The sequence below is a fragment of the Methanosarcina baltica genome (assembly GCF_055394095.1).
Window position 1 is genome coordinate 1,730,141 of the sequence record NZ_AP042463.1, and the last position, 57,671, is coordinate 1,787,811.

The 57,671-nt window shown below is 45.6% G+C and carries 48 protein-coding genes and 4 pseudogenes (2 of these 52 running past the window's edge); 19 read left to right on the plus strand and 33 right to left on the minus strand.

Annotated features, from left to right (window positions below):
• Positions 1–5 carry the final stretch of a nucleotidyltransferase family protein gene (locus ACZ5QV_RS07480; RefSeq protein WP_464601915.1) on the plus strand. Its footprint begins 316 nt before the window's first position, so 5 of the gene's 321 nt are visible here — the last part of the coding sequence; its start codon lies beyond the left edge, outside the window; its stop codon occupies positions 3–5.
• 66 nt (positions 6–71) lie between these two features.
• Here the strand turns inward: ACZ5QV_RS07480 and ACZ5QV_RS07485 are convergent, their stop codons facing one another.
• A complete protein-coding gene (locus tag ACZ5QV_RS07485; RefSeq protein WP_464601916.1) occupies positions 72–209 on the minus strand; it encodes a hypothetical protein in 138 nt (45 codons plus the stop codon).
• Positions 210–1,043, minus strand: coding sequence for an MmRce1 family CPBP family CAAX prenyl protease (mmrce1, locus tag ACZ5QV_RS07490; RefSeq protein WP_464601917.1), 834 nt, complete (start codon positions 1,041–1,043; stop codon positions 210–212).
• Positions 1,044–1,973: 930 nt separating this feature from the next.
• Between mmrce1 and ACZ5QV_RS07495 the strand changes: the two genes are divergently transcribed.
• Positions 1,974–4,793, plus strand: coding sequence for a HEAT repeat domain-containing protein (locus tag ACZ5QV_RS07495; protein WP_464601918.1), 2,820 nt, complete (start codon positions 1,974–1,976; stop codon positions 4,791–4,793).
• Positions 4,794–4,906: 113 nt separating this feature from the next.
• Here ACZ5QV_RS07495 and ACZ5QV_RS07500 read toward each other — a convergent pair whose 3' ends face one another.
• Positions 4,907–6,412, minus strand: coding sequence for a VWA domain-containing protein (locus ACZ5QV_RS07500; RefSeq protein ID WP_464601919.1), 1,506 nt, complete (start codon positions 6,410–6,412; stop codon positions 4,907–4,909).
• Complete coding sequence (locus tag ACZ5QV_RS07505) at positions 6,396–7,805, minus strand: AAA family ATPase (RefSeq protein WP_464601920.1); 1,410 nt, start codon at positions 7,803–7,805, stop codon at positions 6,396–6,398. Before ACZ5QV_RS07505 ends, ACZ5QV_RS07500 begins: the two co-directional genes overlap by 17 nt.
• An 871-nt stretch (positions 7,806–8,676) precedes the next feature.
• Between ACZ5QV_RS07505 and surE the strand changes: the two genes are divergently transcribed.
• Positions 8,677–9,468 (plus strand): 5'/3'-nucleotidase SurE, encoded by a 792-nt coding sequence (gene surE, locus ACZ5QV_RS07510; RefSeq protein WP_464601921.1) that lies wholly within the window; start codon positions 8,677–8,679, stop codon positions 9,466–9,468.
• A gap of 117 nt (positions 9,469–9,585) precedes the next feature.
• Here the strand turns inward: surE and iscB (ACZ5QV_RS07515) are convergent, their stop codons facing one another.
• The 3 genes from iscB (ACZ5QV_RS07515) to moaA form a co-directional block, all read right to left on the minus strand.
• Positions 9,586–10,896, minus strand: coding sequence for an RNA-guided endonuclease IscB (iscB, locus tag ACZ5QV_RS07515; protein WP_464601922.1), 1,311 nt, complete (start codon positions 10,894–10,896; stop codon positions 9,586–9,588).
• Positions 10,897–11,143: 247 nt separating this feature from the next.
• The gene (locus ACZ5QV_RS07520; protein WP_464601923.1) at positions 11,144–11,314 is read right to left on the minus strand and encodes a hypothetical protein; all 171 of its coding nucleotides are present in this window, start codon (positions 11,312–11,314) and stop codon (positions 11,144–11,146) included.
• Between the two features lie 24 nt (positions 11,315–11,338).
• Positions 11,339–12,376 (minus strand): GTP 3',8-cyclase MoaA, encoded by a 1,038-nt coding sequence (moaA, locus tag ACZ5QV_RS07525; protein WP_464601924.1) that lies wholly within the window; start codon positions 12,374–12,376, stop codon positions 11,339–11,341.
• Positions 12,377–12,632: 256 nt separating this feature from the next.
• Between moaA and ACZ5QV_RS07530 the strand changes: the two genes are divergently transcribed.
• Positions 12,633–13,952: a cobyrinate a,c-diamide synthase gene (locus tag ACZ5QV_RS07530; protein ID WP_464601925.1), complete on the plus strand. Its 1,320-nt coding sequence runs from the start codon at positions 12,633–12,635 to the stop codon at positions 13,950–13,952.
• Positions 13,953–14,019: 67 nt separating this feature from the next.
• Here the strand turns inward: ACZ5QV_RS07530 and priL are convergent, their stop codons facing one another.
• From priL to ACZ5QV_RS07550, 4 genes are all read right to left on the minus strand, one after another.
• Positions 14,020–15,222 (minus strand): DNA primase regulatory subunit PriL, encoded by a 1,203-nt coding sequence (gene priL / locus ACZ5QV_RS07535; protein WP_464601926.1) that lies wholly within the window; start codon positions 15,220–15,222, stop codon positions 14,020–14,022.
• Between the two features lie 3 nt (positions 15,223–15,225).
• Positions 15,226–15,963: a DNA polymerase sliding clamp gene (locus tag ACZ5QV_RS07540; protein WP_464601927.1), complete on the minus strand. Its 738-nt coding sequence runs from the start codon at positions 15,961–15,963 to the stop codon at positions 15,226–15,228.
• Between the two features lie 402 nt (positions 15,964–16,365).
• Positions 16,366–16,683, minus strand: coding sequence for a transcription factor S (locus tag ACZ5QV_RS07545; protein ID WP_464601928.1), 318 nt, complete (start codon positions 16,681–16,683; stop codon positions 16,366–16,368).
• 285 nt (positions 16,684–16,968) lie between these two features.
• Positions 16,969–17,421, minus strand: coding sequence for an NUDIX domain-containing protein (locus tag ACZ5QV_RS07550; protein WP_464601929.1), 453 nt, complete (start codon positions 17,419–17,421; stop codon positions 16,969–16,971).
• 685 nt (positions 17,422–18,106) lie between these two features.
• On the opposite strand from ACZ5QV_RS07550, the gene artA reads away from it, so the two are divergent.
• The 4 genes from artA (at position 18,107) to ACZ5QV_RS07570 (ending at position 20,756) form a co-directional block, all read left to right on the plus strand.
• A complete protein-coding gene (gene artA, locus ACZ5QV_RS07555; protein ID WP_464601930.1) occupies positions 18,107–18,967 on the plus strand; it encodes an archaeosortase A in 861 nt (286 codons plus the stop codon).
• A 3-nt stretch (positions 18,968–18,970) separates the two neighbouring features.
• A complete protein-coding gene (locus ACZ5QV_RS07560; RefSeq protein ID WP_464601931.1) occupies positions 18,971–19,597 on the plus strand; it encodes a phosphatidylserine decarboxylase in 627 nt (208 codons plus the stop codon).
• The gene (locus tag ACZ5QV_RS07565) at positions 19,594–20,268 is read left to right on the plus strand and encodes an archaetidylserine synthase (protein ID WP_464601932.1); all 675 of its coding nucleotides are present in this window, start codon (positions 19,594–19,596) and stop codon (positions 20,266–20,268) included. The genes ACZ5QV_RS07560 and ACZ5QV_RS07565 overlap by 4 nt, the downstream gene beginning before the upstream one ends.
• Positions 20,269–20,393: 125 nt before the next feature.
• Positions 20,394–20,756 carry a dihydroneopterin aldolase family protein gene (locus tag ACZ5QV_RS07570; protein ID WP_464601933.1) on the plus strand — a complete coding sequence of 121 codons (363 nt, stop codon included), beginning with the start codon at positions 20,394–20,396 and terminating at the stop codon, positions 20,754–20,756.
• 109 nt (positions 20,757–20,865) lie between these two features.
• Here ACZ5QV_RS07570 and ACZ5QV_RS07575 read toward each other — a convergent pair whose 3' ends face one another.
• Positions 20,866–21,450 carry a hypothetical protein gene (locus ACZ5QV_RS07575; RefSeq protein WP_464601934.1) on the minus strand — a complete coding sequence of 195 codons (585 nt, stop codon included), beginning with the start codon at positions 21,448–21,450 and terminating at the stop codon, positions 20,866–20,868.
• Between the two features lie 53 nt (positions 21,451–21,503).
• Positions 21,504–22,841 carry a COG1470 family protein gene (locus ACZ5QV_RS07580; protein WP_464601935.1) on the minus strand — a complete coding sequence of 446 codons (1,338 nt, stop codon included), beginning with the start codon at positions 22,839–22,841 and terminating at the stop codon, positions 21,504–21,506.
• Between the two features lie 483 nt (positions 22,842–23,324).
• On the opposite strand from ACZ5QV_RS07580, the gene ACZ5QV_RS07585 reads away from it, so the two are divergent.
• A complete protein-coding gene (locus ACZ5QV_RS07585) occupies positions 23,325–24,500 on the plus strand; it encodes an RNA-guided endonuclease TnpB family protein (RefSeq protein WP_464601936.1) in 1,176 nt (391 codons plus the stop codon).
• Positions 24,501–24,862: 362 nt separating this feature from the next.
• Here the strand turns inward: ACZ5QV_RS07585 and hisC are convergent, their stop codons facing one another.
• The 4 genes from hisC to ACZ5QV_RS07605 all read right to left on the minus strand — a co-directional run bounded on the left by hisC (position 24,863) and on the right by ACZ5QV_RS07605 (position 30,036).
• Entirely contained in the window at positions 24,863–25,951 is a 1,089-nt protein-coding gene (hisC, locus tag ACZ5QV_RS07590) for a histidinol-phosphate transaminase (RefSeq protein WP_464601937.1), read from the minus strand.
• Positions 25,938–27,047 carry an acetylornithine transaminase gene (locus ACZ5QV_RS07595; RefSeq protein WP_464602063.1) on the minus strand — a complete coding sequence of 370 codons (1,110 nt, stop codon included), beginning with the start codon at positions 27,045–27,047 and terminating at the stop codon, positions 25,938–25,940. The genes hisC and ACZ5QV_RS07595 overlap by 14 nt, the downstream gene beginning before the upstream one ends.
• A 995-nt stretch (positions 27,048–28,042) precedes the next feature.
• Complete coding sequence (locus ACZ5QV_RS07600) at positions 28,043–29,359, minus strand: hypothetical protein (RefSeq protein WP_464601938.1); 1,317 nt, start codon at positions 29,357–29,359, stop codon at positions 28,043–28,045.
• Positions 29,360–29,553: 194 nt separating this feature from the next.
• Positions 29,554–30,036, minus strand: coding sequence for a PUA domain-containing protein (locus ACZ5QV_RS07605; RefSeq protein ID WP_464601939.1), 483 nt, complete (start codon positions 30,034–30,036; stop codon positions 29,554–29,556).
• Between the two features lie 290 nt (positions 30,037–30,326).
• Here ACZ5QV_RS07605 and ACZ5QV_RS07610 point away from each other — a divergent pair, with 290 nt between their 5' ends.
• Both ACZ5QV_RS07610 and ACZ5QV_RS07615 read left to right on the plus strand, forming a co-directional pair.
• The gene (locus ACZ5QV_RS07610; protein ID WP_464601940.1) at positions 30,327–31,472 is read left to right on the plus strand and encodes a hypothetical protein; all 1,146 of its coding nucleotides are present in this window, start codon (positions 30,327–30,329) and stop codon (positions 31,470–31,472) included.
• A gap of 386 nt (positions 31,473–31,858) precedes the next feature.
• Positions 31,859–32,425, plus strand: coding sequence for a hypothetical protein (locus ACZ5QV_RS07615; RefSeq protein WP_464601941.1), 567 nt, complete (start codon positions 31,859–31,861; stop codon positions 32,423–32,425).
• 174 nt (positions 32,426–32,599) lie between these two features.
• Here the strand turns inward: ACZ5QV_RS07615 and ACZ5QV_RS07620 are convergent, their stop codons facing one another.
• The 3 genes from ACZ5QV_RS07620 to ACZ5QV_RS07630 form a co-directional block, all read right to left on the minus strand.
• Entirely contained in the window at positions 32,600–32,902 is a 303-nt protein-coding gene (locus tag ACZ5QV_RS07620) for a DUF1894 domain-containing protein (RefSeq protein ID WP_464601942.1), read from the minus strand.
• 178 nt (positions 32,903–33,080) lie between these two features.
• Positions 33,081–34,082 (minus strand): phosphoribosylformylglycinamidine cyclo-ligase, encoded by a 1,002-nt coding sequence (purM, locus tag ACZ5QV_RS07625; protein WP_464601943.1) that lies wholly within the window; start codon positions 34,080–34,082, stop codon positions 33,081–33,083.
• A 14-nt stretch (positions 34,083–34,096) separates the two neighbouring features.
• Positions 34,097–35,530 carry an aspartate kinase gene (locus ACZ5QV_RS07630; RefSeq protein WP_464601944.1) on the minus strand — a complete coding sequence of 478 codons (1,434 nt, stop codon included), beginning with the start codon at positions 35,528–35,530 and terminating at the stop codon, positions 34,097–34,099.
• A gap of 318 nt (positions 35,531–35,848) precedes the next feature.
• On the opposite strand from ACZ5QV_RS07630, the gene ACZ5QV_RS07635 reads away from it, so the two are divergent.
• Together ACZ5QV_RS07635 and ACZ5QV_RS07640 are read left to right on the plus strand one after the other, a co-directional pair.
• Positions 35,849–37,057 (plus strand): cofactor-independent phosphoglycerate mutase, encoded by a 1,209-nt coding sequence (locus ACZ5QV_RS07635; protein ID WP_464601945.1) that lies wholly within the window; start codon positions 35,849–35,851, stop codon positions 37,055–37,057.
• 140 nt (positions 37,058–37,197) lie between these two features.
• Entirely contained in the window at positions 37,198–37,659 is a 462-nt protein-coding gene (locus ACZ5QV_RS07640; RefSeq protein ID WP_464601946.1) for an Hsp20/alpha crystallin family protein, read from the plus strand.
• 40 nt (positions 37,660–37,699) lie between these two features.
• Here ACZ5QV_RS07640 and ACZ5QV_RS07645 read toward each other — a convergent pair whose 3' ends face one another.
• A complete protein-coding gene (locus ACZ5QV_RS07645) occupies positions 37,700–38,080 on the minus strand; it encodes a hypothetical protein (protein ID WP_464601947.1) in 381 nt (126 codons plus the stop codon).
• 645 nt (positions 38,081–38,725) lie between these two features.
• Between ACZ5QV_RS07645 and iscB (ACZ5QV_RS07650) the strand changes: the two genes are divergently transcribed.
• Positions 38,726–39,946 carry an RNA-guided endonuclease IscB gene (gene iscB / locus ACZ5QV_RS07650; RefSeq protein ID WP_464601948.1) on the plus strand — a complete coding sequence of 407 codons (1,221 nt, stop codon included), beginning with the start codon at positions 38,726–38,728 and terminating at the stop codon, positions 39,944–39,946.
• 154 nt (positions 39,947–40,100) lie between these two features.
• A complete protein-coding gene (locus ACZ5QV_RS07655; RefSeq protein ID WP_464601949.1) occupies positions 40,101–40,868 on the plus strand; it encodes a coenzyme F420-0:L-glutamate ligase in 768 nt (255 codons plus the stop codon).
• 455 nt (positions 40,869–41,323) lie between these two features.
• On the opposite strand, the pseudogene ACZ5QV_RS07660 reads toward ACZ5QV_RS07655, so the two are convergent.
• The 3 pseudogenes from ACZ5QV_RS07660 to ACZ5QV_RS07670 all read right to left on the minus strand — a co-directional run.
• A pseudogene (locus tag ACZ5QV_RS07660) lies at positions 41,324–41,560 on the minus strand (deoxycytidylate deaminase); the annotation flags it as partial.
• A gap of 12 nt (positions 41,561–41,572) precedes the next feature.
• A pseudogene (locus ACZ5QV_RS07665) lies at positions 41,573–42,673 on the minus strand (HNH endonuclease); the annotation flags it as partial.
• Positions 42,674–42,898 (minus strand): annotated as a pseudogene (locus ACZ5QV_RS07670) (deoxycytidylate deaminase); the annotation flags it as partial.
• Between the two features lie 592 nt (positions 42,899–43,490).
• On the opposite strand from ACZ5QV_RS07670, the gene ACZ5QV_RS07675 reads away from it, so the two are divergent.
• Complete coding sequence (locus ACZ5QV_RS07675) at positions 43,491–44,396, plus strand: protein translocase subunit SecF (protein ID WP_464601950.1); 906 nt, start codon at positions 43,491–43,493, stop codon at positions 44,394–44,396.
• Positions 44,393–46,141 (plus strand): preprotein translocase subunit SecD, encoded by a 1,749-nt coding sequence (locus ACZ5QV_RS07680; protein ID WP_464601951.1) that lies wholly within the window; start codon positions 44,393–44,395, stop codon positions 46,139–46,141. Before ACZ5QV_RS07675 ends, ACZ5QV_RS07680 begins: the two co-directional genes overlap by 4 nt.
• Here the strand turns inward: ACZ5QV_RS07680 and ACZ5QV_RS07685 are convergent.
• Entirely contained in the window at positions 46,138–46,317 is a 180-nt protein-coding gene (locus tag ACZ5QV_RS07685; protein ID WP_464601952.1) for a hypothetical protein, read from the minus strand. The genes ACZ5QV_RS07680 and ACZ5QV_RS07685 overlap by 4 nt on opposite strands.
• Positions 46,318–46,418: 101 nt before the next feature.
• Between ACZ5QV_RS07685 and ACZ5QV_RS07690 the strand changes: the two genes are divergently transcribed.
• Positions 46,419–47,447 carry an AAA family ATPase gene (locus ACZ5QV_RS07690; protein WP_464601953.1) on the plus strand — a complete coding sequence of 343 codons (1,029 nt, stop codon included), beginning with the start codon at positions 46,419–46,421 and terminating at the stop codon, positions 47,445–47,447.
• 464 nt (positions 47,448–47,911) lie between these two features.
• On the opposite strand, the gene ACZ5QV_RS07695 is transcribed toward ACZ5QV_RS07690, so the two are convergent.
• From ACZ5QV_RS07695 to mtbA, 6 genes and pseudogenes are all read right to left on the minus strand, one after another.
• The gene (locus ACZ5QV_RS07695) at positions 47,912–48,163 is read right to left on the minus strand and encodes an AcrB/AcrD/AcrF family protein (RefSeq protein ID WP_464601954.1); all 252 of its coding nucleotides are present in this window, start codon (positions 48,161–48,163) and stop codon (positions 47,912–47,914) included.
• A gap of 16 nt (positions 48,164–48,179) precedes the next feature.
• Positions 48,180–48,428: a monomethylamine permease gene (locus ACZ5QV_RS07700; RefSeq protein WP_464601955.1), complete on the minus strand. Its 249-nt coding sequence runs from the start codon at positions 48,426–48,428 to the stop codon at positions 48,180–48,182.
• Between the two features lies 1 nt (position 48,429).
• On the minus strand, positions 48,430–49,839 hold the full coding sequence (locus ACZ5QV_RS07705) for an APC family permease (protein WP_464601956.1): 1,410 nt from the start codon (positions 49,837–49,839) through the stop codon (positions 48,430–48,432).
• 307 nt (positions 49,840–50,146) lie between these two features.
• Positions 50,147–51,523: pseudogene (locus tag ACZ5QV_RS07710) on the minus strand (monomethylamine:corrinoid methyltransferase).
• A gap of 23 nt (positions 51,524–51,546) precedes the next feature.
• Entirely contained in the window at positions 51,547–52,200 is a 654-nt protein-coding gene (locus ACZ5QV_RS07715) for a methyltransferase cognate corrinoid protein (RefSeq protein ID WP_464601957.1), read from the minus strand.
• Between the two features lie 989 nt (positions 52,201–53,189).
• Positions 53,190–54,209, minus strand: a complete 1,020-nt coding sequence (gene mtbA / locus ACZ5QV_RS07720) for a methylcobamide:CoM methyltransferase MtbA (RefSeq protein WP_464601958.1) — start codon at positions 54,207–54,209, stop codon at positions 53,190–53,192.
• 556 nt (positions 54,210–54,765) lie between these two features.
• Between mtbA and ACZ5QV_RS07725 the strand changes: the two genes are divergently transcribed.
• Positions 54,766–56,397, plus strand: coding sequence for a methylamine methyltransferase corrinoid protein reductive activase (locus ACZ5QV_RS07725; RefSeq protein ID WP_464601959.1), 1,632 nt, complete (start codon positions 54,766–54,768; stop codon positions 56,395–56,397).
• A gap of 237 nt (positions 56,398–56,634) precedes the next feature.
• Here the strand turns inward: ACZ5QV_RS07725 and pylD are convergent, their stop codons facing one another.
• Together pylD and pylC are read right to left on the minus strand one after the other, a co-directional pair.
• Positions 56,635–57,426, minus strand: coding sequence for a 3-methylornithyl-N6-L-lysine dehydrogenase PylD (pylD, locus tag ACZ5QV_RS07730; protein ID WP_464601960.1), 792 nt, complete (start codon positions 57,424–57,426; stop codon positions 56,635–56,637).
• A gap of 77 nt (positions 57,427–57,503) precedes the next feature.
• Positions 57,504–57,671, minus strand: the end of a protein-coding gene (pylC, locus tag ACZ5QV_RS07735; RefSeq protein WP_464601961.1) for a 3-methylornithine--L-lysine ligase PylC. It continues 1,068 nt past the right edge of the window; 168 of the gene's 1,236 nt are visible here — the last part of the coding sequence; its start codon lies beyond the right edge, outside the window — the gene reads right to left on this strand; it ends in the stop codon at positions 57,504–57,506.

Below are 57,671 nucleotides of genomic sequence, written 5' to 3' on the forward strand. Positions count from 1 at the left end.
TATGAAAGAAATAAGAGAGTGTCGAGATTATTTATCGGATATTTTCGATTCGATCGAGAAAATCGATTATTTCACCCATGGAATTTCTTTTGATTTTCCCCGGTCAACAAAGCAATCATGGAAATCATCAATCCGGAAATTACAAACATTAAGGCAATTCCCTTGCCCTCTCCTACACCAACAATAGAACCGGCTGTTTCAACTGACATTTAGTTAGCTCCGGCGTTAAGGTGATCTTTCGAAAAAAACATCTCTTTGTCCAGTGCAATAATAACAGCTGCAACAATAAATAGAACCCCTGTTTCAATACACTTTGTCGTCTGAGATATATTCAGCGTCTCCTGAGAGATATTAACAAGAAAGTGAAAGAGGATCGCTGCAGGAATACTTTTTCTATTTTTTATGCAGGTCCAGCTGATGATCATTCCCACAGGGATGATGCTGACAAAAAAATTCACGCCAAACAGGATGTTTTCATGAAAAATCTCATACTGGTAGGAGTTGTTGACAAATATCAGCGGAAAGTGCCAGAGCGACCAGAGTATGCTGAAAATAAGCGATGCCGTAAAGTAAGTGTAGCGGCTCTGCAAACTGTCAAAGGCATATCCTCTCCAGCCGAGTTCTTCAAAGCTTGCGGCAAGCACAAGAAGAAATAACACAGGGACAAATCCCGATGAAAAAGAGAAACCTTCAGCAAGTTGAAATTGCGAAACGGACCCCCCGACCGGAAGCGAAAGCAAGATAGACGCCAGAACAGAGAGCGGCATTAATAAAAAAAATACCGGCAGCATTTTTGGTTGTATTAGCCTGAGATTGATAAGCCGGTTAACAAAATCCTTTTTTAAATCCAAATTTTTTGACGCAAAGATCATACCAAGTGAGATCAGAAAAGACGCCATCAGTCCGGGCAGCATAAATAACATATACATCCCGCTTATATCATCCTGAAAACTTACATACGCCCCTGCAAACCAGAGAGCATAGGTCGCTATAAAGGTCGCAGCAAAATAAACCCTGGGTTTGTATTTGTAGTTAGGAATCATTTATCCTCCAGATCTTAACTGTCATGGCCCTGTTTTTATTTGTTTTCCAAACATTTCTACCCACCCTTTTAGAAGATTTCTTTATGTGGCTTACCTGTGGATATGGTGTAAAGTCATTTCGCACTTTTTTTGCAGGTGGAGGAATAATTCTGCTATTTTCTCTTTTTTTACTGGAGGAGAAATGGAATTTCTCGACTGAATGATAATTATGAAAATGCAAATAGATGCCTGATTTTCTGGGATGCGTTTTATAATAAAAACCACGGAACTCTTCATTTGTGAAAGATAAGCCTACAAGTTCATTTACTTTATAAAATAAATGGTTTTTTGGGACCGGGTTTTCGTAAACATCAGGACTGTAAACAAATGTATTCTGCGGTTCATTCTTTGGGGTGTATATCTCATCACATAAATATTATATATCATTGGTAATAAATTTGTTAAAAGGAATACTATATAAACAAATCGATTAATTTCAAAACTGGCGAAAAAAATTAATCAGGGTTTGAATAATGATTTAACAGTCTGGTGACTTTTCCGACGATCTCTTCTAAATACCAAACAAAAATCAGAATATTTATTAAGATATACATTAACTTTTAATTAAAGTTGTGCTGGCGTACCCCGCAGCAAGCTAGCAGGGTATTCGACTTACATGAAATGCTGGCGGAAACAGGGGATAAGAGAAAAGCTGTTGGAAATATTTGTTTTGAATCATTATCAGGAACATTAATTGGAATAAGTAGTCGGAAATTATATTCATTCAATGAATCGGCGACAAAAAACAGTAGTAGGACCGATAATCGAGACCGATATTCAGATCGATTGTCGATGTCTGTAAATCATGAAAACCGATGGTTGGTACTAAAAACGGTTGGTGAAAACGTGATCGATCAAGAAACCCTACACGACAGAACTTTAAACCCATTTATGGAAGAAAAAATCGACGTCCTGAACCAGTTGAGTGCTAATTTTGAATTCCTCTCTAATAGGGAGCAGGCTTTCGATGATATGCTCAGGCTTTCCTCAGATAAGGACAACCTTGTAGCGGAAAATGCAGTCAAAACTCTTGAATTGGTTTATCCTCATGTGTTGGACAGGAAAAAGCTCTGGACGAAACTTGCAGGTCTCACGACCAGCCAGGCTCCGAAGGTGCGGAAGGCAGCGATGCATGCCCTTGCTTCTTCTTATACCCTTATGCCCGGAGAACAGATGGTCTGGACCGACTTTTTGAAACTTGCAGGTTCCGAAACCGATTCTGTAAGGGAATATGCTTTTTCCTGCCTCAAATCGGTTTTCCCTCTCATCCCTGATAAAATACAGGCATGGAAAGACCTGTTAGAGCTGAGGGAGTCTGTGGACATGAACACCAGGGTTGGGGCTACCCACGCTCTCGGAGTGGTATTTTCGCACGTTGAAGACCAGGATAAAGCCTGGAACGAACTCTTCAAGCTTGCTCTGGAAGAGAGAGGCGATCTTCAGAAAGAAGCTTTTAAAACCCTTGCTTCCGCTTTTATCCGTTCCCGAAATAAAGAAACGGAATGGCAGGACCTTTTAGGGCTGATTGCCTCTGAAAAGGGGACTCTTCGACGGCATGCGGCAGATACTATGTTTCTGGTTTTTCCTCACCTTCCAGACAGGAATAGAGCCTGGTCTACCCTTCTAAGGCTCAGCGGATCTGTAGACAGTCATGTGAGGGACAGGGCAGCGGACTCCATTGCTTCGTTATTTCTGCACCTTGAGGATAAAGACAGTGCCTGGAAAGACCTTACCGAACTTGCGGGAAGTCAGGTCAGCTATGTACGGGGAAGAGCTGCCGATACCCTTGTCCAGGCTTTTCCGCACGTCTCCGACAAGAAACAAGCCTGGGATGACCTTCTCCGCCTGACAAACGAAAGCCACAGTTATGTGATCAGGCGGGCAGCACATGCCCTCGCTTCTGCCTACCCCCACATTGCATCCTATGAGGAAGCTTCTGAAGACCTATTGACGATTACAAGAAAGCCTGCCTTTGCCCGCAGGAGTGTAGCGTATTCCCTCGCTTCTGTCTTCAAGGAAGGAAATGTAGAAGGCCCGGGAAATCCGGGAAAACAGCTTTCAATCGAACTTTTGAAATTGACCGTTGATGAGGACAGTTATGTCCGGATGGATGCTGCCGACTCCCTTGCATCGGCTTTCCCGCACCTGCCGGAAAAGAGAAAGATCTGTAACAAACTGCTAAACCTTTCAGCAAACCCCAACCCCATACTTCGGAAGGGTGCATCCGTGTCCCTACGATATCTCTTTTCCCGGCAAGGAGCCCAGAATACAGGCATGAATGAAGGTTCAGAACAGGACATAAAAGCAGGTTCAGAACAGGACATAAAAGCAAGCCTGGGACAGGAAATAATGACAAATGTCTGGGGGGAGGTTTTGCGGATGGGTCTCGACCAGGAATCCCCTGTCCGCAAGGATGCTGCCGACCTTCTCTCCCTGGTCCTCCCCCTGGTGGAAGATAAAAAGAGTATTTTTTACAACCTTTCCGAGCTCTGTTCAGGCCCAGACAATTACCTCCGGCAAAGTGCATCGGACCTGCTCGCCCCGGCCTTCCCCTTCGCCGAGGATAAACAGGACGCCTGGGGCCGACTTGTGCAGCTTTCATCCCACTGGGACAAAGATGTCCGGAAAGGGGCCGCAAAGGCTTTTGCTCCTTCTTTCTCGCTGGTCCCGGACAAAAAGAAAGCCTGGGCTGATCTCCTGTCCCTTACGAACCACAGGGACAGTTCTGTCCAGAGAACAGCTGCCCGGGCCTTTGAGTCTGCCTATAAGGTGTATCCCTACCCTCATCAGGCCCTGGAGAGCCTTGGGAAACTAACAGGTTCAGGGTGCGCTTACGTGCGGAAGTATGCTTTCCGCTCCCTCGGCATAGCTTCCCTCCATGCCGCGACAAAGGCAAAATCCGAAGCCGAATACATACGCAGGCTTAAAGAAGCCGTTCTGGATTTCAGGAATTCGGCCGAAACAGCTTCCAATCATCCCCTTCCAGGTTTCTACCTGAACTTCTACGAAGTCTTCCTAAACCTTCTGTCTGCTGGATCTTCCAGAAATATCTCAGTTTTTTCCGATCCTTCCGAGATTGGCAGGGAAGAGTCCGAGAAGTACTTTTCAGCCATGGTCTGTGAAATGGGGGATACAGAAGAAATCGATGCCCTCTCCAGGACGTTCAGGAAGTTTGAAAAAATCCTTCGGGATGCTGCCGAATCCGGTTCAACCGACTTTGCTTTTAGGAAGAAGCTTCTTGAATCTTCTCTCCGGATCTTTGAGGATTCCTGTGCCCTATTCGAGCGGGCTGAAGAAGAAGTCGTCCTTTCAAAGAAATTTGAGCAAAAAGGACATCCTGCCCTGAAGCAGAAGGTTTCGGAACAGAGAATGAAAGACACCCTTGAGGAAATCAGGACAAAAGCCCGTTTTGCCTGCTTCCTGGTAAAAGGAACTTCCTCCGAAGAAATCGCCTCTGCCGTCAGTCGCGAAGTCCGGGACTGGGCTTTCGAAAGCTCAGCCGACAAAAAAGTCCTCATGCAAAGAATGGAATCCCTCGAAACAATCATCCGGGTAAATATCCCAGAAAGCCCTGAAAACAGCCATATCTTCGACCGCCTTGAAGACATCAAAAAAGAAAAATATCTCCTTTCCCGTTGCAGGATAGTAGCCCGCCTCGTAGGCCAGGTGCCAATGGCTGTGATCCCGGCCGAAAGGGCGATTGGATTTTGAAAAGTTCATGAAATACTTTTGAAAGTTTGATGAAAGGGCTCCGAAAAGGCCCTGGTATTTTCTTTTTTTATTCAGTTAAGTGAATTTTAAAAAGTGGCTCTTTTCTGGTTCCATTATTTCTGGGTAACCCATTCAACTACATTGTTAATTTCTGAAATACCCCCACTTAGAGGGTCATATGTCCAATTCTTATCAAAAACATCTTCATCAACACACTGACTGCCAGAACTACCGATGAACAATGCAAAAAAGTGATTACCCTCCTGTTTTTGCTTTTTGCACTGGGAAACAATATCAGAAGATAAACCATGGAGAACAAAATCTGAAATAACCAGTAAATCCGCTTTTTTATAATCAGCTTCCGACATCATCCGTACCCCCTCGTGTAAAGCCGGTGCAACATTGGTGCCCCCATGAAAACTCATTTTAAGAAAGTTTATCAAATCATGAATGCCTTTCGGAGGGGTAAGATCAAGGGTCTCTATTGAAGTACTGAAATTTATCAAATAACATTTTCTCTTTTGAGAAACCGCTCGAGATGACAGACTAAGAGTTAAGACTTTAGCTATATTCTCCGGAGCACCTGACATAGATCCACTTGTATCAACACAGATAATTATCGGCCCCATCTTTTCATCATCAACAACGCTTACGGTTTTCTGAATGTTCTCTTCAATGATTTCTGTTTTGTAGCCCTGTTGAGAAAAACACATCAGTCTATTTTCAATATATTTCAGGTCAAAAAGTAATGCAATATCAGGGTCACTTAATAGAGCCAATTCCTGGGGGATAACATTTTCTAAATCTCTACCAAGCTCAATACCAACAATCTCTTCATTGGAATATATATCCGGTTTTATAACAGAGTATTGAACGGTTGAATTAATAAGCTCTTTGTGATGAGATTGTTGTTCTTTATGCAATCTTCCCATTAGTTCACATAAATTACGAACGCTTTCATTATTTTTCAAATATTCTGCCCATTGTTTAAGAAAAGATATGTCTTGCGTCCTTAATTTGCCAACACTTGAATCCCACAAAAGTCCAGGCTCAATACCCAGCTCATCAAATACCTCTTTCATTTGCTGTAAAGGGTCAAGCCATTCTTTTAACTCTTTTAACAATTGTTCCCGGCGATTTTGGATTTCCTTGAGTTGCCATTCAAGTAATTGTTTTTCATATTCTTTTCTCCATACTTCTTGTTCATTCTTGCGAATAGCATTGAGGCTTTCTATGAGTGGCTCTATCTTTTTTTCCTCTTTCTCCTTTTCCTCTATCTTCTTTTCCTCTATCTTTTTTTTCATAGCAAGTGTTTTTTCTTCCCAAAACATAACATCTGCTGATGGTTGGAGTGACTTATATTCCTCTAAATCGCTTATAATTGACTTTTCAGAGCCACCATGTGCCCGAAAATCCCATTTAGCAGAGACTAATTTAGACCGATGTTTTTCAAAAGGGTTTGTGTTTTCTAAATAACTGAGAGTTGACTCCTCCCAATTACTAATTTTTCTGCTCAATTTTTTTTCAAGTTCTCCACTATTTAGATCAGGGAAATCTTCTAAAAGAAAAGTATTGACTAATTCTTTTGTTTTAGCAATTTCACTATTTGGAGATTGCATAAGCTTGCACCTTTTCCAACAAACGCTCGGCATTCAATTTGTGGTTTTCCAAATCTTTGAGAAAAGAATTGAATACATCAAACACTAATTCTCTTTTTTCTGAAGGTACAAATGGAGTATCATTCAATTTTTTTTGAAAATCGACATTAGATTTTGTGTTATTAATAATTTCTGCAAGTGAACTCAAAGAATCTTCACAAGCTTTAACAAAAGTACCTTTAGTCCTTGAGTCCACAGCCTTTTGACTTCCCTTTTTAATTTTTATGGGTGGAGTCGAATCAAACCATTTGACAAATGAATCGTTGTCATAACCGGAACTCCCACCATAATTTAACACATCTTCTTTTTTCTGGGTGTCATAAATATTTTCCGTATAAAAGAATGTATCAGATATACCTTTTTCAAGGTCTTTATGGTTCAATTCCCAGCTATTTAACTTCTCATTGTTAGCGCAGCCAAACTGTTTCACACATTTTTCAATTACTTCATTAATTGGCTCTCTATTTTGTTCAAGTGTCCACAAACAATGTCGTAATATAAGGGCATCAACGGTTATTACCTCAGTGCGGTCACACAAAAATGCAGATGTTTTCAAAATGAGGGCAATTTTCTGCCACCTGCGATCAGAAACATAAACTGCAATTTTGGGATTCTCTTTATTAAATTCATCAAGTGAAACTCTGATTGAATTTATGATGGCAAATACCTCTTTGGAAATCGTTACTTTAACGATTTCAATGGAAAGTTGCTCAAACTCATCGTGGGAAAACTGTAGACCATCTGGAATTTCAATATCAGTAGGGACAGCATCTCCAGCAAGTAGTTTTTCAAAATTCTCTCGTTCTTCCATAGGATTTACTATTATTCGCATTACAAAACGGTCATAGAGAGCTTCTAATCCTTGATTGGGCGGTGGAGTCTCATTACTTGCAGCAATCAATGCTTTTAATGGAACTTTTTCGTCTTTTCCGCCATTGCGATAAATTCGCTCATTTATAATAGTCAAAAGTGTGTTTAAAATGGCTGGACTACTTTTCCATATTTCATCAAGAAAAGCAAAGTCAGCAGTGGGTAAGTAGCCTTCTGTTTTGCGAATGTAATTGTCCTTTTTTAGTTCTCGAATACTAACTGGTCCAAAAACATCTTCAGGAGTGCTAAATCTTTGCATCAAATACTCAAAATGAGTTGTATCTTTAAACACATTTGATATACGACGGGCGATTAGACTTTTCGCTGTGCCTGGCAAGCCATATAAAAAAATTGACTGCCCGGAAAGGGCTGAAAGAAGAGAAACTGCAATGATCTCTTCTCGTTCGTACAGTCCATCAGAAAAGATATCAATTAAATCTGTAACTCTTTTTTTCATGGAATTATTTGCTTGTTGATGATCCATTTTTTATTTCCGCCCCCGGTGTTTGGTTTCTGATTGGGATTTAGTTGTTTACCACAAGTGACTTGATTCTGATCGTATTGCTTATTCGTTTCTGATGAGCTTTAATCTCGTATTTCGGTCCCCTTTCATAAAACAGAACTCAATTCCAGTTGTTTTTGCGGAGATAGCACATTGCAACACTGAAGTCCGGCTTTCTCAGGCCCGAAACCATTTCAACGCTCTGGGAAGGGATTTCTCCTCCTTTTGCAAGGCAGGCAGGGGTAAAAGCAACGGGCCTGCTTACGTTGATCTTCCTAAATAATTCTATTATTTTATATATTATCGAGTCAATTAATATAAATATACACTCATGTTTTATGTTTAATATTTTTCGATTTCTACATTGACTTTAGACAGTCAAAGGTATTTACATATTTGTAAAGAGGTCTGGAGCGTGGTTTTCAGGGGAAGGGCCTTGAAATGATTGAGAAGAGAGAAGAAATCGAGAAGATTACCGAGCATGTTAACTTTGAGGAAATCGCAGAAGAAATCTAGCACCGGATCGAGAATTACTGGAAATTGATGGACTCGGTTTGCAGGCGGGTTATTGAAAATTTGGGTTCTGAGACCTGATCCGGTTTTTTGATTTTCGATTTTTAAAATTAGGCGGTGGCCGTTCAGTTATTTTTTGCTTTTTCGGGTTTTTCCTGCCCTGACCTCGCTCCGCTCGGGACAAAACAGACCGAAGACGGCTATTTTCCCCTACCCATTTTTTCTAAATTATCCCATTCATCTTCCGTATCCTCGTCCCTTTTTGAGCCAGACTTCTCCTGTGAAGGACTCACGTAAAATTCCATTAATTATAAATCATCAAGAAACTTAAGAGTGGATCATGGCCCCTAAAATCCTTGTTACCAATGATGATGGTATTTATTCCACAGGCCTGAAAGCCGCATACGACAGTGTGGCCGACCTTGGAGAAGTTACGATTTCAGCCCCGGCAATGCAGCAGAGCGGAGTCGGACGTTCGATTTCCATTTTTGAACCCCTCAGAATCAAAAAAACAAGTATAGGAGAAATCCCTGCCTACGCGGTCGGGGGAACTCCCACGGACTCCGTAATCCTCGGAATTTTCACGATCCTCAAAGAGCTGCCCGACCTTGTACTCTCCGGCTTCAACATCGGGGAAAACATAAGCACGGACACGATAACGACCTCGGGGACCATTGGGGGAGCCCTTGAGGCCGCAAGTTACGGGGTGCCGGCAATTGCGGCTTCCATGCAGGTTCTTGATGAAGGGCTGAAATTCGACGACCCGCGGGACTACCATAAGGAACGCTTCGAGACCGGAATCAAGGTCGTAAACAGAATCGCGAAAAAAGTCCTCAAATACGGAATGCCGGAAAAGGTGGATCTCCTGAACGTCAACATCCCCTACCACGCCGAAGAAGACACCCCCATAGAAATCACCCGCCTGGCCCGGAAAATCTTCAAGACCGCCGTAGAAGAACGGCACGATCCGAGGGGTCGGCCCTACTACTGGATTGCAGGGGATCTGATTCGGGAAGAAGCCGAAGGGACCGACGTGCATGCCATTATGCAGAAAGAGCACATTTCGATAACCCCAATTTCCCTGGACTCGACTTCTCCGATTGACTTTTCCGAGATCGATAAATATATCTGAAGAAAAAAGTATCTGGTCTATCTTGAAAAAAAATGAGAATTATAGGAATGGAAAGTTAAAGTTTTAAAAAATTGGATGTAAACCCCCTTAACTTCTGATTTTGGGGCAATTCACGGATCAACAGGCAGGAAGCCCGGTTGCTTTAGCGCCGGGAGGAATGCCGTACTCATCTGCCGAATATTCATAGCCATCTCCTCTCTGTACCACTTTGAAGTATTTTTTATTAATTCCTTGTGCAATTCTTTTTCCTTCCTTGTTCTTAATGTCAAAACTGCCCGATTTCCTACAAGCAATGGAGCCAAACCAGATTCCTTTATACTTCCCTCTGGGTACAACAGCTTTGACTGTATCGCCAGTTTGAAATCCGAAAAAGGTTTTTTGCCGGGGCAAGTATGACCGTGGAAAACCGTACTTATCGAGATTTGTTCTTTTATATTGCCCTCTTCCCTTTGTTTTGATGTGCAGTACGCTGTTTGTTGCAAACCTGATTGTTTCTGGTGTGGATTCGCCTACAAAAACAGCATCAAAATGGTGATCCTTTTGAATTCCTGCTTTGATCCTGTTCATTTTTGTTCTTGCACCCGTACCGCATTCTACAGGAAGGCCCGTTCTCGTCAATACTTCAAAAACCTTCCATCTGGTGGCAGTTACAATCGCGGCATCTTTAAGTGGTTTTTTGACCAGTTCGTGTACTTCCGGATGTCCGAATTCTTCCGCCGTTCTGTTTCCTTTCTTCTGGTTACATTCTCTGCAAGCTAAAGTTAGGTTAGAAATCCTGCTTGAGCCGTCTCTACTTTTAGGAATAATATGCTCAATTTGCAAAGGAACGTTTTCAGCTCCGCAGTACACACATTTTCTACCAAATTTTTCAAGCAGGTATTCCCGGACCTCATAACCTTGCAGCTCTCCCTGCTGATACTCAATTCCACTTATCTCAGGGTTTTGCATGAGTTGAGTATCAAACTTGCAGTTTTCATAGGAAATATGTGTCAGTGGGCATAGTTTCCTGAGCCTATCGGCCCAATTTCCTATGTTATCTACACGACTTTGCAGGGATGGAGGCAGCCAGCCTTCCCTTCTTTTCCGGTTCATGAACCTCGGTTTTCTGTATCTGGTTTTGCGCTTTCTTCGGGTTCTCCTCATTGCTCTTCTGTCATCAAGTTTCGTTTTAATTCCTGTCTTGTGATGCAGTTGGGCCGTCCAGACTACCGTTGAACAGTTCAGGATAGCAAGGCCAGTATGACGGCTTCCGTAATCTATTTTGAGCCGAAATTCTGAATTGTCCTTAGACTCTTTCAGCTCTTTGAGTCGGATTGTAAAGGGATATTTTTTGTGAATAACCGCTTTTCCCGCTTTAAGCAGTTTTCTTGCAACTGCTTCGTGGCAGGGACTTAAAGGCTCTTTGTTCTTGTTTAGTACGAATGCCATATTTGGATTTCTCCGCTCTGCTTTGGAAACGAATTTCCGTGACAGGTAACGCAATTTTTAAATTGTCTCCCCTCGCCAATGTTGGAAATGCTTGTCAGGCGTAGTACACCGTCCCTACCTCCCAGGACTTTTAATACTACACGATAGAGCTGTAAACTGAGGAAGCATTTGCAGGTATCATGACATTTCTAACGTAGTCAATTAAGACTTAGGCTGGTCAACCAGGGCTTATACAAGCCCCATTGCTTCAGCGTGGGGTATTTGACTCTTCTTTTTCAATTTTTAAGGAAACTTCTTTCCAGTTCTCATCCATCCCGTGCAGGCACTCAATTACGCCACCGACAACATTAGTCAAAACTTTACTGACGAAATCGTTCATCGGGACTTTCTTGCCGTCGATTACCAGTTCTACTTTCATTTATTTCCTCCTTGATTACCGTCTTCAATTACTGTCATCTGCCGAAATTCCTGAACAGTAATACGGTTTTCGCCTGCTGACCGCAAGCCTGAGCAGTTTTTCCATCTCTTCCGGCCCATCTGCTCCCATGGCGTCCACAAGGTTGCCTTTTACCAGCAGGCAGGGCTTGAGTTTCCCGTCTGCGGTGACTCTGAGTCTGCTGCAGTTTGCGCAGAACTCCGAGTTGTCCATGGGCTGCACGAACTCGACCTCGACCCCGTCGATAAAGTACTTTTTCCGGTGGTGCAGGTGCCTGACTTTGACTTCACTTGCTCTTTCCTGAAGACCTTTTTCAAGCGCTTCCGCATCGATCATGTAGGGGGTGAGGGCGGGGTCGATGTCCATAAGTTCGATGAGCTGCAGGATAACCTGGCCGTTGTAGGGCCGGACAAAATCCATCATGGCATCGATTTCGTCATCGTTCACCCCTTTGAGGAGCACCATGTTCAGCTTTATCGGGGTCAGGCCGACCTCCACCGCACGGTCAATTCCTCTGATCACCTTTTCAAGGATTCCGGAAGAGGCTCCCGTTATTTTCTTATATTTTTCGGGGTCAAGCGAGTCCAGACTCACATTCACTCTATCAAGCCCCGCGGCTTTCAGGGTTGCCGCCCGTGCTTCAAGCATGACTCCATTCGTGGTTGCCGAAACCTCTTTCAGGGGTGGGAGACAGGCCAGGATCTTCTCAAAGTCCTCTCTGAAAAGAGGCTCTCCGCCCGAAAACTTGACTTTACGGACCCCGAACTTTACAGCCGTGTCCACTATGTTGCAGATCAGTTCGGCAGGCATCTCATTTTCACCCTTGCCCTTTACACAGCACTCCGATCCCTCGTTGTGGCAGTACATGCAGGAAAGGTTACACCTCTCGGTGATGGAAATGCGAAGTCCTGTTACCTTGCGCCCGTAAGGGTCCACAAGAGCTTTCTCTGTTTTTTCTGCTTTCTCTGCAATCTCTATTTTTTCTTCTCGGCCTGGAATTCTTCCCGTATTCTCAAATTTTTTTTCGACTTTTTTCGGGTTCATAAAACCTCAACAGGAAACCCCTTAGTTTTTACTCGGGGGTAGTTTACGTTCCTGTTTTTTAATATTTTTTTACGATAAAAGTTTCTTATATGGGCGATATGTTTAACTGGATATATACCTATCCCCGGCTATTATTTGGTGGTGAGGGCCGGTTATTTTTGATTTTTTTGTTTTTGAATTTTCCTTTTTTCTTGCCGGAACCGGTTTTCCTGTGGAGCCGAATAAATATATATTAATTGTGCCCAATGATAAGCAAATGACAAAAGGAATACTTATCGCAGGAACCCATAGTGGGGTCGGAAAAACGACGGCCTCCATGGGCGTAATGGCTGCCTTCAAGCACAGGGAGCTTAAAGTCCAGCCCTACAAAGTGGGCCCGGACTACATTGATCCGTCCCACCACACCGCCATTTGCGGAAAGCCTTCCCGGAATCTGGACACCTACATGATGGGAACAGATGGGGTCAGGGAGACGGTTTCGAAAACCTCCGGAGATGCTGATATCGCGGTCATCGAAGGGGTCATGGGCCTCTTTGACGGGCTGGACTCCACGGAAATCGCAAGCTCGGCACATGTCGCAAAGACCCTGGACCTGCCTGTTGTCCTGGTAATTAACGTGCACGGCATGTCACGGAGCGCGGCTGCTCTCCTCAAAGGTTACTCCTCCTTTGACCCCGAAGTCAGGGTTGCCGGAGTAATCCTGAATAAGGTCGGAAGCCCTCGCCACGGGCAGATGATAAAAGACTCCCTTCCCGGTGACATCCCGATTGTCGGCATGATCCCGAGACAGAAGGATATCGAGGTCCCCTCCCGGCACCTCGGGCTCTACATGGCCCACGAAAAGGACTACAACACGGCCGAAATGGCGAAGTTTATCGAGGAGAACGTGGACCTTGACGCCATTCTTGCCCTTGCGGAACCCTGCTCGGTCCCGGAGCCGAAAGAATGCCCGCAGCCCGAGGCCGATGTCAGGATAGGGGTAGCCTATGACCCTGCCTTCTGTTTCTACTACAACGACATGTTCGATGCTTTCCGGGCCAATGGGGCCGAGCTTGTCTTTTTCAGCCCGATGGAAGGAGAACTCCCGGACGTTGATGGGATCTATTTCGGAGGAGGCTACCCCGAACTCCACGCCGAAGCCCTGGAGGCCTCAAAGTCCACCCATCAATTAAAGGACCTTGCCGCCGACGGTCTCCCGATTTATGCGGAATGCGGAGGCCTGCTCTACCTCTGCGGGAGCTATGAGGTGGAAGGCAAAAGCTACAAAATGGCCGATGTCGTGCCCGCGAACACCCGCATGACAAACCGGCTCAAGGGCCTTGGTTACACCGAAGCCCGGCCTCTCGACAAAAACTTCTGCGCCCATAATCTGAAGGGCCACGAGTTCCACTATTCCCTCACGGAATGTGACCGGGACGCCAGGTTCGCCTATGAGATGCTCAGAGGCAAAGGTATCCAGGACGGCTTTGACGGGCTTGTCGAACACAATGTCCTTGCAAGCTACATGCACGCTCACCCGGCAACCTTTCCGGTAGAAAAGTTTGTTGAGAAATGCAGGGGATACAGGAAAAGATAAGCAGGACAAAATAAGCAGGAGAAGCTAAAACAAAAAAAAAGTTAAAGGGTCACAGGTAAAAAGGGAATTAATCAGTTTTCTTCGGAGGCCGATCCCTTTCTGTTGGGGTTTTTTCGTTAGCTCCTACAGTTCCTTCTACCTTTTCAGCCCCTTCTACACTTTTTCCAACTCCTTTCTTTTCCGTATTTTCCTTTCTCATGGCTTCTTTTCCCAGAGCTTCTTTTTCTGCGGCTTCCCTTTCCTCTTGATCTTTATTCCTGCGGTAGAGCCTTCTCTGATAATAACTCAAAGGGTGGTTTATCCTTTCGCAGAGCCCGTTTTTACCTATACAGTTTCCGTAGGTCCTCATGGTTTCACAGGCCGGGGGTTTATAGGGAGTCCCGGAGGAGCCTGCAATGTGCTCTATCTGGTAAAGGGTCTTTTCCGCATCAAAGTCAGGAGAGACGTTGAAAAGGGCCAGGACATCTTCTACAGACATCCCGATTGTCAATAAAAAGGAAGTCATGGCAAAGCGCATGGAGTGTGCCAGGTTAATCCCGGCCCGGACACTTGCAAGGGCATGGGAGATGCAGGGTGGGAAAAGTTCGGGTTCTACTTCCCCGAAGTCCGTAATCCCGAACTGTTTCTTTCGGACCTCGAACTTTTCCTTAATTTCGGCGGTGTAAGGGGCACAGAACTCCCGAACTTCGGTGGGAAGTTCGGAGGAAGACGGAGCTTCCGAGAAGGACTTTTCAACCCTTTCCCGGACAGCTTCCAGAAGGAGCCTTGCAAACTCTTCTTTTTTAATCCGGACCCTGCCTGCCTGAAGCTGCCTGTTTGTAAGTTTCCAGGCCGACTCTTTGAGGACAGAGGAAAAGCGGAGATAGTCCGTAAAATGGAGTTTGAAATGAAAGTCCTGCGGCTCGGCCGAGAGTCCAAATTCCTCCCCGAATTCAAGTAAAAAATCCATACTCTCTGTCTTTAAGAGGGTGTGGGCGGCTTTGGCTTCCGCGAGGGCATAACGCTTTGTAAAGAGCTGGTCGTCCACCGTTATAACCAGCATTCTTGCAAAAGGATAGGAAAGAAGTTCGGAAAGGGCCTGCATTTCCCCGGCGAGGGAGGGTTTTTCAATTTCCCCCTCGAGGGCCTGCTTTACCCTTTCCACGCCCCTGGCCCGGGCAGGCCGGTAGGCCGGGGAGTGGAGCAGTTTTTCAAGAGAAATGTTCAGGCTTTCCACTTCGGCAGAGGCTTCTGAAACAAATGGATATAAAGCCAGGTGTTCAAGATCCATGCCTTAATCAGACTCAATTCTCGGGGCCAGCAGATAAGATATTTTTCCGGCTCCGTTTGCGATTTCAAAGTCAATCAGGATGGGAAAGTCTCTTCCCAGGGAAAGGGTCACTTCATTTGCCTTGTTTGCCGGTTTGACAATCTCGCTCAGGTAGTCCAGGGAAAAGAGAGAACAGGCATCTCCTGATTTCAGGTCAATTAACTGTTCCCGGCCCATCTCCAGACGGACCTGGTCGGTATCCCCTTTTGCTTCCATGTAAAAGGTATCATCCGAGACACCCATGAGCATGTGGTCACTGATCTTTTCGGCAGCCTTTACCGCACGCCTGAGGTCAAACCCGTTTAAGACGACCTTTACAGGAAGCTCAAGTTGCGGGATTCTGGGCTCGGCCCGGATGGTGGAGGGGTCCAGAAGAGAAAGAGTATAGGAAAGCCCACCTACATCGATTAACAGTTTCTGGGAGTTTTCATCCAGTTCCATCTTCACGGTGTCGGTTTTGTCCGCAAGTCCCAGCAGGTCTGAAATCTTGTTCAGATCGATACCGATTTCACATTCATCCGCATTGTATTCCTCAAACGCTTCCGCTCTGAGTTCAAAGATGCCCATCGCGACATTTGCAGGGTCAACGGCCTTTACTGAAAAGCCCTCCTGGGAAATCTTGAACCTGACTTCGTCAACAATTACAGTCAATGCGGCAATTGAGTCTTTCAGAAGCTCTGCATTAATCGCTGCCTTCAACATACTTCTTCTCCATTAAATAAATTTAAATCTAGAACACCTTATTCGCCCTCAGCATATATATATTTCTTTGTTGGCTGCAGCGTTTTCGGGCGGTTTTTCCTTTTCGGGCGGAAAACGTCCCTCTATCCGGAAAATCAGCATTTAAGGAGCCGGATAAACCATTAGATTCAAAGTTCCGCTTAAGTATATATATTTTGGTCCGACCGTGGCTGGCTGTGCCAGAAGGTTCTGATAAAGAAAAGGCGGGCAGGTCCGCGGAAAAGCGGACTTGAATAACCCGGAACCGATTAAAACAATTCCAATTCAAAAAGAAAAGCCGATATGCTTCAGGTTTTCCACATTTCCGCGTTCTGCGGCAAGTAAATAAAAAAGCGTTTTTTACACTTTAACTCGGGGTACCCTTCAGTCGTATTCTCTCGTGGTAAAGCCGCACTTCGTGCACTTGATAAAGCGGGTTTCCGATTCGTCAGCAGAGCGGAGCTGTCTGAGCCACCAGTACGCAGTCATATTTCCGCATTCTGGGCATTTTGCGCGGGTCGTGGGCAGGCCGGAAAGCTGTTCTCCTTCAAGCACCACTACTTCATGTTCGTCGATTTTTGATTTGGAAACAAATGATCCTTGCTTTTCTTCTTCCATGGACTCTGTGTGTCCACATTTTCTACATTCGAAGTTACCGTTTTTAGGAAACATCATACTTTTACACTTGGGACAAAAACGCATTAATATCACAATCCTTCAGGCAAGATGCCTGCGATTTTAGTCGTGGGCGGAATGTCGTCAATTTTCAGGCATTCCGTTCCACATTTGGATTTCTCCACTCTGCTTTTGAAACAGGTTCTCGTAGCAGATAACGTAGTTTTTAAAATGATCTCCACTCGGCCAATGTCGGATATGCCTGTCATGTGTAGCACAACACCCCTGGGTTTCAGGACTTTTAATGCTACACGAGAGGGAATTGGCCTGAGGAAATGTCCAACTTTATCATGACAGATCCAGCGTAGTCAATTAAGACTCAGGCTGATCAATCAGAGCTTGCCGAAGCAAGTCTTCCACTTTAGTGGAGGGGTATTGACTTTTTACATCGTTTATGATTTTATTATGGTCAAAAGCCAGCTTCGGGATCGAATCAAGCTCAAAAAGGTCTGCCGCCTCAGCGTCAGATCCGGATTTTAATATCCCGCTCCCTTTCGCAAGGTAGCATACTGACACCGTATGCCCCCTCGGGTCCCGGTCAGGATCGGAGTAGACTCCGATTAATTTTATGAGTTCTATCGAAAGCCCGGTTTCTTCAAAAGCTTCTCTACAGACCGCTTTTTCCGTAGTTTCCCCGATTTCAACAAAGCCTCCGGGAAGGGCAAAATAACCTTTATAAGGGGGATTTTTTCTTTTCACAAGAACAAGTCTGTTTTTAAAAAGGATGACTGCATCCACAGTTAATTTCGGACTAGGGGGTGTCATAAAATGCCTTCAACACTCTTTTTATTAGAAAAAAATCCTTGTTCCCGTTGTTTTCCGTTCAATCCGGGCGCAGGCTTTTTCTTAAGGGAGTAGTTGACGATAAAACAATATGTCTTATACTTAACCTATTATAGAAAAACCTCATTCTATTTCAAGATACCTAAGCTGGATTTCCCCTACTTTGAGGGGGGAGGAATGCATACACTTACTAAAATAACATGATGTTATCAGCTTTTTTTTATATATTCATTTATTCAAATGATTTCTCCTTTTCTGAAATCTACATTTCGACCCCCTTCATATAGGTAAATAATACCTAAAATGCCTGACTATCGGTCAATTTGTTGAGCTCATATCAGCAAAATGATCTTTTTGTACAGCATATTGACACAAAAGTGCGAAGTATTCGGAATGTGAGCAAAAGAGGTTAGTTGATGAAAAACCTTTTGTAATTCGCTTTCTTCTTATAGTAGAAATTTGTTACCATATTTATCAAATGTTTTATTTCTGGATTCTGCGGGATATTTTCTCCCAGTCCATGTAACTTTTATGAGATGAAATATTACGATCTTCTGAGATCACTTCGGGGCTTTCCGGAAAAGAGCAGAATTCTCCCGGGCTTTCCCCTCCCGGAATAGCGGAATTCCGGAGAGAGGTTGCCCCTGGTAAAAAGGTGCTTGAAAAAATGATAGAATACGTACTCTGGTTAGCATTAGGGTTAATGCTCATATCGTCTGTTATTCCTAAAAACTCAAAGGTTCGAAAACTGATAGGAGGGGCAGGATGGGGTATATTTTCCATCCACTGGTTTTATCAGCCCCTCCACTATATTGAGGCCCAGGACTATGCCAATGTGGGCCTGACGCTTGTGTTTGCTCTTTTTTGTGTCCTCGTTGCATACATTATGTTCAAGGAATACAGAGAGGGAAGTACATTCCCCTGCCGCGAGTTCTCCCCTCGGGAAGGACCTGCCCCCGGAAATCTTTCTCCGGACATAAGTTCAATGCTTACCAGTGCATGTGCCCTCGGGGCCCTGGTTTATTTCCCGTTTGCGAATGTACCCTCCCTGAACACCTGGATCATAAGTGGAGTTGCGTCCCAGGTAGTCTGGATCCTTCAGGTCCTGGGGGCCCCGGCCGTGAACAATGCCTGGAACCTCATAAGCCTGAACGGGCAGACAGTGGAGATCATCCTTGCATGTACGGCAATTGAAAGCATCGCCCTTTTCATGGGGCTCATTGCCGCGGTAAAGGCCCCTGTAACAAGACTTGCAGCTGCCTTTTTAGTCTCGGTCCCCGTAATCTACGTGCTTAACCTGATCCGGGACGTCTTTGTGGTCCTGGCTTACGGAGGTGCCTGGTTTGGCCCTGACAGTTTTGTAATCGCCCATAACTATATCGCAAAGGCCGGTTCCGGGATTGCGCTCTTTGCAATCTCATACGCGGTACTTCGCATCCTTCCGGAAGTACTTGAGATGATAGACGGTTTATGGTACCTGCTTTCCGGAGAAGTCAAAAGCATATTAAATAGATTTAGAGATGGTTGATACATGATCGCAAAAGGTTCTATGTCCTGGATTTTAAGCGCTGTTGCTTTCACTGCGCTTTTTGCGGGCTTTCAAATATATACTCCCCACTCTATTTTTCTCTACGGGACATACCTGTGGATGGCCCTGGTCTTTTTCATGATCTTGTTTTTCAGGGATCCGGAACGTAATGTTGAAATTTCCGAGGACTACATGCTTGCCCCGGCAGACGGAAGAATCTCCGAGATCAGGGGACGAAAAATATGCATATTTATGTTTCTTCAGAACGTTCATGTAAACCGGGCCCCGATTGCCGGCAGGATTACAGAAATAAGCTATAGAAAAGGTGGGCATATTCCGGCTTTTTACAAGGACTCCGATAGAAACGAACGAAATAATTTTATTATTGACAGCAAATACGGAGATGTGCATGTCACCCAGATTGCAGGGGCCATAGCCCGCAGAATCGTCACCTACTCAAAGACAAACGATAATGTTGTACAGGGCCAGAGGCTCGGAATGATCCGCTTTGGCTCAAGGGTTGATGTAACTATTCCGGAAGAGTTTGATATGGTTCTAAAGATTGGAGATCGGGTTAAGGCGGGAAAAAGCATTATCGCAATATTAAAACAGGAAAGGGATTTTGAGTGAACCTTCTTGAATTGGTGAAGCTTCCAGACCTGGTTTCTCTTATGAACCTTCTCTTTGGAGTTGCTTCCATATCCCTGGCTCATTCCGGGAATTATGACTTTGCCCTCATCCTCCTGCTCCTTGCGGCGGGAGCGGACGGGGCGGACGGCTTTGTTGCCAGGAAGTTCGGGGGCGGAAAACTCGGGGGAGAACTTGATTCCCTCGCAGACGCGGTCTCTTTCGGCGTGGCTCCGGCCCTGCTCATCTGCTTCCGTTTCGGGGACAATGTCCTGGTAACACTTATTGCGTATTTCTATATTGTTTGCGGAATACTCAGGCTTGCCCGCTACAATGCCATACCTTTGAAAACCTCCGGGTTCCAGGGCCTCCCAATCACCGCAGGTTGCGTGGTGCTGGTCTCCTATCTGCTGATTGACGGGAAATTTATTAACGAAGGTTTCCTGGCAGCCCTTACCCTGGCCCTGGCCCTCCTGATGGCAGGCACAGTGGGATTCCCAAAGGTCCTGAGCATGAAGGCCCTTGGGTTCATAGCGTCCGTCTTCGGAGCCACGGTAATAATGTTTTTCGTGGATCTGGGCTACATGAGATTATTTTCCCTCCTGCTCTTCGGGCTGATGCTAACCTATCTCATATCCCCATTCATAAAATTTCCACGAAAATATTATGAATAATATTTGAATTACCAAACTTTTAATTTTTCCATTTTAATTTTTTTTCAGATCAACCGTTCCACATCAACCGTTCTACATACATTTTTAATACCAATTTTCATTTCAACCTTTCAGGAGGAAATTCCTTGAGTAAAGAAACAGTAAGTGACAGAGACAACGCCCTCTTTGAAGCCGGAATAAAGCTCGGCGCTTTATACCATCAGTTTACGGGTTCTCCCGTTAACCTGAAAACCGCAGCAAGTCTTGAAAAAGCCATCCAGGAAAGCATCTCAGTCCAGCCCTTTGTGGAAGACATCTTGGTTTCCATTGACCGGGAAATGCTCGGGGCCAGGCTTAACGGGGAGTTCGGCTACACGGAACTTCAGGGTCCCATGTTGAAAGTCAGGATTAAGGTAAAATACGAGCAGATAAGAGTAACGGTCCGGATGCAGTACGAACCTGAACTGGACTATCCACTTATGAAAATCGAAGAAATCGAAGAGTTTTGAAGAGTTTTGAAGAGTTTTGAAGAGTTTTGAAGAAATTCGAAGAAACCGCATCCGGGATAAAGGATAGACGAAATTCAGTAGTTCGCTAAAAATTTCTTCTCCATTTTTCTCATTGTCCGTTCCAAACCTGAACCACTTCCCGTGTGTCCATGTCAACCAGTGCGGATACCGAATGATCCAGCCATGTCACACTGATTAGGGTCTTTCTGGAATGGAATTTCTCCGATGTCTCAGGTAGTATCCGTTTTACGGATGAAGCTCCGTATACATTCGTATCAGAACTCAGAGCGTTCGCAACGCTTTCACTTTGCATAGCCACGCCAATAGCTTCAGATCGAACAGATTCAGGAACGGCTTCAAGGAGATATCCAACCTGTATCAAATCACCGTCACGGTATGTGAAGTCATACAGGTCAGGATACCTGGAAACTGACGACTCAGCGATCGCATGTATGCGGAGTTTCTCATCTTCCCTCAATGTGCTAAGTGTAACATTATCATATTCCATGCCAGGGTAGGGACTTATTTGCTGGTTGATCTTTGTCTCGATCATGGCACTCTCTGCCGGTGGTGTACTCACCCATGTAATCTCATACCCGGAGGATGATTTTTCAGAGCCGTTGATGCATACAACACCAGCTATGAGGAACATTACGATCAATGCAGCCATGAACAATTTTGAAAGATGGTTCATAAGTATCACCTGATAAAGAAAGACCGGGCGTTACTACGCCCGTGTCCACCTGTTCATTCAACTGCCCCGACCGAAATTAAATAGTTAAACTGTTCCGTATTTGTCGGAAGTATGCCAAGCGTCCATTCTCCGATGGCACCTGGTACCTCATAGGTCTCCGTGTAGACCTCAATAGCATCATGATAGATCCCTGCTCCATCCATTTCCCAGGGAGGGAAGTCAGATGCTCCAAGACTGACAGTACCGCTGTAGGTCGTTTTAACCAGATTCAGTTCGACCTCGCCTGATTCACCTTCCAGTGCCAGGTCAAAGGATGCCTCATCTTTCTCGTTCTGACTGCCTGCACCCATCCACATACCATAATTGCAGTCATTTGATGACACTTCAATGTTAATGAGACCGTCAGTCCTGGTAGTGAACGTCTTTGTGTACGGTTCACTTGGCTGGGTCCATACCTCGAAATTCATTTGGACCTGACCGTCCCATTCACGTATAGATGGATCGTCAATGTTCAGATCAATAGCTCCGTTGTATCCACCTTTTGCATCATCAGGGACTTCAAGATGCACCTTGACAACAGTTGTCTCGCCTGCTTTTACAATGGAAGGGGCGGTAATGGTGATCGCATCATCTTCAAATGCAGAACCCACCGTGCCGTATGGGCCATATCCATACATCAGGTTGTTATCACTTATTTTCGGGTCGATATCAATATCCCTGTCAGCTACGTTCTTGAGCTTGATTTCATAGTCATGTTCATCCCCTGCCTTGACACGGTCACTGAGATATGGCGTCTGGATCTGGATCTTTGGAGGGGTCCAGACATCGACGTAAAGATCCATGGCATTGATATACTCGGGATAGGGCGTTGGATATGGTACTGGCATCACATCATCGGTGAATACGATCTTAGTTCCATAGTTCCCGATATCGGCATCTTTTGGGATATTCACTTCAATAGTAAACTCCTGCCTGGTATCCGGTTCGATGTCTTTGCTGGCGGGTGTTACGGTGACCCAGCTTTCTTCGAGGATGTTATCACTGTACGGGGATGGCACAACCCGGGGTTCTACTGTAATGGTTTTATTGTCCTTGTTTGTGACAGTCACAGTAATTTTGTCGCTGCTGCCAGGTTTTAACTGGGGGTTTGAATGACGTGGGTTGATCTTGAGTTTTGCAAAATCCACATCTGGATTGAAATCGGACTCAGAGGTCACTGTTACCAACTCATCAACCATGATCATACCCGAGTCTGGAACTGGAAGAGCTTCAGATTCCATTGCATTAATGGTAGGCATGAATGCCATGTTCACAAGCAGCATTGCAATAATTAGTTCAACTGTTCGTATTCCTTTGCTTTCCATCATTCTTAATTTACCCCATCTCTTCATCTTTTTCCTGTATGTCTCCCGAAAGCAAAGCCAGCAAACTTTAAGTACGGTTAAAGTTAAAATCGGCGCGGTTTTGCCTTAGGGAAAATATTCAGGAGATTCGGCCCTTCCTGGTAGATTGTGCTGAACCCCGCTCAATGTTTTTGCAATATTTGCACTCAACATATTTGTGAACCTCTTATAATTGATTTATGTCCATTTCATCAAACTGAATATTACCCGAATCTCTTACAGGAACGCAGCAGAAAGCCCCAAGGCTTTACAGGCTGTCCGACAATTACTGTCAGTAATATTTGAAATCCTTCTTTTTCGATTTAAAGGCTTTATATTCCTTTTTTTTTACCTATTTTTGCCTTGAAATTGAATTGTCGGACAGCTTCTTTAGCGTGGGGATGAATGCGTCGGGACTACCAGGGCCGGTTTAAATAGATCTAACTGTGAGTAAGTATTTATAACTAATATTAAAGACATATAGGAGGTTGCATGAAAAAAGGGAACGTGTACCGGATATATCCGATAAATGACGAACAAAAGATAATGCTGGAAAAGCATTTCGGCAGTACACGTTTTGTTTATAACAAACTTCTTGAATTCAAAAAAATATTTTATGACAAGTTTAGGATTAACATTTCCTTAACAGAACTTGAAAAGTACCTGCCAATGTTTAAAGAAATTTATCCGTGGTTAAAAGAAGTCAATTCACAGTCATTGCAACAGGTAAGAAGGAACTTGCAAAACGCTTATACACGATTTTTCAAAGGACAGGCCGGGTTCCCTCAACTGAAAAAGAAAAAAGATAACAAGTTTTCTTTTCAGGTCACACAAAGGTACAAGATCAATCTGACAAAATCTACGGTGTTCATCCCCGGAATTGGATGGATGAATATTAAAATTCATAGGGACTTGCTACCTCCTGAAATTATGCATAATTTCATTGAAAAAAAAATAGTTGACGGGGAAACCATAATCGAAAAAGACCTTAACAAAGACTTTTTCAGAACGGCAACTGTTAGCAGAACGGCAACAGGGAAATATCATCTAAGTATTTTGACGGAAGACGGGGAGCCGGTTCCTGAAAAAGTTGAATATTCTGAGGATACAACTGTAGGAGTGGACTTAGGAATTAAAGATTTTGCCATACTTTCAAATGGGGAAATAATAGAAAACCCGAAATATCTTAAAAATTCAGAAAAACGTCTTAAAGTTCTCCAGAGAAGAGTAAGTAGGAAGAAAAAAGGTTCCCAGAACCGTAGAAAAGCAATCAGACAACTTGCAAAACAACACGAAAAAATAGCGAACCAGAGACATGACTTTCAGCACAAACAATCTGCTAAACTTATAGGCGACAACCAAGCCGTAGCAATTGAGACGCTGAACGTTAAAGGGATGATAAAAAATCACAAACTGGCAAAGGCTATTCAAGACGCTTCGTGGGGTTCTTTTGGGAGAATGCTCGAATATAAAGCAGAAAGAGCAGGAAAAACCATATTAAGAATAGGAATGTTTGAACCTTCAACAAAAAAATGTAGTGTTTGTGGGTTCCGCAATCCAGATATAACTTTAAAAGTAAGGGAGTGGGAATGTCCAAAATGCAAGACGTTCCACGATAGAGATATTAATGCTGCAATTAATATCAAAATGTTTGCACTTGCAAGCTGACATTAAAGATACACCCCCGGAACGGGGGGAAGAGCCTGTGGACTCGTGGAGGTTGCTCCGGGGTATGAAGCAGGAAGCCTCACTGCTTTAGCGTGAGGTAGTTCACGTTCATATAATCCGTGTCTATCCGTGGTTCTTTACGTTGATCCGCAGATAAATTTCAAAAGTTAGCAAAAAATAGAAAAAAAGTGCTAAGGCTTCATTCCGTTGGTTAAAATATGATCGACCGAATACAAATAGACCCTCGAAATTACCAGGGCCGGGAAAAAGCCCGTCCCTCTCATTTTTGCCGGTTTTTTTACCGGGCAAGTTATAGTTCCCGTACTCTTGCCCGGAGTTATTAGCTTTTTTTGGAAGGAAAATCAACTATTTACGGCCCTGAACGCCTCGATCACTTTTTTGTTCTGTTCGGATGTTCCCACCGTTACCCGGATCAGGGAGTCCCCTGCGTCTCTGAAAGAGTCGCAACTGCGGACTATAATACCCTTTTTCAGGAGAGCTTCAACCACTGCTTTTGACTTCAGAGGTGCAACGTCCACAAGCACGAAGTTTGCCTGGGAAGGGTGGACCTTAAACGGAAGGGCTCCCAGGAGGATTTTCCTTCCCTTCCGGGCCATATCAATGCTTTTTTGGAGGTGTTCTTTGTCCGAAAGGGCCGCAATCCCTGCCATCAGGGCCGGGAGGCTTACGTTGAAGGGGGGTGCCACCCTCATATACTCGCGCAGTAGCCACTCTGGCATGAGTCCATAGCCCAGACGGAGCCCGGCAAGCCCGAAGACCTTGGAAAAGGTCCTGCCCACGATAAGGTTGTCGTACTCAAGGACCAGGGAGGCGAAGTTTCGATCCGCAAACTCCACATAGGCCTCGTCCACAAATACAAGCGCCCTGGTCTTTTTGAGGAGAAGGCGCAGGTCCTTTTCGGAAAGCAGGTTTCCGGACGGATTGTTGGGGGAACAGAGGAAAATCAGTTTCGTGCGTTCGGACTCAAGGGCAAGGATTTTTTCGGGGTTCACGGAGTAGTCGGCTTCCCGCGCTACAAATACCGCTTTTCCTCCGCAGGCCCTGGCTGGGAGTTCGTAATACGCAAAGGTTGGAGTCGGGATTATTACCTCGTCCCCTTTTTCTATAAGGAGCCTGCAAAGCCCGTCCAGGAGGCCGTCCATTCCCGGCCCCGAGGCCGCGATGTTTGAGACGGGAAGCCCCGTGTATCCGGAGAGGGCTTCCCTCAGTTCCCTGGCGTCGGCTGAAGGGTAGAGGTTTGCCCGGGGGGCTTCCCGGACGAGGGCTTCCACGGCTGCAGGAGAGGGGCCGAGCGTGTTTTCGTTTGAGCCGAGCTTGATTATCGTTGTCGGGTCAAGCCCGTAGCCTGCGGCGATTTCCTCAATTGACTTTCCGGGCACGTATTCTGCAATCGAGAAGATTTCTTCTTTTATAAGTTCAGGCCTGCTCAAGGACACCAACTACCGTATCGATCTGTTTTTTCGTGATGACAAGCGGAGGCACCAGGCGGAGCACCGAGTCCGAGGTGCAGTTTAAGAGCACCCCGTTTTCCCTGGCATAGTCCACGAACTTCCCGCAGGGGTAGCCCATTTCGACCCCGATCATAAGCCCTTTTCCACGGACTTCGAGGATGTCGTCCCTGTCCATGTTCCGAAGTTTTTCCATGAAGTAGGCCCCGTTTTCCACGGCCCTGTCAAGGAGTTTTTCTTCCCTGATAACCCTGATTGAGGCAAGAGCCGCTGCAGAGGCGAGAGGTCCACCCCCGAAGGTGGAAGCGTGTTCTCCTCTCCCGAAGGTCAGCCCGTCTCTGGCAGCGATTGCGCCCATGGGAAAACCTCCCCCGATTGCCTTTGCCATGCTCATGATGTCAGGCTCAACTCCGAAGTGTTCCTTGCAGAACCATTTCCCGGTCCTTCCAAACCCGGTCTGCACCTCGTCGAAGATCAGAAGGGTGTCGGTTTCGTCACAGATTTCCCTGACCTCTTTGAGATATTCGGGATCAGGCACGTTTATCCCACCTTCCCCCTGAATGGGTTCGAGGACCACGGCCGCCGTGTTTTTGTTAATGTTTTCCCGGATGGCCCCCGCGTCGGAGTAGGGAACAAAGGCCGTGTCCGTATTCACAAGGGGCTCGAAGGGGCTTCTGTAGGCACTCTTGTAGGTTACGGAAAGGGCTCCTATCGTCCTCCCATGGAAGGATTGCTCGGCCGCGACAAACCCGCTTTTTCCGGTCTTGACCCTTGCAAGTTTCATTGCAGCTTCCATGGCCTCTGCCCCGGAGTTGCAGAAAAATACACGCTTCATTCCTGTTATGGAGACCAGTTCCCTGGCAAGTTCAGCCTGGACCTCGGTGTAGTAGAGGTTCGAGACGTGTATCATTTTCCCAGCCTGGGCCCGAAGAGCCTCCGTGACTTTTGGGTGGCAGTGCCCGACGTTGTTTACGGCAATTCCTGCCACGCAGTCAATGTACTCCCTGCCGAAAATGTCCCGGACAACTGCTCCTCTTCCTTCTGAAAGCACGAGGGGCTGGCGCCCGTAGGTCTGCATCACGTATTTTGAGTCTTTTTCGACGATGGAATCGTATTTTGATTGGGGGTCCGGGATATTTTCTTTCAAGTGAATACCTTCTCTTTTTTTTTCAGTGGATTTTTGATTTTTAAATAGGGGCTATAATGAATCTCCTGTGTATCGAGAGCCTCTAAGATAAAAATAAGTACTCTTAAATTTTGTTAAATACAGCCCGTATATTAAAAAGTATGCTTTCCCGAGCCCCTTCAACTTTTTTCTGGCCTCAGATTCTTGTTTCGGGCCAAACTTTCAAAAATAGATGATTTAGCTAGCTGTCCCCACCTGAAAGTTAATATCGTCTTTGCTGATCTGCGCCCCCAACATACAAAGAAAATTAAAAGAAATTGTCATGTTCAGATGTTGTTGGTTTTAGTGTTTATTTCTATGGCGTCATTATGGGGTTGGAAATGTTGAGTTTGGAGAGCCAATTTTCAACTGAGTATTCGTCCCCAAGCTATCGTTTTTGTTACGCCGATTAGTTTTTATATATAACTTATGTTGTTGTGTTACATTCCACTACAATATATCTACCATTCTGCAGTAAAAAACACCATATTAGGCACGTAGAAGTAGAATAGGCTGCTATGGTGGGATTTTTGTGAGCCAAAAATCCAACCCCATTCTGACCCCATAGGTTTATTTCTGTTTCCTTTTCTCTCGTATTTTTCCTGTAAGCTCCATCCCTATAACGAACCCAATTCCAACGGCAATTCCAGTGCGTATTCCTTCCACTAAATCATGAGACAGGTACCCTAATAATGTGCATACAATAAGGGGTATAATGAGATGTAAAAATCGGTTTTTTAGTAGAGATTTTTCCATGTTTAAGACTTCTTACTTTGTCTTTATTATGTTAATGTTTTGAAATCGCAGTACCAGGTTTTTAAAACTTAGGTCATATCACGGCTGAGTCCGCTTATTTGACATGAAATACTTTTCCGACCCTGATTTATTTTTCTGACTCATAGAATTTTTCAGCCCCTTTCCCGGTTTTTTCCGGATTTTAACCTTCTTCTCCGGCTCCGGCCCCAGCTCCCTGAAAAATTCCTGATTTTTCCGGTTCCCAGAGTTCCGGCCCCTTTCCGGATTATTCCCGGAGCACGCAGTCCCTGAGCAGGTCTATCTGAAACCCTGCATATTTCCAGGATCAGGTTTTCAAGAAGCCTTGTCTCCTCCCCGGGGGCTTCTGCATTTGATTTAAGGAGGTTTTCAATTTCAATTATTTCCATTGATTTTACAAACACGCCTTCCAAAATCTCTTCTTCCTCGGGCTTCAACTTCGTCTCAGCTTCAGTTTTGGAAGTTTTCGGTTCATTCCCGCTCTTGGATTCTGAAGGGCCGGGAATTTTGCTGGATTTTCCGGACTTTTCGTCCTCCCGGTCCCGCAGAAAAGTGACCCCGAACGGGGCTTTTATCTTGCCCTCGACTTTTGAACTTTCATGGATAAAGACGGAGTTGGCCTTTATTTCTCCAACGATGTAGCTGTCTTTTCCTATCCGGACCTGGCCTCCTGAATACAGGTTCCCGTAGACTGTGGCCCTGTCTCCGATTGTGGTTTTTCCCCTGGAATGGAGGCTCCCTTGCAGGATCAGGTCTTCGCCGATTTCAAGAGAATCCGCATGGATGTTTCCTTTTAACATGCACCTGTTTTCGATTACTGCTTTTCCGGGCACTTCAATGGCCTCAATGGAAATTTTTGCTTCCGGAGGGACTATGAATAGCTTTTCATCGATATCAGGGCAGGCTCCAAAGCATCCAAAGAGTTCTTCCAGGGCTTTTTCGACTTCCTCATCTTTCCCGAGGCGTATCATTTCCCTGATGTAAAGGTAAAAGAAGAAAATGACAGGTACGGGGCTTCTGACCATGACCCAGCCTTTTGTCTCGAACCCGCCTTTGATTTTTACATCTTTTCCAACGTCCATGTCCCCCTGGACCGTAAGCCGCCCCTCGATCTTTGTAAACTCCCCAATGTATGCGTTTCTCGCAACGTCCACGCTGCTCTCTATTCGGGACCACATATCGATCCTGGCATCTGACCCGGCCTTTAAGCCGCCCCCTATGTGTACACCTTCCCCCAGGATGATCATGTTTCCAACTATACCATATCCAAGGCTGGCGTGGTTTCCGATGATAACGTCACCGTCCACAAAAATTGTGTCTGCCTGGATCCGGGTGTCATCCGGGATTAAAAGGGTTCTGAGAAACTGATCCGGGTCTAAAATGTTTCCACTCTCCAGAGAATGATTGCTGCCTGGCCGGCCATGATTGCTTGAATATACGAATCCCGGCACAGTAATTAATTCTTCAGATATTAGTACAATACATATAAAAATTTTTGTATATATCTTTACGGTGTTGAAAAATCGAGCAAAACTTCCGAGAAAAAGGCAGGATGTAAAATAGAAAGCGATGATTTTCAAAAAAAAGTCTGGAGAAAAGAGGGTGGGCCCTTAATGGCCCTTTTCTTTTTTTCAGGTCTGCTCTTTTAGTCCTGCTTTTTCGAATCTATCCCGACCCTTACGTCCACCGCGGGCCCGCTCTCAAGAGCCCGGACTTCCGCAGGGGAAAAAATTAACTGCCCGGTCGCAAGCAGTTTGTCGTTTTCATCGGTCAGGAGCACCTCTTCTCCTGCCCGGAGGTCAGGGTCCAGGTCCACAATGTGCTTTGCAAAGGCGGTTTTACCCTGGGCCACAAAGGGAACGGCGTCCTCACAGACCACGACCCTGAACTTTTTTCCGGGCAGGACTCTGTGAAGGGTGGCGGCTCCTCCCATGCTCAGAGTAAAAAAACCGTCTTTTGCCCTTGCCGTTGCAATGCGCTCTCCCGAATGCAGGACCTGACGTACGCGCCCGGTCCGGGACATTTTGAAGCTCACTCCATCCGGAAAAAGTTCTTTTCCTGAGTTTTTTCCAAACTGATAATCCGCAATTGTGCGAATTCTCTTAATCCTGTCTTTTTCGGGGATCATAAAGGTAGAATGAGGGGCGGGCTTTAAAGCAATGACGGTTCCGGGTTTTTGCTTTGTTTTCCCTGCCAGGGGTTTTCGACTTTTTTGAAAATACGGGACAGAGGATGGAAACTAACATATATATTTAAAGCGATATAAATAGATATATATATATTCATTTTTAAAAATACCATGTAGTAAGCAAGAATTTTGCAAATATTTTGGAAAAATCCACGCATGGGGAGGCCTCCATCCGGTTCAACTTCCTAAAATGCAGATTAACCTCTTAAAAAACAAAAAAGTTGATTATTGTGCTAATTCGAAAAAATGTCTCTCTGGACGAAATCCACCTCAAGCAACTTCAGCCTCTGCTGGATAAAAATGAGGGGAACCTTAGTGCGGCTGTAAGGGAAGCAATCGAACTTGCCAACCTTGCTCTGGAAAGCTACGGCAGTCCTGAAGAGGCGGCCGAGTCCCTTAAAAAAATAGATAAAGATATTGATGCCAGAAAACAGCTTTTAAAAAGTGGGGAATGCTTGCTTCTGAGCCGGGAAACCGTAAACTGGCTCGTGAACTGTGCTTCCGGCAGGCTTGTGGATGACGATATCGTGTACGAGCTAATCAACCCTTACAGGATCAACACAATGCCGGATCTCAAAGAATATCTCAATGAATGGAGCCAGCTCATGGGCTGGAATATCCGGGTCTCGGTAAGCTGGAAAGGGGAAGACGCAGAACCCGAATGCGGTACTCTGCATTTTTGTGGAGGTGACCCCGGCCTCAGGGAACTTATGGTAAAAACCGTCTCCATCTTCATGGGCCGGTGGATGGGGCTTGATGTGGATGCTGTGTACCGCAAAGCCGTTTCGCTCACGGTTTACTTTAATACATTTATTCCGGATGATTCCTGGGAAGTCCCTCCAGGGATCCTGAAACATTTTGGTTCAAGGAACTCCGCTTACAGGGAAATCGAAAGGAAACCGGAGTACTGGACCACCCTGATCGAGCTTTACAGGCTTTCCTTTTACCAGCGGGTAAACATTGACAGGGGCCTCTTTGAGGCCTTTGCGGCAGGAGATGCCCCGGATATAAAGAAATACTTCGAAAACAAGGTTGGAAGTCCTCTTAATGAAGTCCCTCTCCCGGACCTGGCCCGGCTTTTCAAAAAGCTCGTAGAAATTTCCCAGCTTGCAGATGAGGTGGAAGTGAGTACCGAAGTGGGCAAGGAGTACGTAAAAATTCGGCACAGTTATTCCAGTGAATACCTTATTTTTAAACTCGTCTGTCTCTTTTCCGATGTTTTCAAAGCAGGCTGGCACACCTTCAATGTGAAATATTTCTCCAACCTGATAATCTTTGATTTTGAGAAGTCCAATGTCGCAAATCTCAAAGAAACAGTCTATTCCATATCCGAGGATGGTTTCGATTTTGATTGTCCCCTGCAGGAGGACACCTGATCCCGGGCAAAGCCAGGAAGCAGGTTTCTCTACTTTTTTGCAGGACGTTTGCAATTAATTTCAGAATGATGAAAATCTAACTTCATATTTTATTTTTGGAATTGCTCTATACTCATACAGGTTGTTTTTTTGTTGGTGGAGATGTTTGGTATTGTGCATTCAAACAACAAAATACACGGAAGACACGGAAGACACGGAAAAGGAATGCCTGAAGACGATATTTAAGGTTGCTCTGGTGTTTTTTAGTCCTCTTGAGGGAGCGTAGCTCCCGAAAAGGATCCCGTGCTCCCGAAACGGAACTCGGGTGCCGAAACGGAACTCGGGGTAGACGCCAATTGCGGTTTCGACAGATAAATTGATATGGGGCTGTTACCTATCCATTTTTCATGAGTGACGTAATTCTGCTCTGGGACTCCCCTCTGCTTTTTGAAAAACTGTTTCTGGAGTACGGCCTTGAGTGTACCCGGGTCCTTTCGACATCCATAGGGACCCCTTATCTTCCTCCCTGCAAAATCCTTATCGTTCCTACCGGTTTTGGAAACGAAAACTACACAAAAATCGGGGCCGGGATCGAACGCAACAAAAGGGCCTTCGGACGCTTTGTGGAAAAAGGCGGGATCCTGCTGGTCTTCAGCCCCCTGGTCCCGGAATACGATTACGAATGGCTGCCCTTCAAATTGAAATATGTGATGGAAGAAAACCCCTGCACCCTCCGTCAGGTGGGAGAACACAGGGCTCAAAAACTTGTGGAAGGGGTCCTGCCTCCGGTAGGCTGTGACGGTTATTTCTCAGAAACCGAGGCCCAGGTCGTGCTTGAAGACGAGAAAGGCCGGCCTGTTATGGTTGTCTGGGAGGCCGGGGAAGGCCTGGTTGTGGCAACCACGGTCCACGAACTTCCGGCAAACGAATTTTTCAAATGCGGGGTATGCGGGGCCAAAAAAGTAAAAATCTAAAAAAAATATCGAAATTGAAAGTTGCAAAAAAGTACGAAAAAACATCTGTTAAAAAAACATCTGTTAAATAAACATCTGTTAAAAAAACATCTGTTAAAAAAACATCTGTTAAAAAAACATCTGTTAAAAAAACATCTGTTAAAAGCCAGAGAATAATAGGGCCTTTTCGGCCCCTTATTTAATTTTCGTGACGTTTTTATCCTTGCCGTACAGGGCCCGAAGGGTTTCGATTTCCCCGGCCTCTTTTGGCAGTTTCAGGATAAAGAGCCCAAAGCAGGGTTTTATGAACTGAAAAATTATATCTTCCCCGGAAAAACCCACCGGAGCTTTTTCTCCCATAAGGGGTATGTTTTTTACCTTGTATCCTCCAGGTACCAGGTAGGCCTCATCGCAGTTTTCCTTTATGTATTTCTCACACTCCTTTGGAGTGGCGTTTTTCAGGAGGATTTCGTACTTAAGGTCGCTTAAGCATACCATTTTACCAACCTGCCTTAAAAATAATATCTAATTATATATTGCCGTATTATATATCAATTTCCGGATCCTCTTTAAATAGAATCCGAAACCGGTCCGGTTTACGGACCCGGGGACGGAGGGTGGAGGACTGTAAGGGCAGAGGGCCAGAAAACCCTGCTGCTTTAGCCTCCGGGGGAGTTTACTCAATTACAAGCTCTCTTACTCGAATCCCGCTTTCCGTTATTTTTCCGACGATTCTCCCGCCCGTGATTTCAGCCGCTCTTTCTGCATCCTTTTCGGGAAGGATCAGTAAAAAGCCCATGCCCATATTGAAGGTTTTATACATCTCCAGATCGTCAACATTTCCTTCTTTCTGGAGGAACTTGAAGATATCGGGAGGCTCGATCGGGTTATAGAAATCAAAACCGAGTTTTGTTACCCGCCTCAGTTTAAGAAGCCCGCTACCCGTTATGTGGGCAAAGCCGTGAATCTCACATTCCTCAAGGGCGTCCAGGATTTTTATATAAATCGTGGTTGGGGTGAGAAGTTCGTCCCCAATGGTCTTTTCAGGAGCGTAGGGGCAGGGGTCATGGTAAGAGTACTCCGACTCGTCAATGATCTTTCTCACCAGGGTATAACCGTTGCTGTGTACCCCGCTGCTGGGGATGCCCACGATTACGTCTCCTTCTATGACCTTTTCTCCGGTAATGATCCTGTCTTTTTTTACCATACCGAGACAGGTGCCCGCAAGGTCGAAGCCGTTTATGATTTCCGGCAGGGTTGCGGTTTCGCCTCCCACGATGGACATCCTGGAAATCTCGGCCCCTTTCCTGAGGCCTTCTCCGATTTGCTCGGCAAAGTTCTCGTCATGCTTTTCAAGTGCTAGGTAGTCCACAAAAGCCATGGGTTCCGCTCCGATTGCCAGAAGGTCGTTTACGTTCATGGCAATGCAGTCGATTCCCACAGTGTTCCAGCGCTTCATCTCATTTGCTATAAGGACTTTCGAGCCCACCCCGTCCGTTGCGAGGCCAAGGGCATATTCCCCGAAATCCAGGAGTCCTGCATAGTGCCCGATGTTGGTTAAGGGGGCTCCAAGGCCTTTACGGATAAAGTCGAGTTTGCCTGTAAGGGCTTTGATGGTTGTTTCTTCTTCTTTGATGTCAACGCCTGAATCGGCGTATGTCAGGTGTTTTTCACTCACGGTTTTGGCCTCCCTCACAGATCAATATCATTTTCGCTTCCGTAATTTCCGTTATTCTTATGGAGTTCGAATTCTTTATGCAGGGTCTCTACAGTCGAAATGGCTTCAGCCTCCCTTACCACAAGGGAGATGTTATACTCGGAAGAGCCCTGGCTGATCATGATTATGTTGATCATGGCGTCCCCCAGAGACCCGAATACCCTTTTTGCAACTCCCGGGGTTCCTGCCATTCCCGCGCCCACGACCGCAACCACACAGACCTCCGGGTCGGAAGTAATTTCCCGGACAACATGACGTTCAAACTCGGCGCGGAGGACTTTAAGAGCGTCTTCTGCCTGGGACTCGCTGACCACGAAGGACAGGTTTGATTCCGAAGAACTCTGGCTGATCATGATAATGTTTATCCCGGAGGTCGCGAGTACGGTAAATACTCTGGCCACCGTTCCGACGGTGCCTGCCATGTCAGCCCCGGTGATGTTTATCAGGGCCACGTTTTTAATGAGGCTTACGGCCTTTACAATGTGTCTGCACCGGACCTTGTCTGCAACAACAAGCGTCCCCGGTAAAGCCGGATCGAAGGTGTTCTTTACCCGGACAGGGATGTGCTCGCGCATCGCGGGTTCGATGGTCTTTGGGTGAAGTACGTTTGCCCCGAAATACGAAAGTTCCATTGCCTCTGCATAGGAGATCTGGGGGATGGTCCTGGCCTCGGGTACGATCCTCGGGTCCGTTGTCATAATCCCGTTAACTTCTTTCCAGAGCCAGATCTCGTCGGCCTTTATGCCTGCGCCTATGATGGAAGCTGAGAAGTCCGAGCCGCTCCTGCCCAGGGTTGTGACGATCCCTTCTTCGTTTTCCCCTATAAAACCGGTTACTACCTGGATTTCTGATTCCATCCTGAGCCCGAGCCTCTTTTCCACGGTCTCGTAAGTTTTTTCCAGGGGCCGGGCATTTCCGTAATCCCCGGTGGTAATGATTCCTGCTTCTCCGCCGGTGTATTCCGTGGAACCTATCCCGAGCGACCGGATCGCTCCCGAGAGTATAGGGGCGGCAAGGCGTTCCCCGTAGGATGAAATGTAATCAGTGGACCTGGGGGTAAGTTCCCCGAGGTAGCAGATGCCGATCAGAGCTTTTTCAAGTTCATCGATGCGAAGGTCAAGGACCTGGAGGACTTCCTCTACGATTTTTGGGTCGTCAATGGCGTTTTTAACGGCTTCGTGGTGCTTTGTTGTAAGCTCGGTTTTAAATTCTTTTACAAGGGAGACCTTTCCCTTTGTGGTTGCCAGGCGAGCATTTTCCATAAGCATGTCCGTAAGCCCGCCAAGAGCCGAGGTCACGGCCACGATCTGGTTCCCTTTTTCGTAGTACTCTTTCAGGAGTCCTGCAACATGACGGATCTTATTTCCGTCTCCAACAGAACTGCCTCCGAATTTCATTACGAGTCTCATGATCGGATCACGTTTTAAAAGCAGATGCGGTAATCGTTATTAATAGCCATTTTTTCTGGATGAATATAGGATGAATTTAATTATTGAGGATTTGCCAGGGTTTTTCAATGCTGGCTCTTTTTTGCCACAATATATACTTTTCGGCATGTTTGTGCTGTATAGAATACTAATGCTATATTATAATGTTTGTGCAGGGTTTTTCTTCCAAATATATTTTTGTTGAAGATGATCCCTAATTCCCTGCGATGCCTTTTTCATCGGAAAATGATATATCCCTTCTACACCCTCAAAGAGACTAAAACAGTTTAAGGTGGACGAATGAAATACGCTGTACTTATAGGAGACGGAATGGCGGACTACCCCATAGTCAAGCTGGGTGGGAAAACCATTCTTCAGGCGGCCAGGACCCCTGGCATGGACTTCATTGCAGCCCACGGAAACGCAGGCCTTGCAAGAACCGTGCCTGAGGGATTTCCCCCCGGCAGTGACGTTGCGAACATGTCCATTATAGGATATGACCCCGCGCTGTACTACAGCGGCAGGGCCCCCCTCGAAGCCGCGAGCATGGGCGTGGATCTGAGTGAAAACGACATCGCTTTTCGCTGCAACCTTATTACGATAGAAAAAGAGCTTATCAAGGACCATAGTTCAGGACACATCACAAGCGCAGAAGCAAAAACCCTGATAGAAGCCCTCGACTCCGAACTCGGAAACGAGGAGTTCAGGTTCTATCCTGGAATCAGTTACAGGCATCTTCTGGTTTCCAGTGGAAACAGAGGGGCTGAAACAGAGTGCACGCCTCCCCATGACGTTATAGGCGAAAAGTGCCTGGACCACATGCCAGAGGGAAAGGACAGCGAGGTCTTTTGTAAAATGACCGAAAAGTCCATGAAAATCCTTGCCGGGCACCCGGTTAACCTGAAACGTATCGAAGAAGGAAAAAACCCGGCCAACTCGATCTGGCTCTGGGGCCAGGGCCACGCCCCGAAGTTCAAAACCTTTATGGAACTTTACGGGAAAACAGGAGCCATAATCTCCGCCGTTGACCTCCTTAAAGGGATAGGGCTCTATGCCGGTCTGAAGGTTATCGACGTCCCCGGCGCTACCGGCTACCTGGATACCAATTACGAGGGAAAAGTAGAGGCCGCTCTCAAAGCCCTGAAAACCCATGACCTGGTCTTCGTGCATGTGGAAGCCCCCGACGAGACCGGCCACGAGGGAAACTTTGTGAAAAAGCTTCAGGCAGTCGAGGACTTCGACAGTAAAATCGTGTCCCCAATCCTCGAGTACGTAAGGAAATCCGGCGAGCTCTTCACAATCCTCGTCCTGCCCGATCATCCAACCCCGATTTCCATTAGAACCCATACTTCAGATCCCATACCCTTTGCGGTCTACCGGACCGATGAAAAGGACCCGGATGGGGTAAAGACTTTTGATGAGGAGTCTGTTAAAGAAGGTTCCTTCGGGATCGTGAAAGCCTCGGACCTTGTTGGAATGCTTTTGGGGAGGGCTGAAGGGTCTGAATAATTTCTCGACTTCCCCTCCGGGAGCTCCTTTTCAGGATTTTTTTTCCTGCTCTTTCTCTTCTTTTTTCAAAGAAATGTATATATTTTCCCTCAATATATAAAACTAAATGAAATCTTAAACTCTTTATTGGGGGGACTGATTTGGTAAGATGGCCAGCACACAGACCGTTTTTTGGCCCTGTAAGATGGGACCCAGTTGATGAGATCAGGCGGACTCAGGAACGCCTTAACCAGCTGTTTGAAGACCTTGTGCCTTCGGAGGAATGGGTGGGAAAAACCTTTGCTCCTTTAGTGGATGTCATGGAAGAGAATGACAAGGTTATTGTAAAAACGGACCTGCCGGGGGTTGACAAAAAGGATGTCGAGATCAATGTAAAAGAGGATATGCTTCAAATCAGTGCAAAGTGCGGAAGGGAAGAAGAGACTGAGAAAGAAGGATATTTCAAAAAAGAGCGCTCTTACACACGTTTTTCCAGGACAATCCGCCTACCAACAGGCGTTTCCGAGGAAAATGCAAATGCAAAAATGGAAAATGGTGTCCTGACAGTAACGCTTCCGAAACTGGAGCTAGAAAAACCAAAAAAACGGATACAGATCGAATAATTTCCTTTTTCTTTTTTCCCTTTTTCCCTTTTCAGGGAAATCAGATGTAACTCGGGAAGCGGTATGTTATTTCTTCAAGGATCTCTTCCCCATTCTTTTTCATTTTCTCTATGCTGCTTTCCGAAAGCTGCGTAAGTTCCGGGTACTGTTCCAGAAATTCTTTTGAATAGCTGGTGGTGCGCCGGACTGCATCTTCAAAAATCGTGTTGATTTCTTCTTTACTGAACTGCCCGTGAAAGAGGAGAAGCTGCGTGACCTTTTCCCGACAGGCTCGAGGTTTATTTTCGTAGTCAAGGGATTCGTAAAGCCTGACTATGACGATTTTAAGGGTCCTCTCCTTGCCTCTTTTGTTGTCTTTGTATTCAAAAGGACTCTTGTCCTGGATTTTTTGTACGATAACATCAAGGTCATATTGGGTCATGTTCTCACCGCATGGAAGTTTAGAGCCCAGGCTAAATAAGCATTGTCTAATTGACTGGGCCTAACCTGCATATAGGGGGCTTGCAAATATTTGCTGAAAAATGTTTTGAAAAAAGTGCGGCATCAGGAAGTAATTCTCGTCATCTTTTGCTCGGTCGGGGTAACTCTCATCATCGCCGCAGAGCTATGGTATATGAATGGTCTTATTTATTATTACTGCCTTTGGAAGGTCTTATTTATGAGGACGTATTTACGGAGTATGAGTTTTACTGTTCCAAGTTATTTTAAACCTCCTTAATTTTCCCCTAACTTCCGGATATCCCGGATTTAGACCTGTCAGTAACCCCTCCCTGCCTCCTCAGGGAGTCGAGGAAGGGGCTTGCTTGTAAAAGCAAGTCCCGATTGACCAGATCACTGAATAGGAGTTTAATATAGTCAGTAGCCGATAGGAAAGAATATTATAGTTACCCTGGAATGCCGTCTCAGTTCCAGGCTCTAAGGATGTAAGTTAAACAGTTCTGAGAGGTAGGAACAGTGCTTGCATCATACAAAACCTTTCCATATCAGATCGAGAGGAAGACGAATTCCGAACTTGACTCCACAAGTTCAGATACGCATAACCCTATTTAATTGGGAGTGATTACAAATGTTTGTATATGTACTGAACAAGAACGGAAAGCCGCTCATGCCAACGAATCCTGCCAAAGCCAGAATTTTGTTAAAAACTAACAAGGCAAAAGTGATGAAAACCACTCCGTTCACAATCAAATTACTTTACGACAGTAAAGAATATACTCAGCCGATTATTGCAGGAATGGACACGGGATCAAAACATATTGGTTGTGCTGCTGTTTCCAATAATCAGGTAGTGTACCAGTCTGAAATCGAAATCAGAGATGACATCTCTAAAAAGATGAAAACTCGATCCAGTTATAGACGTACACGAAGAAGCAGAAAAACAAGATATCGACCAGCAAGATTCAACAACCGTCATAACTCTAAAAAATCTGGTAGAATAGCTCCATCAATTCGTAGCAAGATCGAATCTCATCGAAGAGAAGAACACTTCGTTGAGTCCATCTTACCGATAACAAAATGGGTAGTCGAGCTTGCATCATTTGATATTCACAAAATAACAAATCCTAATGTATCTGGAGCTGAATATCAAAACGGTCCTATGAAAAACCTGTATAATGCAAAAGCATACGTCCTGAGTCGAGACGGATATACATGTCAGCATTGTAAAGGCAAATCAAAAGACCGTAAACTGGATTGTCACCATATAATATTCAGATCAAATCGTGGTACAGATACTCCTGATAATCTTATCACATTGTGTCGTACCTGTCATGACGAATTACATGCAGGCAAATTTGAAATCGTTGGATCTCCCTCCAAAACAAAACATGCGACTGAAATTGGGATTGTTAAATCTCAACTTAAAAAATCGTCCTGGGAATTCGACGAAACATTTGGTTACGAAACCAAATTCAAGCGAGAACAAATACTAAAACTACCGAAAACTCACTATAACGATGCAGTTGCGGTATGCTGTACTGACGATCAACATGTTCAACTGGATGATACGGTATATTTCAAAAGACATGTTAGTGCGGGAGATTACCAGCAAACCAAAGGCAAACGATCCGAAAAATCAATACCAACTGGTAAAATATTCGGAATTAGAAAATTCGACAAGATACGAACTAAAAAAGGAGAAGGATTCGTAAAGGGTCGAATGTCCAAAGGATACGGAGTATTGTGTGACATCAACTGGAACACGACAATTACAAGTGTCACCATCAAAAAGAACTGTGTCCGACTAACTGCAAGATCGACAACACTTATTCAAATAATTAAAATTTAAACCAATTTGTCGCATTCATCTCCCACCTGCCCGCCTACGGCGGTCGTGTTAAACCGCAGGTTTAACAGGAGTTTCTAATCTTCGATTAGAAACATCGAGGAAGGAGTCTTCTGCGACACGAGATAAAATTCATAAAAAATTCAGAGGAATCCTCTTGAAATTCGAAGCAATTGCCGTGGAAAATATCCCTCTTATCAAAAAGGGAGACGAGCTCCCTGCATTAATCTGCGAAAACATTGAACTGCGAGACAGGGACATTGTAGTAATCGCCTCCACCATCGTCGCAAAAGCCGAAGGCCTTACTTTCCTGCTTGAAGCCCTCACTCCGGGCCCCCAGGCTCTTGAAATCGCGGCCAAAAACAGACAGGACCCGCGTTTTGTGGAAGCTGTCCTTTCCCGGAGTTCGGAACTTCTTGTGGAGGCCCCTTTCATGCTCGCCGTTACAAAAAAAGGTCATACCTGTGTAAACGCGGGGATTGACGATTCGAATATTGAGGGTGAATATCTCCTGAACACGCCGGAAGACCCGGATTCGAGCGCCGCAAAAATAGGAGCCCGGCTTGAGGCTCTTTCGGGAAAAAAGCTCAGCGTCATCGTCACGGACACGAACGGCCGGTCTTTCAAAATCGGGCAGACCGGGGTGGCAATTGGGGTTTACAAAATCCATCCCCTTAAACGCTGGATCGGGGAAAAGGACCTTTTCGGAAAAACTCTGGAAATCTCCGAGGAAGCCGTGGCTGACGAACTGGCCGGAGCCGCAAACCTCCTTATGGGAGAGGCCGCAGGAGGCATTCCTGTGGTGCTTATTCGGGGATTTGATTACTACGCTGACGAAGGTGCGGAAATCAAAGAAATGTACCGGGCCGAAGGAGAGGATGTTATTAAAAAAGGGCTCCACTGTCTTTTAAAGGGAGAAAAATAAGATTTTGGGGAAAGGGATGGTTGCCGTGGAAAATTACAATTCAGGAATGGTAAAAATATAACTTCAGATATTCAGTTTGGGAATAGCCCTATATTTTGGTGTGTGAATTCAAACCACGGAACACACGGAACACACGGAAAAAGAACGACTGGAAGACGACAAGTACGGTTGCTCTGGCATTTTTCGTCCTCTTGAGGGAGCGTAGCTCCTGAAAAGGACCCCGTGCTGTTGCGATTTCATCGCAACTCCCAGGAAATCTTTGATTTCTTGTGATCCCGAAGCGGAACTCGGGTGCCGAAGACCGGTTTCCGTGTCCTTCCGTGTGTTCCGTGGTTAATGAATGGTAAACGAAAATACTTGATGTTATATTTGACTCATTCCTTAGGGCCTTTTCTTCTATTTTTTTCAAAATTCGTTTTTTTTCAAATTACTCAATTTTTTTAATTTTTTTTTTTTCAAATATCTCCAAAGGGGATGTGTTCCACTTTCACTCCGGCGTCTCTGAAAAAGTCCAGAGAATCTGTGTCCGGATAGGGGGTTGCGTACACAACCCGTTTGATGCTTGCGTTGATAATCATTTTTGCGCAGAGGATGCAGGGCTGGTGTGTGCAGTAAAGAGTCGCCCCGTCCGTGCTCACCCCGTGCAGGGCAGCCTGGATAATCGCGTTCTGTTCGGCGTGGACGGCCCTACAATTATGGACAAACACACAAGAATCATCACCTGCATATATAGCAAAATTATGATAGACTGGTACTGTCATGCAATAAACATCATGTGTGCCTGAAATTGCTTTTATACTTATTATTTTATGATTGTATGTTTTTGCTACTTCTAATGCTGTTGATAATGAATCGAAATATTTTAGTATATATCCTTTAGTAGGGATTGAAATTGTTCCTCGCCCTGGTGTTTTGTATTTTTCACGCAATGAATTATAATTCTCTTCGGTAATAACGCCTTTATATTTTTTTAATAATAAAGATAATCCAGATAATATCCTACCTTGTTGTCGTTTAGCAATAATATTTGGATCTGAATTAGTTTCTAATGCTGTTTGTCTCCCATTTTCACGTTGAATTGTCAATTGGTATTTTCTAAAGTCATCATTAGCCCAAAGATTAGTCATGTTTTGAGATCCAATCCTTACTTTAAGCTTCATTGTTTCTGGATTATTTCTTTGAGCTTCCATTGAACATTTTTGCATCTTTCGGTAATGCTCAATGGAACAGTTTTGTTTATCGTGTAAAGACGCATGATCAGATCTTGTTATTTTTACTAAATTTTCAGGATTATTATTTAATGAATCTTCGTCTTTATGATGAATTAATTCATCATAATCTTTATCTAAATAATCCTTATTAATAAGAGCAGCTACTAAATGATGTGTTGGTGTTTCCTCGTTTCTTCCTGAATATTCGTATTTACAAGTTGTGCTCTTTCCTTCATGTCTTGTTCGTATAGTATTGGAAATAAATTCGTATTTCTTACTTCCATTTTGCGCCAAATGATAATACATAGGCATCAAACTATCAATTTCAGGGATTAAATATTGTGCCTCTTTATATTCTCCATTTCTTAATAAAATCTTATGATCTTTTGTGCATTTCAATTTATACCCAGTATCTAAAATAATTTCTACAAGATCATTTCTGACATCTGTTTTTCTTGGATTTTTAGCCAACACAGGAACTATTTTTCCATTATTATCATAAGCATATGTCCACACATCCTCCCCTATCTCTGCTAAATGCTTTATTGTTTCATATTTGCCATTTAACAATTTTATAATTGTATCTCCATGCAAACATTTTTCGTGCCTTGTTCCAGAGGGAATGTTTTCCTGTTCCCTCATGCAGCCGATATCAAGACAATGAGCCATGCCCCGTGGGGCCCCGTTATAACCTGTAGAAATAATGCGCTTGTCTCGGACAATCACGGCCCCTACATTGTTTCGAAGGCAGGTTGCTCGCTTTCCGACCACGAAAGCGATCTCAAGGAAGTATTCGTCAAGGGATGGTCTTTGAGTCATTATTTTTACTCCACAGTAACTGTATATATAATTGTGTCGTTAACCCATACTATCTTGAGAGTAAAATTTTTTAGTGGAAAAAGTTTCAAATTCTTAAAAAAAATAAGATGTTATTTATAAAAGATTAGCTCTCAAAACTCTAAAAAACCATTATTAAAAGGAATGGTTGATACGATCTGTGAACTATCCCCACCTACCAACCTTCGGCTGTCGTGTTAAACCATAGGTTTAACAGGAGTTTCTAATTTTCAATTAGAAACATCGAGGAAGGGGACTTCCCGCCTGAAAAGTTAAAAATATTAAAGAACCATACGCAACCTTTATTGCTTTTAATTCAATATGTGTTGAGCTGTGACATACAGATTAAAAGTCTTAAATACATTGCTTCTGTAATGGCTTAGTTATCCTGTCAGGGACAAATTTTATAATCAATGTTTATATATGTCCCTCCTTTGAAACCTTTAAATATACTGGATTCCAACCTTCAGAAATACTGATCTCAATTATATACAATGACAGCTTAAAAACTTGTATATTAAGGAAAAAGAATCGATATAGTAAGAATCAATTTAGTCATTCGGAGTATTTAATTATGGCAACAGGTTTGACCGAATTTTTAGATACCTTCGTGAAGAGTCACGATAATCGGCAGTTGCTGGCAATACCTCTTGCGGTGCTCGCAATCTCGCTTATAATTCTGGGGGTCTCCTATGCGAGCAGCGGGTCACCCGTTCCCCTCGGAATGGAGTTTCAGGGAGGGACCCAGATCTCAGTGGAGACTGTGGACTCTTCCGAAACTCTTGAAAACCTCTATTCGGATTACCCCATACAGGATGCCCGCTCGGCAGGCAACCGGGTCATCATGAATTTCGGGGTAATGGACAATGAGGAACAGAGGAGCCTTGAAGATGCTGTTATGGACCAGTATTCCAACGTGGAAATCAGGCAGATAGGGGCCGTTTATGGCAGTGACCTGCAGTTCCAGGCCATAAGAGCGCTTATCATTTCCTTTATAGGGATGGCGCTTGTGGTTTTCCTGATTTTCAGGAGCCTCGTGCCTTCTTTTGCCGTGGTCCTTTCGGCCCTTTCGGACATCCTGATCGCAGCGGCCTTCATGAGGATTGCGGGAATCGAGCTTTCCCTGGGAACCGTTGCGGCTCTCCTCATGCTGATCGGTTATTCTGTGGACAGTGACATCCTCCTTACCACAAGGGTGCTCAAGCGCAGGGGAACGGCGGAAGAAAAGATTACCCGGGCTATGCAGACGGGTATTACCATGACGACCACAACCCTTGCGGCTCTGCTGGTAATGTACGTGGTTTCCACCTTTCCCTATCTGGTTATTCCGTCCTTTACGCAGATCACTCTGCTCTCGCAGATCTCAAGTGTACTGCTTATCGGGCTTGCGGCTGACCTTATGAATACCTGGCTCTTAAACACCGGGATTCTGCGCTGGTATGTCCTGAAACCCGAATTCAGAGGGAGGTATAACAGATGAGTGAGAAAACGGAGAAAAAACTCGTGAATAACCCGGGGGAACTTCTCAGGAAGCCCAGGGTAATCCTCTTCATCCTCGCCCTTCTCGCGTCCATTGCGTTCATCCAGCCCTGGGGAGCTCTCGGGGAAGATGGGGCCTCAAATCTGAACTACGGGCTCGACCTTGAGGGCGGGTCTTGGCTCCAGATAAAGCTTCAGGGAGCCCTGGCTCAGGTGGACGCCGACCCCGCACTGATCGTAAGTGAATCCGTCAGGCCGCTTATCGGGCCAATCGAGATTACGTCCAATACCCTGGAAAGCTCGAATCTGAGCGAAACTGATAATCCCACGATTGTTTTCACGACAAATGCCCAGGTCAGCAAGTCCGAACTTGAACTCCTGGGACTTGGACAGGTAAGTGTGGACAGACTCAGCCAGGAAAAGACTCAGGTCACCATCATCACAACTAAGGAGGCCCTGATCAAAAACTACCTGGCAACTTCCCTTGATGCCGAAGTAGTGCTTGTAAATTCCGGGGACGGTCTCTTTTATGAAATCAGGACCGAAGTGTCCGAAGAAGACCTTAAAGCCCTTATGGAAAAGGTAGGAGGATCCATTCTCACAAATGAAGACGGAACCCTCAGCTATAAGGAAGGGGTCAGCACTGAGACGAGAGACCTGACCCGGGACATCCTCAACGACAAACTCAACGCTCTGGGGCTCAAGGACATTCCTGTCCGGACGGTCGGGGACGATTATATCCTCATCGATTTCGCAGGCATTGACCTTGCAACTGCCAAGGACATTGCCGAAAAGCCCGGTAAATTCGAAATTCGGGTCCAGACCGAAGGCAACGAGTCCAGACATGTGCTCTACGGGGACTCAATTGAAGGTGTGGGAATTCCCGGATTCCACGATGAGCAGTGGCATACTCCCTTTACCCTGAATACGGAGGGGGGATTGGCGCTCCAGAAAATCGCAACCGAGGTCGGAGCGGTATCCGACCCTTACTCGCACTACCTTGAAATGTACCTGGATGAGAACCTGATCTACAGCGCTCCTCTGAGCACTTCTGCGGCCGCAAAGTTAAGAGATGGCCCCATCTATTCTTGGGAAGCTTCCACAGGCCAGGACGAGGAAGCCAAGACCCAGGCCCAGCAACTCCAGATTCACCTCAGAGCCGGGGCTCTTCCCGTGAACGTGGTGCTTGTGGGCTCGGGACATGTGGATGCAAGTCTGGGAGATCAGTTCAAGACTGAAGCTGTGATTGCAGGCCTTTTATCTTTGCTTGCGGTGGCTTTTGTAGTCTTCCGCAGGTACGGGAGAAAGGAAATTCTGATCCCCATGGTCGGGACCTCCGTCAGTGAGGTTATCATGATCCTGGGGGTTGCCGCGGCAATCGGCTGGCAGCTTGACCTCCCGGCAATTGCGGGAATCATTGCAGCCATTGGAACAGGGATCGATCACCTGGTAATCATTACCGACGAGGTGCTCTACGAGGGCAAACTACCTTCCACAAAGGTCTTCCTTTCCCGGATCGGAAAGGCCTTTGCGATCATCTTCGGAGCGGCTGCAACCACGGTAATCGCCATGTCCCCGCTTGTGATAATGGGTTTCGGAAGCCTCAAGGGTTTCGCGATTACCACTATCATCGGGGTGTTCATCGGGGTCTTTATCGCAAGGCCGGTCTACGGGACAGTTATCAAGGAATTGCTTGAAGCAAGCGATGCGGCACCAAAGGCCGCTGAAGCTGCCGAAAATCTTTAAATGAAAGGCAGAGCGGGGAGGAGCTGGGGAACCTTATCCTCTCCTCTCCTTTTTTCTGCTTTTTTTGTTTTTTTTGTTTTTTTTGTTTTTTTTGTTTTTTTTGTTTTTTTTGTTTTTTTTGTTTTCTTTTGCTTTTTTTGTTTTCTTTTGCTTTTTGTTCTTTCTCCATTTTCCATGAAAGTTTGTCCGGGAAAACCCGGGAATCAAAAACCTGAAATAATTAGGAGTGCAAAGAGCGTAATATGTGCAATACGAGGTTGGATCAAGAGTGGAAATAATGCATGACATCTGGACCGTGAAGTATAGGCCAAAGACGCTGGAGGAAGTGCTGGGCAATACCCCTTCCCTGACGACTTTATCCGACCTTGTCCGTTCAGGCACCCTCCCGCACCTTGTCCTGCATGGGCCGGAAAATTCCGGAAAAACGACGACTGCCCTTGCGCTTGCCTTTGAGCTTTACGGGGAGAGCTGGAAAAGTAATTTTACCTATTTCAATGCCTCGGATTTTTTTGACCAGGGCAAACGCTACCTTGTCCGGGATAAGCGTTTTGTCCGCATCATCGGGACCGATGACCCTAAAAAGATCTACAAGAGCGTAATCGACATTTTCAAGGAGATAATCAACGAGTACTCAGGGATCGCTCCTCTGGATGCGGATTACAGGCTCATATACATCGACAACGCCGAGTCCCTGAGCCCTGAGGGCCAACATGCACTGCGCCGTATAATGGAGAGGTATAGTAAGACATGCAGGTTTATCCTCTCCACAACAAGGCCCTCGAAACTGATTTCCCCTCTTCGCTCCAGGGGTGTGCAGCTTTTCTTCACCTATGTGCCGGACGAAGTCCTGAAAGTCCACCTGATGCGGATAGCTGAAACGGAAAAGCTGGAACTTTCCGAAAGGACTCTGGATGCGGTCCTCTATGCTGCGAAGGGAAACGTAGCAGAAGCTGTTCGGACCCTTCAGCTCGCCTCCCTTGAGGCGGGAGAGAATGGAGCCGTGACCGAAGACCTTGTCTATGAGGTCACGGTGATTGGCCGGGATAAGAGTATGGACGAGCTGTTCAGGGCTTCCAGGGCCGGGAATTTTCAGGCAGCCCGAAAACTCATAGACGAAATGCTTATTGATAAAGGCCTTTCCGGAATAGAAATTCTCGAAGGGCTCTGTGAAGCCGCGCTGAGTTCCGGGGAATCTGATGAGGACCTCGCTTCGATGGTTGCAAAAATAGCGGACACGGATTTTTATCTGCGGGATGCGGCAAACGAAAGAATCCAGCTTGAATGGCTGGTTACGGAACTTTCCTGAAATATGCCTTAATTTTTTCCGGATTTATTTTTTTACTTTTTAAGGTTATACATTTGTGTCATTCAAAGTTATTAAATAAAAATAAACTGTTTGAATTTTGCATTTATAACTTTCTTGCTTATACTCCCCAACTAGATCTCGTATTTATATTTATCTATAAAAAAACATTTAAAAATCAAAAAATATATATATGAATTATATTATTCAAAATTTAAAGTAGATAATTATATATATTAAAAACTACAAAGGATCTTTAAAGAAGGGGATCAGCGTACAGATCGATCTTCTATTTCAAAAATCAATCCACAAAACTCCCAAAACATTCCCTGAACATTCCACGAGCAAATCAGGGGATTACCACAAAAAAGAGTTGACTGCCTGATTCTTTTTCAGGCAGTTCTTTCTAACTAATTTTTTTCTACAAAATTAGCTCTTTATTTCAGTTTATATTTCCTTTCTGTATTTCAGTACTTATAGTTCTTGACTGAGTGATAGAGGATTACTCCAAAGAAGGCAATGATCACCAGCAAGAAACTGAAAAAGCCCACAGGGTCCCAGACAAAACCAATCCCTGATCCGCCTTCGTCCCAGGATACGAGCACAGCTCCCTGGAGCACGGTGGGAATCACCACGCAGGCGAAGGCCAGGACAAAGATAAAGACGATGTCAAAGACTTCTGCAAACTTTCCTTTTTCTTTTGCGGAAATTTCGGTCATATTCCAGGCCCTCCTTTCAGTCGTAATACCGGAACTCGAACATGTGGTTTTTGATCGAGTCTCTTACCCTGAGACAACCAATTGCTTCGATGCCGATCACGAGCCCGAAGAAGACTATGTAAAGGTAGGAAAAGCCCGAGGAGATTTCCCAGGTTGCTGAGAGTATTTTGCCCATCACGAAGGACTCAACCCCTATAAGCAGGGCCAGCATCCCGAGAATCAGCATGGAGTCTCCGTTGAGCTTGCTGTGATACCTGCTTTTCATCTCATTCGTCACTTCTGAACTCAATTCCGTTCACCTCCGTTGAAACTCTGGCATTCGGAGAACCCCTTGGTTCTGGCCAGCCCATGGAAGCCCAGTTGTTCTCCGCGGTGGATGTCTTGTGCTTACGGCTGAAGTAGAAATACGAAATGCCGTAGAACACAAACGCGAAGATCAGGTTGTACTTATAACCCCAGAAGAGGGTCGAGAGTATCGTAAGGGCAAGCGCAATCGCGAAGTATGCGATGTAGGGTTGCAGGGGACCTACAAAGGGCCGGACTTTGCTTGAGCTTTCCGGGAAGAGTTTCCTGAAGCGGATCAGGGAGAAGGGAATCAGCACGTAACAGAGCAGTCCCGAGGCTATGGAGAAGGTAATGACCTGGTCCAGGAAACCACTGAAGGCAAAGCCGATAGCAACCGGCACTGTGAAGATCACAGCTCTGTAGGGGGTGTTGTATTTCGGATGCACCGCCGAGAACCAGGGGGAGACGTAATTGTCCCTGGAAAGGGCGAACCAGGACCTTGAAGAGTCACAGACACAGCCGTTTGCACTTGCAAGGCAGGTCAGAAGTGTTCCAAGGCCCAGGAGTGCGATTAAGACCAACACTCCACTGTTCTGAGCAGCTTCAAAGAGCGGGTAGACGGAAACTCCAAGTAGATCCGTAGGGATCAGTACCGCACAGAGGTACAGGGTCATGGCCGCGCCGATAAGAAGCGTAATCATCCCGGCCTGCTGCCCGAGAGGGACCGCACGCGAAGGGTGCTTACATTCCTCGGCACACATGGCCGCACCTTCGATTCCAAGGTAGAACCAGGGCCCGAATTGCAACGCTGCAAAAAGCCCTATCATCCCGTTTGGAATTGCTCCCTGGAAGATATATTCGGGGTGGATGTTTATTGTCCCGAAGGTTGTTGCAAAGAAGAAGATTATGATTGCAATGAAAGCTATCATAGTCAGGATGAAATTAAGGGTAAGTGCGGCAACAACGCCCCGGTAGTTAATAAATGTCAATAGTGCTATAACAAGTAACGTTATGGGAAATACCTGTAGTTCCGGGAATATCGCAGATGCGATACTTGCAACCACTATGGCATCTGCGGCTTCCAGTGCAATGTATTCCATGTACACCGCAAGCCCGACGCTGGCCGCAGCCCCCGGACCCACAAAGAGCCGGGCCCAGTCATACGGTCCTCCGGCCAGTTTGGTAGCCGAACCAAGTTCACTTGCACAGAGAGATATTACCACATACAGGGCTCCTGCGACCAGCATGGCCAGCAGGGCTCCGAGTATTCCTCCTTTTGCAACGGTAAAGTTCCAGCCCATAAATTCTCCGACTAGAACAATACCTACTCCGAGGGCCCATACGTGGAAAGGCCGGAGAGTTTTCACCAGGCTGGCAGATTCTTCAGACATGATATCACCTTTTTTCCGGTAAATCAGTTCTTTCCGGACACCTTACTGGCATCCAGCAATACCCAGCCCATAAGTGCAAAAGCGAGGAGATAGATCGATCCGTTTATAATTGTCCAGATATCCATATTTATATCTCCACTATTTTTTTTACACACTGAATTTTTGCATTCGGTGCCCTATTCCCTTGAAAATATTCCATATAATTAGCATCAGGTGTTTTTAAGGTTTTCGCCTGACGGTTTAAAAAAAAAATACCAGCGGGATACCCGCTGGCAAGGGTTTTGGGCTTATCGATTTAGTAATCAATTTAGAATACAAGACCGAGGTCTTCGAGTTTCTTCCTTGCGCCGTCGTAGACCTGGACGTACTCGTCGGTTGGTGTGACGGTCATAACGTCATAGCATTCCTGGAAGGTCTTTCCTTCAGGGGCTTTTGCGTAGTCCTTCTCGTAGAGGCCGACGAGCTTGTTGAGGATACCGTTTACTTCGGTGATATCCATGCCTGCGGTTGCTCTTGCGACTTCTCCCATCATCCTGGCTTCCATACCTGTGGTCTTGTCAGTAACAACACCTTTTGCGGCTGCGACTCCGGAGAGGATTTCACGGCCTGAGGCTGTGTCAGTCATGGACTGTGCGGAGGCTTCGAGGAGGCACATCTCGGTACATGGACCAGCGCATGGGTAGTACTGGTTTCCGGAGAGGATGTCTGTGAACTCACTGATGGTTGCACATGCCCAGCCTGCGATTGTCAGGGTTTCCCTGGTGTTGGTTGAACCCCAGCGGATGTGGACAGGCCCATCAAGGTGCCAGCTTGCGCTGCTCATGATGATGGAGTTGATGTGGGTTGCGATGTCCACGATGGTGGTCTCTTCAATGCCGCCGGCGTATCCGCCGAAGATGGGCATCTGTTCGTCCATGATGATGTCGCTGTTTCCCTTGTAGTGGGCGATAACTGCGATTGCATCGAGGTCGATCTTCAGTTCATTTAACTGAGAGACTTCGTGGCTGTCGGTGGAGGCCTGGCCACCCCAGCAGTCGGAGGCGATGTTTCCCTGAGCGGACAGGGAGGTCTCTGGGCCCTATATGCCCATACCGGGGCGTCCGGCCATTGCTGCTGCCTGCTTGATGAGTCTGGTCTCGGTCTTGGACGCAAGCACTTCGTAGGGGCTGCCCGGAATTGGGGGTCTGCCACGAACGGAGGTCATGACCCCATCCACAATGGTGTCCACTTCTTTCTCAAGGGCGTAGCTCATGTGAACAGGCATGAAGACTTCTTCGGAAATTGGGGACCCGGTAGGACCGCCCTGAATGATTGGCTTTCTACTGTCGCCGACGCTTCTCTTCTTTACGTTTACGGCGTCTCTCCCTGTCCCTAATGTGAATTCTCTCTGAACGTTGTTGAGGGAATCCCAGATCTCGGCTTCGGTGTACTTGACAATCCTGTGGGTATCTGTACAGTAGATACCGCAGTCAAGGAGCATATCGAATCCGGCTTTGAAGAGATTCTCCATCATGCCCTTATCGGTAGGGATGATCTCGTCCTTGAAGTCAAGCCCGTACTTCTGCTTGAGCTCCATGGCCTTCATGGGGATGGTCATGAGGTCCCAGTCGTCCTGGGTACATTTCTCGCCTTTTTTTGCACGGTCATAGAATTCGTAGCAGTCAAATGAGTTGGTGAACGTCATATCAATATCTCCTGTATCTACGATTATTCCATGATCTTAATTGCGACCTTTGCGGCTTCTGCAGCGTTTTCTGCGGTTGCGTCTGCGCCGATTTCTTCGATCCATCCATTAGATACGGGTGCGCCTCCGAACATGCACTTTACACTGTCCCGGAGCTTTTCTTCCCTGAGCAGATCCATGAGGTCCTGCTGGCCGAGCATGGAGGTGGTCATGAGAGCTGAACCGACAAGGATGATCTTTTCTCCCTTGTGCTTTGCAACTTCTTCAACGACAGTCTCGTTGAGGACGTCGGTGCCGAGGTCGATGATGTCAAAGCCGTTTGCGCCGATCATGGTGGTGACAAGGCGGTGGCCAATGTCGTGAATGTCTCCTTCTGCAACGAAGGTGATGGCGGTTCCGGTTTCGTCTCCTTCAACCCTGTTCTTTGCGAGTTCAGGGGTGAGGATTTCCATTGCGCCTTTCATTGCCTTTGCAGACATCATGATTTGAGGCAGGAATATCTCTGCGGCTTCGAACTTGTCTCCGATGATCTTCATCCCAACGGAGAGGCCTTTTGAGATAATATCAAGTGCTGAAATCCCGTTAGCAAGAGCTTCATTTGTTAATTCTACACAGCCAGAGATGTTCTGGTTTACGATTGAATCACGAAGTTTGTCGAATATTTCTTCGTTTGCCATTTTTAAACCTCCAATACATACTATTTAATTCTGGTTGCGCAGCATAATGTCTGAAAATGTAGACTTTATCGAAGTGCCAAAAGCTCAGTTTTTCACATACCCACACCGGAACAGGTCAACGCAGGAATTACAGATATCTATAGCTCCCGCTAATGATGTATCTATAGTTTTCACTAAATGGTGTTTATAAGTATCCCGGTCTGCCGTCTGGCAGGATGTGGATTGCCAACTTCTTACAGCAAATTGTCAAAGGCTTCTTAGGACAAAGCTTCTTAAGAGCAATTTACCATAACACTTACAGCAATCTCGTTTGTCTAAAGTATCCACTCAATGAATATCTTCCACTATCCACGAGCCATTAATCGAATCCCTTTCCTGGAATCCTGTATGTGAATGGTGAGTCTTTCATTAATGTGAATTAGTTTCTTGACATTACTGAGGAATATATTTCTATTTGAGACTGCAAACCTGTTTATTATCCCAATAATAACAGATTTTATCCCGGATTATCCAACAGTTTAGCTGCTTGGCATTACCTCCGAATGTTCAGGGGCAATTACCTAACTAAAAGATTGGTACACTCCTATATAAATGATTACTATATTTGTCAAATATATACTACAAAACAATCTCTATTATAAAGATTATTTTATAAGTATGGGGTAAAATCGACTCATATTCTAGGCTGAAAATGCCATATAGGGAAATGAGTGTAAATTAGAGCAACAAGTATAAATATAGTATCAGATACGCAGTTTGCTTCTATTGAATTATATATACAGTCGACGAGTGTATTACTAAATTCAAAGTGTTTTCCACAAAAACAAAAAGTATATATATCGCTTACAGTATTATTTTTTTTATATGCTCTTTTATCCCGTATCAGGAGGGCCGGGTTCCGGAAATATAGGGTTTTGAACTCTAAAATGTATTCAAAAACGTTTTTTAAAAAAAGAGAGCTGGCCAGAAGCCAGCATTAAATTCTGTATTTAGTAAGTAAAGTTCTTTGCGCACTCAATCATTTTCTTGAGGTTTGCGGTTGGGGTCATGCTGACGGTTCCGCATCCTATGGTGAGTAAACCCACCCCGGCATCCAGGATCTTCTTGCATGCTTCTTCAACGGTTTCGGGGTTTCCGTTCCAGAGCACGGCTACAGGGTCTACGTTTCCGACGATGAGGGCGTTTTCCACGTTGCCGACTGCGGTTGCGATGTCTACCTTCTGGTCAACACTGATTGCATTTACCCCGGTCTTTTCCATAATGGCAAGGCCGTTGGTTGTGTTTCCGCAGATGTGGAGGACGGTTGCGACATCCAGTTCCTTCATGGCATCAACGATCTTTTTCTGGTAAGGCACGGCGTACTTCTCGTAGAATTCTCCACCGATGAGTTCGTAGCTGGCGGTCGGGTCGATGATTGATATGGTGTCGGCTCCGTTTTCAATCATTGCCTTTGCGTATGCGACGTTGAAGTCGGAACAGAACTCAAGGAGTGCAGGGACGACTTCGTTGCCTGTGAAGATGTTTCCGAACCAGGCGTCTCCGTTGAGGTGCTGAGCAAGGGAGAAAGGCCCGATCATGGATCCAATGATTGGGAGTTCGCTTCCATACTTGTCGGCAACGATCTTTACAGCTTCGATGATTTTGGAAACTCTGCCTTCGCCGAGGGTGTATTCCCTGAGCTTGTCAAGGTCTTCCAGGTTGCTCACGCTGTGCTTGATAACGGAGGGCTGCTGTTCTCTTGTGCCTGCCTTGATTCCACAGCCGAAGAGTTCGGCTTCAGCGGTGATGTCGAAGGGGACGCGGATTGCTTCGAAACCGACAAAGGTGTGGCCGGCTTCTGCAAGGGCTGCCATCTTCTGAGCGTCTTCATGGGCCTCGGGCCAGAAGGCTCCGCAGGCTTCCATCTGCTCGACGGTTCCGGTCTGGGTGAAACAGACGGCAGGCATTCTGTCTACTGGCTGTTTTCTAAGTGCACGGTACAATCTTTCTTTGGGTGTATAATTTGCCATTTTAATCCCTCTCTCGTATATAAATATACAGGATTATTATCAAAAAATTATAGTATAAATATGTATGTATTATAAGTCATAAATTAAACGTTGATATATAATTTTGTATGGATAATTCTCTATGGAGGGTATTGAAATTTATCCTAAAACAAGTAAATTTGAGTTGTATAAGAAAACAGATGAATAGTTTAAAATATTAGAAATATTGGCAATTAATTAGGCAGGACATTCGGGGGCCTTCTCTTCTTAAGAATAAGGAAAGTATGTATATATAAAAATATTAACCACAAATTTATGAGTGGAAACTTCAAAATAGTTGTTCTGAAAAAATATAAGGAATTTATATTATAAGGAAACATATTATTTAATTAGCACCAAAACGTATTATTTAGTTAATTATATAACTCATATTAGATATGTTTAATGTAATACTAAATATAATGTTGATCATCCCACCCACATACAAAATATTATTGATTTGATTATAAAATGGCAAAATATCAACTGAATAATCTTGAATATTTCGCATAATTTGTTTTTTCTGGAGATCTCAAAAATGTATGGAATAGCACTCGATCTGGGAACAAGTGGTTTCAGAGCTCAGCTTATTGACATCGAAACAAAGGAAACGATAAAGACCGTCATAACGATGGGGCATCCTCTTCCCGGCGGAAACGTTATGGACCACCTGGACTTCGCCATAACAACCGGAGAAGACGTGGCTCACGGGGTTATGATCGAAACAATCGTAAGAATGCTTCAGCTATTTAACATAGATCTCTCCGAAATTGAAAGGCTGGCTGTCTGTGGAAACCCTATACAGCTTTCCCTCTTCCAGAACATGGAGATCAGGGACCTGGCTTATGCAGGGAAGAACAAACAGAAAAAGCTCGGGGTCGAAAATATCACGAGAGAAGCTCGCATTTTCCCTGCCTCCGAGGTCTTCAAGACCCTGGACCTGCCGAACTGCGAGATCATCGTGCCCCCCGCAATCAAGCACGAAATAGGAGCCGACGCCCTTGCAATGATGCTTGAGACCGATTTTTTGAACCAGACTGCCCCTTCCCTGGTAACCGATTACGGTACAAACGCCGAAATGGCCCTGAAGGTTGGAGACAGGATCATAACCGCAAGCGCTGCCGCAGGCCCCGCAATCGAAGGTCAGGGTATAAGCTGCGGGATGCTCGCAAGCCCCGGGGCTATCTGTGACGTAAAACAGGAAGGAGAGTTCTGGAAAATCCTGGTCCTTGACAAAGAAATGGAAACTCGGGACGCCTACCTGATCGATCCCCTCTCCGGAGAAATAAAGGAAAACTACGGTGGTGAAGCCGTGGGCATCACAGGTACAGGAGTTATTTCCACCCTTGCCGTGGCTCTCAAGAGCGGGCTTATTAAAAAGCTCCCTAATCTTCCCAACGGACGGCTCATCCTCGGGCCTGATATCGAGATCACTGATAAGGACATGGAAGAAGCCGGAAAAGCCATCGGAGCAATCCGGGCCGCCCACCTCGCCCTCATCGTTGAATCAGGCATCAAATACGAAGATCTGGAAAACGCCTACATGTCAGGAGCAACCGGTGCATACGTGGACGCCGAAAGCGCAAGGCAAATAGGGTCCTGCCCCGGCTTCTCAAAGAACATTCTCCAGTTCGGAAACACCTCCCTCGGCCTTGCAAGGGAACTCGTCATGGACAAATCCAGGCTCAACGACGTAATCGAAGTTGCCAAAAAAGTCACCGCCGATCACCTCATGATGGCCACCAGTGACACCTTCAACAACTTCTACCTCTGCGAACTCTCCTACTGGACCCAGGGCATGCCCCTCGAAATGTACAACCAGATGCTCGAAATGTACGGCATCCCCATCCTCCCCAAAACCCTCGAACATGTTCATGTCGAAAAACGGGTCAGCAAAGACATCGAAGAAGTCGGCAAAGAAGGCCTCGTCATCCTCAAAGAAATTGGCATAACCCTCGAAGTCCCAGTAGAAAAATGTGTCTTCTGCCACAAATGTGAAAAAGAGTGCCCAGAAAACGCCATTGAAATCATTGAAATCGACGGTAACAGATTCGCCGAGTACGACAGCCAGAAATGCCTCGGAACAAGCTGCCGCCGCTGCGTCAGTATCTGCCCTGAAGAAGCCATCGACATGACAAAGCTCAAGATCAGCCCAAAGTGCTTTATTTAAATTGCTGAAAACTCCTGAGCTAACCTTTTCTTTTTTTCTTTTTTGTAAATGAGGATTTTAGCCTCAATTTTCCAGAAATAAGGTTTTTAGATCTAATTTTCCAGAAATAAAGTTTTTAGATCTAATTTTCCAGAAATAAAGTTTATAGTCTGCTTGAGCTCGCGCAGCGAGCGAAACGGACACCGGGCTCCCGAATCGGAATTCGGGAAGCGCAACTCGGGAAGCGCAACTCGGGTTTTAGAAAATTGAGTACAGCATTGACAGCGTCCCTATTCCCAGGGGCTCCATAACAATTTCCGCCTCGTACTTCTCCCGCAAGTCCTCCGAAAGCCCGCAGGGAATACCGGGGGTTGATACCAGACAGCCTTTTTCGAGCGCGGACTCGGGGATAGTGTCCGGGCAGGGGGTCGCCTCGAAGATCATGGAGAATTTCTTAGGGGTTTCGGTTTCGATTTCGGGGTCAAAGGGAATGACCTTGAGTTCGGAGACTGCCCGCTGGAACAGCCCGTCGTCAACGTCGTATCCGTACACGGAAAAACCTTTTTTTACCAGGTGTTCGGCCCCGGGAAAGCCCACTTTGCCAAGCCCTATCACCAGGATGTCTTTGCTTTTGGCCCGCAGGCTCCGGGATGCGATTTCCGCATAGACAATTCCGGTGCAGGGCTGGTTGTTTGCGATTTTCCCGTTTTTCAGGTTGTGGGCCAGGTAGGTGAGGTCGTCCGCCATCAGGACAATATCCGCCCCCGCAGTCACAGCCTCGTAGTAGCCGCTGACATCGGGTTTTTCAGTAACAAAACCGTCCAGCCCAAAATACCGGACAATCGCGAGCAGGGACTCCGAAAAACTCCCTATTATTCCGTTTCCGGCCGTAATGGGGACAATTCCCACCTTTTCGGAACCTGCCTCCGTCCCGTAAAGGGCCTTGCAGACCTCCTTTATATCAAGGCCGGTTGCTCTCCTCACGGCTGCATCACTGTTTTCAAGTTGCCTGTTTATTTCTGCCAGGTCTTCCGGGGTTAAAAGTGCCATTTTTTGTCTCCTCCGGGGAATATGTTATTTCATAAATCCATTTTTAACTTTCAGGATGATTAAAATTTAATATAAAATCACAAATTCAAGCCGGGGTTCAGAACACTTTTAATGCCAGTCTTCCTGCCGGTATTCAAACCAAAGTCCAGGTCAATATTCAGCCCAAAGTCTTCGGCCAGGATCTCAAGCCCTTTTTCCCTTACTTTTTCCGCTTCTTTCCTATCCGAGGCCCAGGCTATCAGGGT

Coding starts and splice junctions, on each gene's coding strand:
- ACZ5QV_RS07580 (WP_464601935.1), bottom strand. CDS start 22,841: ATGAAGAGATGGGGTAAATTAAGAATGATGGAAAGCAAAGGAATACGA.
- ACZ5QV_RS07505 (WP_464601920.1), bottom strand. CDS start 7,805: ATGGATCATCAACAAGCAAATAATTCCATGAAAAAAAGAGTTACAGAT.
- ACZ5QV_RS07605 (WP_464601939.1), bottom strand. CDS start 30,036: ATGATCCCCGAAAAAGACAGGATTAAGAGAATTCGCACAATTGCGGAT.
- ACZ5QV_RS07520 (WP_464601923.1), bottom strand. CDS start 11,314: ATGAAAGTAGAACTGGTAATCGACGGCAAGAAAGTCCCGATGAACGAT.
- ACZ5QV_RS07685 (WP_464601952.1), bottom strand. CDS start 46,317: ATGGAAAATGGAGAAAGAACAAAAAGCAAAAGAAAACAAAAAAAGCAA.
- ACZ5QV_RS07540 (WP_464601927.1), bottom strand. CDS start 15,963: ATGTTGAAGGCAGCGATTAATGCAGAGCTTCTGAAAGACTCAATTGCC.
- ACZ5QV_RS07545 (WP_464601928.1), bottom strand. CDS start 16,683: ATGCGTTTTTGTCCCAAGTGTAAAAGTATGATGTTTCCTAAAAACGGT.
- ACZ5QV_RS07680 (WP_464601951.1), top strand. CDS start 44,393: ATGAGTGAGAAAACGGAGAAAAAACTCGTGAATAACCCGGGGGAACTT.
- ACZ5QV_RS07585 (WP_464601936.1), top strand. CDS start 23,325: ATGAAAAAAGGGAACGTGTACCGGATATATCCGATAAATGACGAACAA.
- ACZ5QV_RS07495 (WP_464601918.1), top strand. CDS start 1,974: ATGGAAGAAAAAATCGACGTCCTGAACCAGTTGAGTGCTAATTTTGAA.
- iscB (WP_464601922.1), bottom strand. CDS start 10,896: ATGGCATTCGTACTAAACAAGAACAAAGAGCCTTTAAGTCCCTGCCAC.
- ACZ5QV_RS07705 (WP_464601956.1), bottom strand. CDS start 49,839: ATGTCTGAAGAATCTGCCAGCCTGGTGAAAACTCTCCGGCCTTTCCAC.
- ACZ5QV_RS07560 (WP_464601931.1), top strand. CDS start 18,971: ATGATCGCAAAAGGTTCTATGTCCTGGATTTTAAGCGCTGTTGCTTTC.
- iscB (WP_464601948.1), top strand. CDS start 38,726: ATGTTTGTATATGTACTGAACAAGAACGGAAAGCCGCTCATGCCAACG.
- priL (WP_464601926.1), bottom strand. CDS start 15,222: ATGGATCTTGAACACCTGGCTTTATATCCATTTGTTTCAGAAGCCTCT.
- ACZ5QV_RS07690 (WP_464601953.1), top strand. CDS start 46,419: ATGCATGACATCTGGACCGTGAAGTATAGGCCAAAGACGCTGGAGGAA.
- pylD (WP_464601960.1), bottom strand. CDS start 57,426: ATGGCACTTTTAACCCCGGAAGACCTGGCAGAAATAAACAGGCAACTT.
- surE (WP_464601921.1), top strand. CDS start 8,677: ATGGCCCCTAAAATCCTTGTTACCAATGATGATGGTATTTATTCCACA.
- ACZ5QV_RS07575 (WP_464601934.1), bottom strand. CDS start 21,450: ATGAACCATCTTTCAAAATTGTTCATGGCTGCATTGATCGTAATGTTC.
- ACZ5QV_RS07620 (WP_464601942.1), bottom strand. CDS start 32,902: ATGGTATGCTTAAGCGACCTTAAGTACGAAATCCTCCTGAAAAACGCC.
- ACZ5QV_RS07635 (WP_464601945.1), top strand. CDS start 35,849: ATGAAATACGCTGTACTTATAGGAGACGGAATGGCGGACTACCCCATA.
- ACZ5QV_RS07695 (WP_464601954.1), bottom strand. CDS start 48,163: ATGACCGAAATTTCCGCAAAAGAAAAAGGAAAGTTTGCAGAAGTCTTT.
- ACZ5QV_RS07595 (WP_464602063.1), bottom strand. CDS start 27,047: ATGCAGACCTACGGGCGCCAGCCCCTCGTGCTTTCAGAAGGAAGAGGA.
- ACZ5QV_RS07725 (WP_464601959.1), top strand. CDS start 54,766: ATGTATGGAATAGCACTCGATCTGGGAACAAGTGGTTTCAGAGCTCAG.
- ACZ5QV_RS07715 (WP_464601957.1), bottom strand. CDS start 52,200: ATGGCAAACGAAGAAATATTCGACAAACTTCGTGATTCAATCGTAAAC.
- artA (WP_464601930.1), top strand. CDS start 18,107: ATGATAGAATACGTACTCTGGTTAGCATTAGGGTTAATGCTCATATCG.
- moaA (WP_464601924.1), bottom strand. CDS start 12,376: ATGAACCCGAAAAAAGTCGAAAAAAAATTTGAGAATACGGGAAGAATT.
- ACZ5QV_RS07500 (WP_464601919.1), bottom strand. CDS start 6,412: ATGCAATCTCCAAATAGTGAAATTGCTAAAACAAAAGAATTAGTCAAT.
- ACZ5QV_RS07485 (WP_464601916.1), bottom strand. CDS start 209: ATGTCAGTTGAAACAGCCGGTTCTATTGTTGGTGTAGGAGAGGGCAAG.
- ACZ5QV_RS07630 (WP_464601944.1), bottom strand. CDS start 35,530: ATGAGACTCGTAATGAAATTCGGAGGCAGTTCTGTTGGAGACGGAAAT.
- ACZ5QV_RS07530 (WP_464601925.1), top strand. CDS start 12,633: ATGACAAAAGGAATACTTATCGCAGGAACCCATAGTGGGGTCGGAAAA.
- ACZ5QV_RS07700 (WP_464601955.1), bottom strand. CDS start 48,428: ATGAAAAGCAGGTATCACAGCAAGCTCAACGGAGACTCCATGCTGATT.
- ACZ5QV_RS07550 (WP_464601929.1), bottom strand. CDS start 17,421: ATGACACCCCCTAGTCCGAAATTAACTGTGGATGCAGTCATCCTTTTT.
- mmrce1 (WP_464601917.1), bottom strand. CDS start 1,043: ATGATTCCTAACTACAAATACAAACCCAGGGTTTATTTTGCTGCGACC.
- ACZ5QV_RS07675 (WP_464601950.1), top strand. CDS start 43,491: ATGGCAACAGGTTTGACCGAATTTTTAGATACCTTCGTGAAGAGTCAC.
- mtbA (WP_464601958.1), bottom strand. CDS start 54,209: ATGGCAAATTATACACCCAAAGAAAGATTGTACCGTGCACTTAGAAAA.
- ACZ5QV_RS07615 (WP_464601941.1), top strand. CDS start 31,859: ATGAGTGACGTAATTCTGCTCTGGGACTCCCCTCTGCTTTTTGAAAAA.
- ACZ5QV_RS07645 (WP_464601947.1), bottom strand. CDS start 38,080: ATGACCCAATATGACCTTGATGTTATCGTACAAAAAATCCAGGACAAG.